This is a genomic window from Streptacidiphilus sp. MAP12-16 (assembly GCF_041262165.1).
GTDB lineage: Bacteria > Actinomycetota > Actinomycetes > Streptomycetales > Streptomycetaceae > Streptacidiphilus.
The window spans coordinates 114,579-171,166 of record NZ_JBGCBY010000015.1; the positions used below are offsets into that span (position 1 = coordinate 114,579).

Genomic DNA, 56,588 nt, shown 5'->3' on the forward strand with positions numbered 1-56,588 from the left:
CCGCCCGGACCACGTAGTCGTCGCACTGGTCGAGCCGGGCGTGGCTGAGTGAGTGGTTGCCGATCTCCACGCCGCCGTCGCGCAGCGCCAGCAGGTCCGCTGCCGTCAGCTGGGCGCAGTTCGGAGCGGGGCAGTCCGCCGTGACTCGAAGCTCCTCCAGGCTGCGCCGCCGGTCCGGATCGGGCAGCGCGGCCAGTGCCGCGGCGACACCGCCCGGCGTGCGCACGGACAGGTCGCGGGCCCGCCCGCCGTGCCCGGCGAGGAACTCGGCCTCCTGCCACCAGTAGGGGCGTTCGGTGTCGACCAGCTCGGCGACGACGAAGGCGACGGCGGGGATCCCACGCGTGGCCAGCACCGGAAGGGCCTTGGTGACCGCGCTGCGCTGCCCGTGCTCGAAGGTCACCAGGACGGCGTGCGGGGGGAGTGGCGTGCTGCCGATCAACGCGTCCTGGACCTGGGTGAGCGAGACCGGGTTGGCCGTCCTGAGCAGCCGCTCCGCCTGAGCCCGGAACACGGCGGGGTCGTCGACCCCGCGAAAGGTCAGCACAGCCAGCCGACGGGTCGTTCGGCCACGGAGCCGCTCCGGGCCGATCCGCACGGCCGGGCGGGGCATGGTGGTGAGGTTCGGCTGTCGCACGGACTTCCCTTCCGTCGCGCCGAGCGAGCCGGAGAGGGTCAGCCGGCACCGCTATGTCACTCAACGTATGGAAGACCCGCGCCCCCGCGGGAAGGTTGTACGGCTGGGGGGAACAAGTTTGCGCGGGCTGCGGTTCGGGGCTTCGCGCTGCCGCGACAATGGGGCGCATGGTCGACCTGTCCCCTTCCCCCGCCGCGCCGGAGCCCGCCGCAACGCCGCCTGCCGCAACGCCGCCCGCCGAGCCGCCGCCCGCCGAGCCGCTGGCTGCCGAGCCGCCGCCCGCCGGGCCGATGCTCGCCGGGCCGATGCACGCCGAATCTTGGCCGGCCGAAGCCGTGCACGCCGGGCCGGCGCCTGCTGAACGCCTGCCGGTTGAGCGGCGCGTCGACCTGGGCGTGGCGCGGTTGCTGCCCGACCTGGACCGCCCCCGAGCCTGGCTGCTCACGATGGACGGTGCGCCGCAGTCCTACGTCGACCTCGACGATCCTCTCTACCTGGAGTTCGAGTACGTCCAGCGACTCGCCCACGCCGCCGATCTCGCCGCGCCGTCCGGTCGACCCCTCGACGTGCTGCACCTCGGCGGTGGCGCGCTCACCCTGCCGCGCTACCTCGCCGGCACCCGCCCCGGTTCGCGCCAGCGGGTCGCGGAGCTCGACGGCGCGTTGACCGCGCTCGTCCGCGAGTTCCTCCCCTGGCAGCCCGCCCTCGGCGAGGACGTTCAGATCGACGTGCGGTCCGCCGACGCCCGCGCCTTCCTCGCCGACGCCGGGACGGACAGCGCGGACCTGATCGTGGCGGACGTCTTCGGCGGTTCGCGCATCCCCGCGCACCTCACCTCGGTGGAGTTTGTCCGGGAGGCGGCACGGGTGCTGCGTTCCGACGGCCTGTATGCGGCGAACGTCGCCGACGGCGCCCCGCTCGACTTCGCCCGCGCGCAGCTCGCGACGGTTCGTGCCGTGTTCCCCGAGACCTGCGTGATCGCCGAGCCGTCACTGCTGCGCGGGCGCCGCTACGGGAACCTGGTGGTGCTCGCCGGTCGGCGCGAGTTCCCCGTGGCGGAGCTGGCCCGTCGCACGGCCGCCGACCCGTTCCCGGCGCGGGTCGTGCACGGCGACCGGCTCGACCTGCTGGTGGGCAGGGCCCGACCGGTCACCGACGCGACTGCCGAGCCCTCCCCGCCCCCGCCGGACGGTGCCTTCACTCTGGGACGCTGAACCGATCCGCCTCCGCGTCGCAGCTGGGACCGCGTCTCAGCCGATGACGACTGCCAGCGCGAACCCGTCGTAGCCCTTCGTGCCGACGGTCTGGATCGCGGTGCCGGACAGTCGGGGCTCGGCCGCGATGAACTCCAGCGCGGCACGCGTGCCCCGCACCGACGGGTCGTCAGCCCCGCCGTCCACGACCTTCCCGTCGCGCACCACGTTGTCCACGATGATCAGGCTGCCCGGGCGGCTGAGCTCCAGGGCCCAGCGGACGTACGCGGGGTTGTTGACCTTGTCGGCGTCGATGAAGCTCAGGTCGAACGGGCCGAGCCCCTCCGCCTGCAGCCGGGGCAGGCTCTCCAGCGCCGGACCGACCCGGACCTCCACCTTGTCGGCGAGGCCCGCCGCCGCGATGTTGCCCCGGGCGACCTCCGCGTGGCGGGGGTCGAACTCCAGCGTGATCAGCCGCCCGCCCTCCGGTAGCGCCCGGGCCAGACAGATCGTCGAGTAGCCGCCCAGCGTGCCGATCTCCAGGATGGTCCGCGCTCCCTGCAACTGCGCCAGCAGCTGCAGCAGCTTCCCCTGCGGTGCCGACACGGCGATCTGCGGCAGCCCGGCGGCGTCACTGGACTTGAGCGCGCCCTCCAGAGCGGGGTCGGTGAGGGCCAGCGTCTCGGCGAAGTAGGTGTCGACATCGTTCCACTGCTGCTCGTGCGTGCTCACTCGGGGCCTCCTCGAAGCGTGCTGACGTGCCGTCCACTGGCAACCTACCGCGCCGCGTGCCGGCGTCGAGGCCGCCGCTCGTTCGGCTGCGCCCCGGGTGCGCGGGGGTCGGAGCCCTGGCAATGTCGACGGCACCAGAGCCTGCGAGATGGCAGACATCTCGGGCCGCGCCCCGCCGTGCGGAGAACAGCCGTGCGGAGAACCTAGGAGTACCGGATGGCATACCCCTCTGAGATCGAGACGGGGGAGTGGCTGCCGGTACTGGACATCCCCGAGCCCGCCGGGCAGCGACGGCTCACTGTGCTGCTTCGGCTGCTCCTGGTCATCCCGCAGATCGTGGTGGTCTTCGTGCTGGGTCTGCTGGCCTGGGTCGTCACCGTGATCGGGTGGTTCGCAGCCCTCGTCCTCGGCCGCCTGCCGGGCTTCGCCGAACGGTTCCTGGCGATCTTCCTCGCCTACAGCACCCGGGTGAACGCCTATCTGATGCTTCTGGTCGACGCCTACCCCCCGTTCGCCTTCCGTGCGCGCAACTACCCGGTGGCGATCGAGCTGCGGCCGGGGCGGCTCAACCGGGGGGCCGTGCTGTTCCGCATCATCCTGGCGATCCCGGCGATGATCGTGGACAGCGTGATCAACGCGGGCTGGTGGGGGCTCGCCTTCTTCTGCTGGCTGGTGGTCCTGATCCTCGGCCGGAACCCGCGACCGCTGTTCGAGGCGACGGCGGCCATCGCGCGCTACACCATGCGCTTCGAGGCCTACATGATGATGCTGACCTCCGCCTATCCCAAGGGCCTCTTCGGCGATCGGAACCTCCTCCAGGTCCCCGACGCCGTCACCAAGCCGGTCGCCACCAGGCCCTCAGCCACCAGGCCGCTGCTCCTCAGCAGCCTGGGCACGGCGCTGCTGATCCTCTTCATCGTCGTGGGACTGCTCTCGTCCGTCTCCAGCAGCGTCACCACGCAGTACGACAACCAGTCGGCGATCCAGTCGGCGGTGTGGTCGGTGGGGTCCAACCTCCAGCACGGCTGACCGGAAGCACCATTAGGGTGGGTGCATGAGTGAACGGCAGGTGCGGTGGCGATTGCGGCCGGGTCGGTCGAACGCCGCAGTCCTGCTGCTGCCAGGCGGTGAGGAGTACGGCACGGGGCGACCGGCTGCCTGGAACCTTCCGGCGCTGAGGATGCGACCGTTCGCCCGGACGATAGCGAGCACCGTGGCCGACCACGGCGTGGCCGTCGCCGAGGTCCGCTACCGGCACACCGGCTGGAATGGGGATCTGGCCGACGCGGCGCTGGACGCGACGGCCGCCATCGACGAGGTGGTCACGCTTCTGGGCCCGGTCCCACTTGTCCTCGTCGGACACTCGATGGGCGGGCGGGCCGCTCTGCGGGCCGCTGTCCATCCCGCAGTCAGGGACGTGGTGGGACTGGGACCCTGGTGCCCGAAGGGCGAGCCGGCCGAGCACCTCGAAGGCCGCAGGCTGGTGGTCCTGCAGGCCGAGCGGGACCGCAGCACGCACCCCGACGAATCCCTCGACTACGCGCTCAGGGCGAGGGCATCCGGCGCGGAGGTGTGCCGCCTGCTGGTCCGGCACAGCGGCCACGGCATGCTCGGCAGGGCCGGCGACTGGCACGCGGTGACGGCCCGGCTGGTCGCGGGCCTGCTGGGCCTTCGGCCGCTGCCCGCCGATGTGGCGACGGCGCTTCGGTTGCAGGGTCTGACCGGGGCAGGACTGGATCTTCCGCTGCCCGCCAGGCACGCCGTTCGCGTGCCGCGCTGAGCGGCGCGACCGGGCACGGGCGCGGGAGTTCCGCACGCCGCGTCTACGATGGCGCCATGCGCCTCATCGGAGAGATCGACCCCGCCCGTCCGCTGCTCGTCGTGGCCGTCGCCGAGGAGGCGGCATACCTGAACAGTGGCCTCCCGGTGCTGCTCACCGGCATGGGGAAGGTCAACGCGAGCGCAGCGCTGGCGACCGTTCTCGCGCGCGGGCCGCGCCCGGCGGTGGTGGTCAACCTCGGGACGGCGGGGGCACTCAGGCCCGGTCTCGCCGGCACGCACCAGGTGCGCGAGGTGCTGCAGCACGACCTCGACACGGCGGTACTGCACACCCTCACCGGCGCGACCTTCGGAGCTCCGCTGACGCTCGACGCTGCCGGGCTGGTCCTGGCCACCGGCGACCTCTTCGTCGCGGAGGAGTCGGCAAAGCAGCGGCTCGCGGAGCGGGCGGACCTGGTCGACATGGAGGGGTACGCGGTGGCGAGTGCGGCGCGCGCGGCCGGGGTTCCGGTGCGACTGGTCAAGCATGTCAGCGACGAGGCGGGGGAGGGAGCGGCCAGGACCTGGCGCGAGTCCGTCGACGGCTGCGCCGAGGCCCTCGGCCGCTGGGCCCGGGAGAACCTGGGCTGACAACCGGGGTCACTCGCCACTGACGCGGAAGACCGGGAAGCCGGGCGCGATCTCCAGCAGCCTGCTGTCGGGGGACTTCGCGTCCACGTCCTCGAAGAACATCCCGACCTCCCAGGCCCAACGGCGCAGGTACTCGCGGAGGACGGCGGGCTTGTCGGCGTCGGCGATCTCCACGGCGCGGAACGTTTCGACCTTGCGGCCGAGGCGCAGTTCCCCACCGCCGGCGGCGCGCATGTTGCGGACCCACTGGGTGTGGCCGCGCGGGGCGACGAGGTAGCGCTCGCCGTCGAGGGTCAGCAGGTTGACGGGGGTGGTGCGCCACTCGCCGCTCTTGCGTCCGCGGACCGCGAGGGTGCGGGAGCCCAGGACGCTGATGCCGAGGCGGCCCAGACGGATCATCATCCAGTTGCTGATCCGGTCGCCGATGCGCATGAACGTGCCGCTCGGGGTGATCAGGCGGGGGGTTGCGGGCTGGGCTGCGGACTGCGCTTCTGACTGCGCTTCTGACTCAGACATCGGAGGCTCCTGGAGAAGGTTGTCGGTGCGGCGATCTGTTTCGAGAGCACTGCTCTCGATTGCCTGAGTCGACTATGTCGCGATCGGTGCACCATGTCAAGAGCAGTGCTCTCGTTCTGTGTCGCTGCTCTCGAATGTGGCAGACTGTCGACATGGCAGCGATTCGAGGTGCACGGGAGCGGGCTCGCGAGGAACTCACCCGCGAGATCAAGCAGGAGGCCAGGCGGCAGCTCGCCGTCGAGGGGGCGCAGCGGCTCTCGCTCCGCGCTGTGGCCAGGGAGCTGGGCATGGCGTCCTCCGCCCTCTACCGCTACTTCCCCAGTCGTGACGAGCTCCTGACCGCTCTCATCATCGACGCCTACAACTCCCTCGGCGAGCAGGTGGAGCAGGCAGCCGCCGCCGTTGCCCCGGCGACGGACACCCGCAGTCGCTGGTACGCCGTATGCGGCACCGTCCGCGCCTGGGCCCGCTCCAATCCGCACGAGTACGCCCTGCTCTACGGCACCCCGGTCCCCGGATACAGCGCACCCCAGGAGACGATCGCTCCGGCCGGCCGGGTGGCGGTCGTGCTCCTCGAACTGCTGCAGGACACGGTCGAACGCTTTGAGATCCCGGCCCCCGTTCGCCCGCTGCACGGACCCGTGGCCGCGCAGATGGCCGACCTCGCCGCCCGCGTCGCTCCCGGCCTTCCCCCAGCCCTGCTCGCCCGCGGACTGGCGGCGTGGACGCAGCTCTTCGGCATGGTCAGCTTCGAGCTCTTCGGCCATTTCGTCGGCTCAGCGGACCCGGCCGATGGGTTCTTCGCCCACACCGTCGCGGAAACGGCCGACTTCCTCGGCCTCCCCGAAGTGCTGTGACGCCGAAGGCCCCGCCTGTGACCGGCTTCGGGATCAGCTCCCCCGTCGAATGCCTGGGCCGGGCTGCTCGGACAGCGGCCGGGCCGTCGCCATGCCGACCAGCAGCCCCGCCCCCGCCGTGATGCCCGGGTAGCTCAGCACGGAGCTGATAGCCGCCTGGCCGGCCAGTGCGGTGAGCGCCGCGGCGGCGGTCAGCACCAGCGCCGTCGGCCGGGGCGATCGGCGCAGCGTCCACAACATCCATCCGTACGACGCAGCGAGCAGACACAGCCCCGGCACGCCCTGCTCCGCAGCGAGCTGCAGGGTCGCCGAGGACGCGCTCCCTGGCGTCGCGGACGCCTGCGCGGCGGGGCTCAGTTCGGCGAACCTCCCCGGTCCGACGCCGCGCAGTGGAGCCGAGCCCGCCTCGCTGACGGCGTCACGCCACAGCGCCTCCCGTTGGCCGGACCCGGGAACCACGGCCTGGACGCCGACTGACGCACCGTCGGTTTCGGCCAGCAGCAGTGGAGCCCCGGCCGCGAGTGCTGCGCAGAGGGCGAGCAGGACGAGGACGGGCAGCCGCCGACGGGCCCGGGTGACCGAGCCCGCGACCACCAGAATGCCGCCGCAGGCGAGCGTCCCGGCCACGGACCCCGTCGCCAGCGCCTCCGCGGTCAGCCCGCAGGCCACGACGACCAGCGTCGCCCGCAGCGCGCCGCGCGCGGCCTGCGCCGCGCAGCAGGCCGCGCCCACGGCCAGGGCGAGCAGCGCGCCGTCCGCGTCGATGTCGTGCAGCGGGGGAGCCGCCGGATCGCCGGAGAGGCCCCCGGGGGCGATCAGGGCGAACGCGCCCACGGTGAGGGCGGCCACGGCGCAGGCGCCCATCGGCGCCACGGCACCCGCGATGCGCCCGGTCGCGTAACCGGCGGCGACCGCGAGCAGTCCGAGCAGGACGCCCTCAGGGTGCGCGTCACGTCCGCCGGCGGTGTAGAGAGTCCAGACGGCGCAGCCGGTCAGCAGCAGAGCCCCCACCACGTCGGAGGCGGGACCTCGCTGGGACGTCGCTTCGGCGGTCGAAGCGGAACCAGCTGAAGACGCACCGGTAGCCCTCATTCCACCCCCACCCCGCCGCGCGACCCGGCAGTTCGGCGGTCGGCCGTCCCTGCCCGGGTCCGCCCTACGGTAGACCGGGATCGGCCAAATGAGCCTCTGTCGTACAAACATTCGCTGTCCATGACATCCCAGGCCAGACCGCCGAAGTCCCCGCAACCGCCCTCCATTCGCCGGTCGGTCTACGCTCGGCCCATGCCCATTCCTGAGTTCGTGCGCGAGCTGCGCACCGTCATCGGCCCGCGCCCGCTGTGGATGTCCGGAGTCACCGCCGTCGTCCTCGACGACCAGGGACGGTTGCTCCTGGGCCGCCGTGCCGACACCGGCCGCTGGGCACTGATCACCGGGATCATCGACCCGGGGGAGCAGCCCGCGGACACCGCCGTGCGGGAGTGCTGGGAGGAGACCGGCGTCCACGTCGTCCCCGAGCGACTGACCAGCGTGACCGTGTCCGCGCCACTGGTCCACGCCAACGGCGACCAGGCGCAGTACCTGGAACTGACCTTCCTCTGCCGGGCGGTGGGCGGGGAGGCCAAGGTCAATGACGACGAGTCACTCGAGGTGGGCTGGTTCGACCGCGACGCGCTGCCCGCAGACCTCGACGCCTCCGCGCTGCACCGCGTGCACCACGCCCTGAGCGGCAGCCCGGAGGCGCACTTCATGTTCGACGAGTCGGCCCTCGATCAGAGCTTCCTCACCAGGTAGCCGTCCTCGGCGGCCTCGATCACCGCCGCCAGGTCACCGCCCGCCGAGGCGGTGGCCACGGCGGCGACCGCGCCCTCGACGAACGGTGCGTCAGCAAGCCTGATCGGGAACGGCAGGCCATGGGCCTCGGCGGCGGTGAGCGCCGCCTGCGTGGTCGACACCGCGCTGCCCAGGTCCGCGAGCACCGCGACCCCCATGCCCTGGTCCGCCCGCCGCGCGGCCTCGACGAACAACTCCGTGCTGGTGCCCACCCCGCCGCCCTCGACCCCGCCCGCCGTCGTCACCGGCGCGGGGTCACCCGTCCCGACCAACTCGACGGCCAGCTCCGCCACCGCATCGGCGAGAGCCCGGCTGTGCGACACCAGCACCACCCCGACCCGGTCCAGAGCGGCCAGCGGCAGCACCCGAAGCGGTCGCGCCGCCGGTTCTTCCTCCTCCTCCGACGCCGGTTCCGGCTCCGGACGCAGCGCCACCACCCGTGCCTGGCCACCCATACCCGCTGCTCCCTGCCTCCGAGACCGCCTGCCACCCTGCAGCCCACGCCCCCGCCAGGCTAGGACCCCTCTCCACCTGCACCCGCCACGCCGCGCGGAAGCGCCGACCGACTCCCCCGGTTCGCCGACCGGCTGCTCGGTGCGAGGGAAGCCGGTTTCCGCCGGGTGCTGCCTTGTCCCTGTGCGGGCATGCTGCTTCCCTTCTTCTAGAACGTGTTCTAGCGTGGCGGCCGGACACGATGCCGTGCCGACCCGAGGGGACCGCGATGCACCTCGACTACACGCCCGAGCAGCAGCGACTCCGCGCCGAACTGCGCGAGTACTTCGCCGAGCTGATGCCGCCCGAGGCGCACGGGCGGCTCAACGAACCGCGTCGGCAGAAGCAGTTCTACCGGGAGGTCAACCGCCGTCTGGGCGCAGACCAGTGGCTCGGGGTCGGCTGGCCGGTCGAGTACGGCGGTCGGGGGATGAGCCCGGTCGAGCAGTTCGTCTTCTTCGACGAGGCGGCGCAGGCCGGGGTGCCTCTGCCGATCATGGCGCTGAACACGGTTGGCCCCTCGATCATGAAGTTCGGTACCGACGAGCAGAAGGACTACTTCCTGCCCCGGATCCTCGCCGGAGAGCTGGACATCGCCATCGGCTACTCCGAGCCCGACGCGGGCACCGACCTTGCCGCGTTGAAGACCCGCGCCGTGCGTGACGGCGACGAGTACGTCGTCAACGGCCAGAAGATCTGGACCACCAACGGCGACACCGCCGACTGGGTCTGGCTTGCCGTCCGTACCGATCCGGACGCCCCGCCGCACAAGGGCATCAGCATCCTGTTGGTCGACACCACCGACCCCGGCTACTCGACCACGATCATCCGCACCCTCGCCGGGCACGACACCACCGCCAGCTACTACGAGGACATCCGAGTCCCGGCCAGCCGCCGCGTCGGGGCCGAGAACCAGGGCTGGCGGCTGATCACCAACCAGCTCAACCACGAGCGGGTCACCCTTGCCGCCCACGCCACCATGGCCAACCGCGCTCTGGCCGAAGTCCAGCGGTGGGCCAGGGAGACCGAGCTCGCGGACGGCAAGCGTGTCGTCGACCTGCCCTGGGTGCGCCAGCGCCTCGCCCGCACGCACACCCGTCTCGACGCCGTGAAACTGCTCAACTGGCAGATGGTGGACGCCGTCCAGCGCGGCGCGCTCACCCCGCACGACGCCTCCGCGGTCAAGGTCTACGGAAGCGAGGCCCGCCGGGACGCCTACTCCTGGCTGATGGAGGTGGTCGGCGCAGCCGGACCGCTGAAGGAGGGTTCGGCGGGGTCGGTACTGCAGGGCAACCTGGAACGCGGCTACCGCAGTGCCGTGATCTTCACCTTCGGCGGCGGCAACAACGAGATCCAGCGCGAGATCATCTCCTGGATCGGCCTGGGCATGCCCCGCGTGCGCAGATAGCAGGCAGTAGGCCAGCCAGCAGCCAGCAGCCAGCGGTCGCCAGCCCGCAGCCTGCGACTCCGCGTTCGGCCGCTCAGCCGCGGTAGGGCGGGGCCACGCCCCAGCCCCAGTGCGGGACGGGGGCCGCGGTGACGGGGTGGGCGTCGGGCTGGGAGTTGGCCAGGGCCAGGCGGGTGCCCCACTCGAGGTAGCCGGTGAAGGCGGCGCGGAACTCGGGGTCCGCGGGGAGATGGACCTCGTCCGCTGCGTCGAGCAGGAGGTTGAGCCAGCGGCGGCGCTGGGGTTCGGTGATGGCCTTGCCCCGGTGCTGGGCGAGCATGTGGGGGTAGCCGCCGCGCTCGGCGGTGTAGCGGGGCGGGCCGCCGAGGACCTCGGCGAGCCACATGGCGACGTGGCGGGGATGGGCGGGATCCATCGTGGCGAACAGCGGGCCGATCAGCTCGTCCTCGCGCACCTGCGTGTAGAACGCGTCGGTGAGCCGTTCCAGCGCCTCGGTGCCGCCGACCCACTCGTACAGGCTGGGCACCGAGCCGCCGGCGCTTCCGACTGCCGTCCGCTCGTAGTGCCGCATCTCCTCGATGTCCGCGACGTAGGGCCGGATCTGGCTCAGGAACTCCTTGAACTGCGGGCCGGCGCGGAAGCCCTCCAGATGGTCCTGTGCGGAGGTCCAGCCGATGCGCAGGATGTAGGACTCCGGATCCGCCACGCAGCGGCTGAGCTCGTAGTCGGTGCACTGCGCGGCTGCGGCGAGGGAGTCGGCGGCGCGTCCGTACGCGGCTTCGAACTCCTCGCTCCGCTCGGCCGGGATCCGGTAGCGGATGTACTCGACGATCATGGCGTTCTCCCTGTCGGCCGTCCCATTGCGGTACAGATCTGTATTGGAATAATACAATACAAGCATGTACCGAAACCCTGCGATCGCTCCCGCGCCAGGTGCGGCCCCCGCACGGGTGGGGCGCGCCCGCGATGCCGCGCTCGACGAACGGATCCTCGACGCGGCCCGACGGCAGCTCTCGGTGCTGGGCTACGAGGGCATGTCCGTCGCGGCGGTCGCCCAGGAGGCCGGAACCACCCGGCAGGCGCTGTACCGCCGCTGGCCCTCCAAGGCGGAACTGGCCGAGGCCGCGATTTCGACGATCGAAGAGCCCGCAGACCGCCCCGCTGCGGATGGGCATCCCTTCGAGGCACTGGTTGCGGAACTGGCCGACTTCCAGCGCGGGGTCTCCCGCCCGGGACGGCTCTCCCTGGTGGGCACGATGCTCCAGGAGACCACCGAGCCCGACGTCCTGGACCGCTACCGCGACCGGGTGATCGCCCCGCGACGGCGACGGCTACTCGCGATCTTCGACAGTGCCCGCAGCCTGGGCGTGATCGACGACGACGCCGACGTGACGGTCGCCCTGACGATGTGCACCGGAAGCTGGTACGGCCGTGCCCTCGCAGGCGCGCCCGTCCCGCCGGACTGGCCCCGCCGCGTCGCGACCCTGGTCTGGCGCGCGCTGGGCGGCCACCCGCCGACGCCGGAAGGCCGGGTCACCGATTGAGGTACGCCGCTACGCCCCCGGGCTGAACGAAGTCGTAGCGTTCGTCAACGGCGTGGGCTGACTGGGCAACGAATCCAGTCGCACCGGGTCAGAGACTCAGCATCGACTAACTTTGCTGTCCAAGGACAGATACCGAGCCGTTGCCTGGCGGGTCTGGCGAATCTCTGCACCGCCCAGGTTGCCGCCTCCGGCGCAGGGGGCAGTGCATCAGCCCCCTGCCCAGCGCTCAGGCTGTTGTCCAAAGCGAGTTGGCGAGGGGGTTCGTCAGCGACGGGGGGTTCGCATCGGCCAGCCGCCGGTATGAGGCGGTGGCTTCCTCATTCGCGGCAGGCCCTCTGCCCTGCGCCCCACCTCCCCGTGGTCGAGGTGGCGATCAGCGAGTTGGTCGCCCGCGAGGCCGCGGATACCGAGGGAACGAGGCACGCCGTCATCTCACCGACCACAGCTGTACGGTCTGGTCGTCGCTGGCGAGGAGGCGGCCTGCGGGGGAGAACACCACAGCGGAGACGTAGCCGTTGTTGCCGGTGAGCGGTGTGTCGACGGGGTGACCGCTGTCGGTGGCCCACATGCGCACCGTCTGGTCGAGGCTGCCGGATGGGCGAGTAGGCGGCCGGCGGGGGAGAACGCCACGCCCCACTGCGGGTCCACCCCGGCGGCCCCGTCCTCCGCCGACGACGCTCCCTTGTTCGCCGCCTCGTGGTCGCTCTGCCCGAAGAGGTGGTCCGGGAGGTTGTGACCGACCGCCATCTCTCGCGATGGCGGCGGCGAGGAGGCCGCCCGACGCGGCGAGTCCCAGCTGGCTAGCGGGGCGGCTCGGCGTTCGAGACATCGACGTCGTCGAAGAGCTCCAGCATCCGGCCCAGCACCCGGACACAGGCGGTGACGTCCGTATCGGTGAGGTCGCCGCCCGCCTGGCGCAGCAGGATGTGCTCGCGGGCGGTCACGGCGGTGATCGCCGCGTGGCCGTCGTCGGTCAGTCGGATCAGCGAGGAGCGTTGATGCGCGGGGTTCGGGATGCTCTCGACGAGCTTCCTTTCAGCGGCGTCGTTGACCATCCGCTGCACGAACTGGCGGCTCAGCGATTGGGCCCGGCCCATCTGCGGCACGGTCATCGGTCCGTTCTCGCGTAGCAGGTCCAGCACGGCGCGCATGCCCACGGAAATACCCTGGGCAGCGTCCAGCTCGATCCGCCGCTGCACGCGGCGGTAGAGCGGGCCGACCAGCGCGAAGACTTCCATGAGGCGTCCCGGCAGCTCGTCGGGGGAGAGTGGCACGGAGGCTGGTTCGGTCACAGGACCACTCTCTCACGCCACATGACAACCCAGTTGCCATTCCCGCTCATTCATGACACCTTGGGTGTCATGAATGAGATCGTGTTCGAGACCTTCCAGTCCGCCGACGGCCTGCTCACCTACCGCGACGAGGGGCCCCGCGACGGCGAGGTGCTGGTGCTCCTGCACAGCGTCTACGCGGACAGCACCCAGTTCGACAACCTGATTCCGGGCCTGACCGCCCTCGGCTACCGGGTCATCGCCCCCGACGCCCGCGGCCACGGCCGTTCCGCCAACGCGAGCAAGCCGTTCCGACAGGCAGACGACCTCGCGGACCTGCTGCGGTACCTGGGGCTGCGTCAGGTCGCGCTCGTGGGCGTCTCGATGGGCGGGATGATCGGCGTCGATACGGCCGTTGAGCACCCCGAGCTGGTGCGCACCCTGGTTGTCAGCGGCCGGGGTCTGGGCCAACCGGACCTGACCGACCCCTGGTCCGCCGCCATCGCCGAGCGGCAGGGCACGGCGCTGGCCGACGGCGACCTACAGACCTACCTCGACGGCTTCGTGCAGTGGATCGCGGGGCCGGAGCGCAGCCTGGACGACGTCGATCCGGCGATCGTGGCGCACGTGCGCGAGATGGCGCTGCGCACCCTGATGAAGCACACCCCGGACGAGCCGGACCACCGCGTTCCGGTCGAGGACGTAGCCTCCCGCGCCAAGGGCATCACCGTCCCGGTCCTGTCCATCGACGGCGCCCTGGACATGCCCGGTCTCCTCGACACCGTCACCGCCCTGATGGACGCCGTCCCCAACGGCCGCAGCACGCACCTGGACGGCGCCGCCCACTACACGACGATGGAGCAGCCGAAGGAATTCACCCGCATCCTCGTGGACTTCCTGCGCGAGGTCCACGCCCAGGAGGGCTAGCCGGCGACCCAGTAGATCGATCGGAACTACTCGTCTTCAGGGAACGGCCGTGGCGAAGACGCCGCGTGCGGCGGAGCCGTCCGCCCGGAGCCAGCCCGCGACGACCTGGCCCAGGATGACCTGGTCCGCTTCGGCCTTGCTCGGGAGTTCGGTGGCCGGGTTCTGCAGCGGTCGCCGGGGCCGATCAGCGGAGACAGGAAGAGGGCGGCCAGATTCAGCACGAAGAGCGCCGGGGGTTCGGGCAGCCACGAAACGGGGGTGTACCTGGATACACCCCCCCAGCACGCACCGGGCCCGTCGGCGGTCTTCACCGCCCCCAGGCTGACCGGTGGCGGCGCCTGCGGTCATACTGTTTGGGGCAGCGGGAGTGACTGGGGGCGCGTGGGCGGTGGTGCACGAAGGAGCGCTGGTCCAGGGCCGCTACCGGCTGGTGGGCCTGCTCGGCAGGGGAGGCATGGGCGAGGTCTGGCGCGCCGAGGACGAGGCGCTGGGCCGCCAGGTCGCGGTCAAGTGCCTGCGGCCCGGGGTCCCGCACCGCGACCCGCGCCAGGCCGAACTCATGCAGGAGCGCTTCCGGCGCGAGGCCCGGCTCGCCGCGGGGCTGCAGCACCCGGGCATCACGGTGATCCACGACTTCGGCCAGGACGACGGCATGCCGTACCTGGTCATGGAGCTCCTCGACGGCTGCGACCTGGGCCGGCTGCTGGACGACACCCCAGGCCGCCGGCTGCCGCTCGCCGACGCGGTCTCCGCCGCCCGCCAGATCTCGTCGGCGCTCGCCTACACCCACGCCCGCGACGTGATCCACCGTGACCTCAAGCCGGGCAACCTGATCCGTACCGGCGACGGCACCGTCAAGATCTGCGACTTCGGCATCGCCCGGCTCGGCGGCGACATCGGCCTCACCTCCCGCCTCGGCGGCGGCGCCTTCCCCGTCGGCACGCCGTACTACATGTCGCCCGAGCAGATCGAGGGCACGGACGTCGACAGCCGCAGCGATCTCTACTCCTTCGGCTGCGTACTGTACGAACTGCTGCTCGGTGCGCCCCCGTTCGCGGTCGGCGACCCCCTCGTCATCCTGCTCGACCATCGGGACACCGCGCCGAAACCGCCACGCGAGCAGCGGCCGGAGATCCCCGAGGCGCTCGAAGGCATCGTCCTGGACCTGCTCGCCAAGTCCCCCGACGACCGGCCGTCGGACGCCATGGAGGTGCTGCGTCGCCTCGACGGAGCGGGAGCGGCCGGTGCGTTCGGAGCACTCGGAGCCGGAGCCCTCGGAGCCCCGTCCTCCGCCATGGCAGCGGGCGCCATGCCCGCTTGGGCGCTGAGCATGGGCCCCGTGCCGGTGTCGCTGGCGCGGGTGGTCCCGGAGACCCTGGCCGTCGCCGAGCTGACTCGGAGATGGCCGGTCCGTGGCGAGTTCAGCGCGGCCTGCGGTCCTGCGAACCAACATATCTGATTGACCGTCAGATAATCTCTTCCAGTCTCCGCGCTGCTGCGCCATGCTGCCTTCCATGAGGACGGAACTCAGCGAACGGCTCGGTATCGAACACGCCATCTTCGGTTTCACGCCCTTCCCCGCCGTCGCCGCGGCGATCAGCAGGGCCGGGGGCCTCGGCGTCCTCGGCGCGGTCCGCTACGGCGCGGCCGAGGAGCTCGCCAAGGACCTGGACTGGATGGACGCCCACGTCGACGGCCTGCCCTACGGCGTGGACGTCGTCATGCCCGCCAAGAAGGTCGAGAACGTCACCATCGCCGAGGTGGAGGCGATGATCCCCGAGGGTCACCGCGACTTCGTCCGGGAGACTCTCGCCCGCTACGGCGTCCCCGAACTCCCCGAGGGCGAGCGCGGCGGCTGGCGGATCACCGGCTGGATGGAGGACGTGGCACGCTCCCACGTCGATGTCGCGCTAGAACATCCCATCAAGCTGCTCGCCAGCGCACTCGGCTCGCCGCCCGCCGACATCATCGACCGCGCGCACGCCGCCGGCGTGCTGGTCGCCGCCCTCGCGGGCAGCGCCCGCCACGCCCGCCACCATGCCGAGGCGGGCATCGACATCGTCGTCGCCCAGGGCCACGAAGCCGGCGGCCACACCGGCGAGATCGGCACCATGGTGCTGGTCCCCGAGATCGTCGCCGCCGTCGCGCCCATGCCGGTGCTCGCGGCCGGCGGCATCGGCACCGGCGCGCAGGTCGCGGCGGGCTTCGCCCTCGGCGCCGAGGGCGTCTGGCTCGGCTCGATCTGGCTGACGGTCGCGGAGTCCGAGCTCAACTCGCAGGTGCTGCGCGGCAAACTGCTCGCGGCGGGCTCCGGCGACACGGTGCGCTCCCGCGCACTGACCGGCAAGCCCGCACGGCAGCTCCGTACCGCCTGGACCGACGCCTGGGAGGAGCCCGACAGCCCCGGCACACTGCCCATGCCGCTGCAGGGCCTGCTGGTCGCGGACGCGGTGAGCCGGATCCAGAACTACGAGACCGCCGAGCTGATCGGCACACCGGTCGGGCAGATCGTCGGACAGATGAACCAGGAGCGGCCCGTCGCCGCCGTGATGGACGAGCTCACCCGGGGTTTCGAGCGCGCCGTCGCCCGGCTCGACCGGATCGCAGAGCACGGCCGCGGCGGCGTCAACGCAGGGGCCGATGCCGAGGTCGTCGCCGAGGAGGGCAGGCAGCAGTGACCACTCCGCCAACTCCCGCTCCCGCCCTGCCTGCGGGCTTCTGGGCCCAGGCCGCCGCCGACCCCGACCGCGTCGTGCTGTTCGCCCCCGACGGCACCCCCTGGACCGCAGGACAGTTGCACGCCGCCGCCAACCAGCTCGTCCACGGGCTGCGCGACGCCGGGCTCGCCGTAGGCGACGCCTTCGCGGTGGTGCTGCCCAACGGCGTCGAGCTGTTCACCGCGTACCTGGCCGCCGCCCAGGCCGGGTTCTACCTGGTGCCGGTCAACCACCACCTGGTCGGCCCCGAGATCGCCTGGATCGTCTCCGACAGCGGCGCGAAGGTGCTGATCGCCCACGAGCGATTCGGTGAAGCCTCGACCTCAGCCGCCGAAGAGGCGGAGCTCCCCAAGGAGCGCCGCTACGCGGTCGGCGACCTGCCCGGCTTCCGCCCGTACGGTGACCTGCCGGCCGGTCAGCCCGCCTCGCCGCCCGCCGACCGCACCACCGGCTGGGTCATGAACTACACCTCGGGGACGACAGGGCGGCCGCGCGGTATCCGCCGGCCACTTCCCGGCAAGCCCCCGGAGCAGACCCCGTTGGGCGGCTTCCTCGGGATCTTCGGCATCAGGCCGGGCGAGGGAAACGTCCATCTGGTCTGCTCGCCGCTCTACCACACGGCCGTGCTGCAGTTCGCCGGAGCCTCGCTGCACCTCGGCCACCAGGTCGTGCTGATGGACCGCTGGACGCCCGAGGAGATGCTGCGGCTGATCGACCGTCACCGGGTGACCCACACCCACATGGTGCCGACCCAGTTCCACCGGCTGCTGGCACTGCCGGCGGAGACCCGCGACCGCTACGACGTGTCGTCGATGCGCCACGCCATCCATGGTGCCGCGCCCTGCCCCGACCATGTGAAGCGCGCCATGATCGACTGGTGGGGCGAGTGCGTCGAGGAGTACTACGCCGCGAGCGAGGGCGGCGGCACCTTCGCCACCGCCAAGGACTGGCTGGAACGCCCCGGAACGGTCGGGCGCCCCTGGCCGATCAGCGAGGTCGCCGTTCTGGACGACGACGGAACGCTGGTCCCGGCGGGGGAGTTGGGCACCGTCTATATGAAGATGAACACCGGCGGCTTCAGCTATCACAAGGACGAGGCCAAGACCCGGCAGAACCGGGTCGGCGGATTCTTCACGGTCGGGGACCTCGGGGTGCTGGACCAGGACGGCTACCTCTACCTGCGCGACCGCAAGATCGACATGATCATCTCAGGTGGCGTCAACATCTATCCCGCCGAGATCGAGTCGGCACTCCTCGCCCACCCGGGCGTCGCCGACGCCGCCGCCTTCGGCATCCCGCACGACGACTGGGGCGAGGAGGTCAAGGCCGTGATCGAGCCCGCCCCCGGTCATCAGCCGGGACCGGACCTGGCGGCCGACATCCTCGCCCACTGCGAGCGGCAACTCGCCAAGTACAAGTGCCCGCGCTCGGTCGACTTCGTCGCCGAACTGCCCCGCGATCCCAATGGAAAGCTCTACAAGCGCCGCCTGCGCGACCCGTACTGGGAGGGCCGCACGCGGCGGCTCTGACGCCGCGCGGGACGCTGCCGGCTTTTCAGTCGGACAGCGGAGTCAGGCAGCGGAGTCGGGCAGCGGCGACCCGGTAGGTGCGCCCGTCGGGCGAGCGGGTCAGCAGGCCCGCGTCGATCAGGTAGCGACGCAGGGCGGAGAAGTCGTCCCAGTACTGGCGCAGGGCGATGTTGACCTCCGGCTCGCCATAGCTGACACCCGGCTCGAACGCGCGCCGGGCCAGGTACTCCAGCAGCGCCTGCCGGCGGGCCGGACGGGCGGGGATGCCGGTGAGTCGTCCATCTTTGAACAGCTCGGCGACGTCATCGCGGGCAGCGGGGCCCGCCGGGCGCAGTGCCTCGCCGAAGGCGTCCACGCGGGCGACGGTCCTGCCGTCCGGCGACAGGACGACCAGCCCGGCCTGGGCAAGCCGGGCGAGATGCTGCATGGCGGCAGGTTCCGAAGTGCGCAGCTCGGCGGCGTCGACTCCCGCCTCCCCGGCGAGGACGACCCGGGCGAAGACGCGCAACCGAACCGGGTCGGCGAGGGCCGAGGCCAGAGGCGCGAGGGTCGCTACGGTCGTGGGCTGGGACACGGGTCTTCCTTTCGACGGAACCCACTCACGCTAGAACCCCAGGCCGGGGCACCGCCACGGGATTTTCGCGTGGGCGGGTGCGCTGGCGGCGGCGGATGGCGGGCGGGCCGGACGGCGGGGTCGCTTGGACGGCCGGGCCCAGTGCCGTCCCCGGCCGTGGCCGCCCGCTTCGTGGCTCGGGTCAGGGTCGCCCCTGGCCCCAGGTGCGTGAGACCGACCGGCAAATGGTGGCTGGCGTCGCGGGGCGATGGCCTTCGCCCCCTCCCTCGCCCCGCTCCTTCATCCAGCCACCATTCGCCGGTCGGTCTTGTTCCGGCGGGCAGCCGGGAATACGCCGGGATAAGTCGCGGCCCGGGTGCTGCCGTTGCCCGCCGGGGGGCTCCCACTGTCCCTCCGCGGGCCGCCCGGGTGACCGAGTTCACCGGACGGTCGGATGCGCGGGGCGGCCCGTGCCGGGCATGATCGACATCATCCCGTCCAAGGAGCCGCCAGATGTCCGATGTACCGCCTCGCGAGCGCGCCGCGCTGATGGTCGAGTGGCAGGCCAGAGCCTGCGCCAAGCTTGGGTCGCCGCTGTACGACGCTCTGCTGACGGGGGTCGCCGGCGACATCAGGGCGGGTGGGCCGTGTGCGGACGCCGTTGCCGGCTACGAGAACGCGCCTGGTCCTGACGCGATCGCGCTGCGCTTGGTCGGCGCGGTGCACGCGCTGGTCCTCACCGGCCGGGCCCCGGAGCTCGCTGCGTACTATCCCACCGCCGGGGGCGCGTTTCGACCCGAGCTGGCGGAGGCCTGCTGGGAGGCGTTCCGTGGCACCGTCGCGGCCGAACTGCCGTGGGTTCGGGACTGGATGACCCGGCCGCCGCAGACCAATGAGGTCGGTCGGGCCAACCTGCTGATCACGGGGCTGTTGCAGGTCACTCAGGCTGCTGCCCCGCTGCCGATCCGGCTGTTCGAGCTTGGGTCGAGCGCGGGACTGAACCTCCGGCCGGAGCTCTTCCGATACTCGGCGGAGGGGTTCGCGTGGGGTCCGGTCGCCTCCCCCGTTGTGCTCGCTGACGCCTGGCGCGGCGACCCGCCGGCTTGGCTCACCGCAGCCGCAGGGTCCGCGGAGCAACAGGCGCTCACCGTCGTGGAGCGGCGCGGCTGCGACCTGACGCCGATCGACCCGCTGTCCGAGGCGGGTGCGCTCGCCCTGCGCGCGTACGTGTGGCCGGACCAGGCAGATCGTCATGCGCGGCTCGCGGGCGCGCTGCGCCTCGCGGCCGAGATCCCGGTCGAGGTGGAGACGATGGGAGCTGCCGAGTTCCTCGGCGGAGTGCACCTGGAGCCGGGGACCCTCACGGTGGTCTGGCATTCGATCATGCGTCAGTACGTCCCGGCCGAGGAGTGGGCGCGAGTGGAACGCGAGCTCAGCCGGCTGGCGGCCGCGAGCACGCCGCAGGCGGCGTTCGCGCACATCGCGTTCGAGCCGGAGCGGGTGGGGGACCGCTTCCCGTGCCGGCTGACCGTCCGCCAGGGGGCGGCCGAGCGCGGCGTCCTCGCAGAGGCGCTCCCGCACGGCGTCCCCGCCTGGGCCGTGTGACCCGGGGGTCCAGCGGGTCAGCCGCTCCGCCCCGTCGCCGCAGCTGTCGGCCCAGATACCGCCCCAGCCCCAGCTGCAGGCGCTACCGCGCCACTTCGCCCTGTGCCCAGCGCATGTCCGGCTTGCCGGTCGGCGTGCGCTGGACCTCGGTCACGAGGCGTAACTGACGCGGGATCTTGTAGCCCGCGAGATGGCCACGGCAGTGGCTCTGCAGCTGCTGGAGTGTCAGATCCCCGGCCCCCGTGCGGGGCTGGACCAGGGCGACCACCGTCTCGCCCCAGCGCTCGTCCGCCGCGCCGACGACCACCGTGTCGTACACCGAGGGATGGGCTTTGATCACCGACTCCACCTCCTCGGGAAAGATCTTCTCTCCGCCGGAGTTGATACAGGACGAGCCCCGCCCTAGCAGGGTGATCCGTCCGTCCTCCTCGCGCCGCGCCCAGTCGCCGGGAACGGCGTAGCGGGTGCCGTCCGAGTGGGTGCGGAACACCTCGGCGCTCTTCACCGGGTCGCCGAGGTAGCGGAGCGGGACGTTGCCTCGGCGGGCGAGCTTGCCCACGACGCCGGGTGGCAGCGGATTGAGGTCGTCGTCGACGACCTCCGAGTCGCCGATCGCCTTGGTGGTCACCCCGCCGGAACTCTTCTCGCCTGCCTGGGCGCTGTCGCTGCTCCACTGGCTGATGCCGCCCGCGCCGCCCTCGGAGGAGCCGACCGCATCGCTGAGGTAGAGCGTCGGGAAGCGGTCCAGGAAGCGCTGCTTCACGGAGGCGGAGAACAGCGCCGCGCTGCTCACCAGCCCGAAGAAGGCGTTGAGGTCGTACTCGGGCCGACCCGCTTCGTCCACGGTCTCGATCAGCGGGCGACCCATCGCGTCCCCCGTGATCATGACGACGTTGGCGTGCTCCGATGCCACCAGCTCCCAGACCCGGTGAGGGTCGAAGCGGTCGAGCAGGATAGCCCGGTTGCCCTTGAACAACTGCTGCATCAGCCCCCACTGCGTGGCGCCGTGCATCAGCGGGGCGATCGGGAAGAAGGTCACCGGGTTGTCGTAGGCGGTGCTGACGATCTCCTCGGGAGTGGCCATGCGATGGCCGTTGGTGACGTCGATGCCGCCGCCGAGCGCGAAGAAGACGTCCTCCTGGCGCCAGACCACGCCCTTGGGCAGCCCGGTCGTCCCACCCGTGAAAAGCAGGTAGTGGTCGTCGGGGGAGCGGGGCGCGAAGTCGCGCTGCGGGCCGCCGGAGTCGAGGGCCTTCTCATAGGGCACGGCGGGCAGGGCCGGCAGGGCCGAGGTGGCGGCTGATGTGCTCGCGCCGTCCTCGATCACGAGCAGATGGCGCAGGCCGGGGAGCCCCGGGGCGACCTCGGCGACCTGCGCGGCATAACGGTCCTGGTAGATCAGTGCGGCCGGCTCCGCCATGCCCAGCAGGTACGTCAACTCGTCAGCGACGTAGCGGTAGTTGACGTTGACGCAGACGGCGCGGATCTTGCAGATCGCGAGCAGCGACTCCACCCACTCGGCGCGGTTGAGCGCGTAGACGCCGACCCGGTCGCCGGGACCGATTCCCGCCTCCGACAGGTGGTGGGCCAGGCGGTTGGCGCGCTCGTCGAGTTCCTCGAAGGTGCGCCGCTGGATGCCGGGTTCGTCGGTACGGGCGCAGGTGATCGCCTCACGCGCCGGGAAGTGGTCAACCGCTTGCTCGAACAGATCGGCCAGGTTGAATTCCATGCGCGGAGAGTAGGAGCGGGAAGCGGAGAACTCCAGAGTGGTGACGCCCTTGAAAAGCTGCCGGGAAGACTGCAACCTGTTCTAAATCTGACGATGTGTCAAATGAAGGGCTCCACATGAAGGGCTCCGGCATGAGCAGCACCGAACATCTCAGTATCGAGCGGCACGGAGCGACGCTGGTACTCACCCTGAACCGGCCCGAGGCCAAGAACGCGTTCTCGATTCCCATGCTGGTCGGACTGCACGACGCCTGGCTGGAAGCCGACGCCGACGACGACATCCGCTCGGTCGTGCTCACCGGAGCAGGCGGCGACTTCTGTGCCGGCATGGACCTCAAGGCACTCGCCAGTGGGGGGCTCGCCGGCGGGGGGTTCGCCGAGGACGACCCCTACCGCGCCCGGCTCAAGGCCGACCCCGACCTGCACTGGAAGGCGATGCTGCGCCACTATCGGCCGCGCAAGCCCGTGGTCGCCGCCGTCGAGGGCGTCTGCGTGGCCGGAGGCACGGAGATCCTCCAGGCCACCGACATCCGGGTGGCGGGGGAGTCGGCGAGCTTCGGACTGTTCGAGGTGCGGCGCGGTCTGTTCCCGGTCGGTGGTTCCACGGTCCGGTTGCAGCGGCAGATTCCGCGGACGCACGCCCTGGAGATGCTGCTCACCGGCCGCCGCTACACCGCAGCGGAAGCCCGCGACATCGGCCTGGTCGGCAGCCTGGTTCCGGACGGCGGCGCGCTCAAGCGCGCGCTTGAACTCGCCGAGGCCGTCAACGAGGCCGCGCCACTCGCCGTCGAGGCGGTCAAGCGCTCGGTCTACGAGACGGCTGCGCTCAGCGAGGAGGACGGACTCGCCCGCGAGCTGGAGATCGGCTGGCCGATCTTCGCCACCGAGGACGCCAAGGAGGGCCCCCGCGCCTTCGCCGAGCGCCGCCCCGCCGTCTACCGCCGCCGCTGACCGTGCAGAAACGCTGACCGTGCAGAAACGCTGACCGTGCAGAAACGCTGACCGTGCAGCCAACGGAGAACAGCAAACGGAGAAGAAGAGGCCCAGCATGCCCGAAGTGCTCAGCGCCCCCCTGATCGTCGAGTTCCCTTTCACCCGCTCCACCGGGCCGGTCATCGGCGCCTTCCTCACCGGGCTGCGCGAACGCGTCGTCCTCGGCATCCGGGGCAGCGCCGGCCGGGTGCTCTGCCCGCCCGCCGAGTACGACCCGGTCACCGCAGAGGAGTTGACGGAACTGGTCGCCCTGCCCGGCACCGGCACCGTGACCACCTGGGCCTGGAATGCCCGCCCCCGCCCGTACCAGCCCCTCACCACCCCCTTCGCCTGGGTCCTGGTCCGGCTCGACGGCGCGGACACCGCCCTGCTGCACGCCCTCGACGCACCCCCGCCGGGCAGCGGCGACCCGCGCGCCGTACGCACCGGGCTGCGCGTCACCGTCCGCTGGGCCGGGCAGCGCAGCGGCGCCATCACCGACATCGCCTGCTTCGAGCCGATCCCCGAGGAGGCCTGACCATGGACACCGCGGACCTGCTCGCCACCGTCCCCGCGCTCGCGGGAGCGGAACCCGTCACCCGGGTCACCCTCCCCGCCCGCCTGGACTACATCCACACACCCGGTGCGGCCCAGTCCCGCTTCCTCAACGCCCTCGCCGAGAAGCGGTTCCTCGCCGAACGCTGCCCCAAGTGCACCCGCGTCTACATCCCGCCCAAGGGCGTCTGCCCCACCTGCGGCCTGGCCACCACCGAGCGCCTCGAACTCCCGCATGTCGGAACGATCACCACCTTCTGCATCGTCAACATCGCCGCTCGCGGCCTCGACGTCGAAGTCCCCTACTGCTACGCCTACGTCCTCCTCGACGGCGCGCATGTCAGCCTGCACGCCCGGATCGGGGACATCCCGCACGACCAGGTCCACGTCGGCCAGCGCGTCCAGCCCGTTTGGAACGAGCAGAAGCTCGGCCCGAGCCTGGCCGGCATCAGCCACTTCCGCCCCACCGGCGAACCCGACGCCGACCCCGAGAGCTACCGGAGGTGGATGTAGCCATGTCCTCGTCCCCCGATCCGCAGCACACCCGCAGGGCTGACGCAGGCAGGGACGTCGCGAGCAGGGACGTCGCCGTCGTCGCCTTCGCCCAGACCAGCCACCGGCGCAGCACCGACCAGCTCTCCGAGGTCGAGCTGGTGCTGCCGGTCCTCCACGACGTACTCAAGCAGACAGGTCTGACAACCGACCGGATCGGCTTCACCTGCTCCGGCAGCAGCGACTATCTGGCCGGCCGTGCCTTCTCCTTCACCATGACTCTGGACGGGGTCGGCGCCTGGCCGCCCATCTCCGAGTCGCACGTCGAGATGGACGGTGCCTGGGCCCTCTACGAGGCGTGGGTGAAGCTCCGTACCGGACAGGCCGACACCGCCCTCGTCTACTCCTACGGCAAGTCCTCGCCCGGCAGTGTGCGCGACGTGCTGACCCGCCAGCTCGACCCCTACACCCTGGCGCCGCTGTGGCCCGACTCCGTCGCGCTCGCCGCGCTGCAGACCCAGGCCCTGATCGACGCCGGGATCACCGACGAGCGCGCCCTGGCCGCCATCGCGGTGCGCTCCCGCCGCGCGGCCGAGGGCAACCCGCACGCTCAGCTGCGCGGCAGCGCGGACGTGAACGAGCTGCTGGCGGAGCCCTACGAGGTACGGCCGCTGCGCCGGCACGACTGCCCGCCGATCAGCGACGGGGCCGCCGCCGTGATCCTCGCCGTCGGCGACACGGCGAGGGCGCTGCACCCCCGCCCGGCCTGGATCCGCGGCATCGACCACCGCATCGAGGCCCACCAGCCCGGCGTGCGGGACCTCACCGAGTCGCCGTCCACGCGCCTCGCGGCGGTCCGCGCCGGGGCGTTCGACGCGCCGCTGGACACCGTCGAGCTGCATGCGCCCTTCACCGGGCAGGAGGTGATCCTCCGTCGCGCCCTCGACCTCGACGACGCGGTCGAGGTCAACCCGTCCGGCGGCCCGCTGGCCGCCAACCCGGTGATGGCCGCCGGGCTCATCCGCATCGGCGAGGCCGCAGCCCGGATCCACCGGGGCGAGTCCCGCTGGGCACTCGCCCACGCCACCTCAGGCCCCTGCCTGCAGCAGAACCTGGTGGCAGTCATGGAGGGAGACCAGTGAGCAGCCCCGCAGCGACCACCGGCGCGGCGAGCAGTCGCGCTGCCCGTTCCGGCCAGGAGCCCGTCGCGATCGTCGGCATCGGCCAGACCAAGCACGTGTCGGCCCGGCAGGACGTGTCCATCGCCGGACTGGTCCGCGAGGCGGCCGTCCGGGCCCTCGCCGACGCCGAGCTGACCTGGGCCGACATCGACGCCGTCGTCATCGGCAAGGCTCCGGACTTCTTCGAGGGCGTGATGATGCCGGAGCTCTACCTGGCGGAGGCGCTCGGCGCGGTCGGCAAGCCCATGCTGCGGGTCCACACCGCCGGGTCGGTCGGCGGTTCGACCACCCTGGTCGCCGCCAACCTCGTCGCCGCACGGGTGCACGGCACCGTGCTGACCGTCGCGTTCGAGAAGCAGTCCGAGTCCAACGCGATGTGGGGCCTGTCCCTGCCGGTTCCCTTCCAGGCACCGCTCACCGCAGGCGCCGGAGGCTTCTTCGCCCCGCACGTCCGTGCCTACATGCGCCGGTCCGGCGCACCGGACCACATCGGGTCCCTGGTCGCGTTCAAGGACCGCCGCAACGCGCTGAAGAACCCCTACGCGCATCTCCACGAGCACGGGCTGACGCTGGAGAAGGTCCGGTCGGCGCCGATGCTGTGGGACCCGATCCGCTACTCGGAGACCTGCCCGTCCTCGGACGGCGCCTGCGCCATGGTGCTCACCGACGTGCGGGGGGCCGCCCGCGCGCCCAGCCCGCCGGCCTGGATGCATGGCGGGGCGATGCGCAGCGAGCCCACCATCTTCGCCGGCAAGGACTACGTCAGCCCCCGGGCCGGTCGCGACTGCGCCGCCGACGTGTACCACCAGGCGGGGGTGGCCGACCCGCGCCGCCAGGTCGACGTGGTGGAGATGTACGTCCCCTTCTCCTGGTACGAGCCGATGTGGCTGGAGAACCTGGGCTTCGCCGACCAGGGCGAGGGCTGGAAGCTCGTCGAGTCCGGGGTCACCGAGATGGACGGCGATCTTCCGGTGAACCCCTCGGGCGGCGTGCTCTCCAGCAACCCCATCGGCGCTTCGGGCATGATCCGCTTCGCCGAGGCGGCCCTCCAGGTGCGGGGACAGGCGGGCGAGCACCAGGTCGACGGAGCCCGGCTGGCCCTGGGCCACGCCTACGGCGGGGGCGCGCAGTTCTTCTCCATGTGGCTCGTCGGAAGCGAGCGCCCGGACCGTTGAGCTGACGGCCCGAACCCGGGAGAGTGGATCGTGTCAAAGCCCTCCTCCGGGCACATCGCCGGAAGTTACAGTGGGATCACGAGACGGGAGGATCACGACGTGGCAAGCGACGCATTCTTTGGTGACAGTGCGGGGGCCGGCGTCCTCACCCAGCGCAGTCCGCTCGATGAGGGATCCGACGGGAGGAAGCCGAAGCTCGACCTCGCCGAGGCCGAGTGGCTTTCCAGCAGCAACGGTGTGGGCGACGTGCAGATCGCCTTCGTCGAGGGCTACATCGCCATGCGCGACGGGCGGAGCCCGGACGGACCCGCACTGATCTTCACCCCCGCGGAATGGCGGGCCTTCGTGCTCGGCGCGCGGGACGGCGAGTTCGACCTGACCTGACCTGGCTCGACCTCGCTCGACCTGACCGGCCTGATCGTCCGACCGGTCCGAACGCGTCCTGATGCGGATGCGCCGCGCCGACCACCCCCACGGGGCCGACGCGGCGCATCCTGCGGTCCGTACCTCGCACACCCCCACGCGGCGAGGCGAACGGACCCGTCCGCCGGTACGTGGCCGAGGTGGCCCCGCAGTCCGATGGACGTGCCTGGTGGTTGCTGGTTCTGGTTGCTGGTCCTGACGGTGCGACAGCGCTCGTGCGCCATGCCCCCCGGACGCCGGTGACCAGGGATGACACGGGAGCACCGGCAGCGCCGGTCTCAGCGCAGCCGATTCAGCACGGGTAGTGGTTCAAACACAGGTAGTGGTTCAGCAGTCGCACTGCCGGGTGAAGTTCACCGACAGGCGGCGGACGTGACTCGCTGCAGGTCCAAGTGACCTCTGCGGACAAGACGTACTGATCTCCCCATGTCGCCGACCGTAATCGGAACGTGATGCATCCGTCAACTGGCATCTTGAACGCCGGACGAGTGCGAACGAGCTCCGGCGACACAGCGGCGGGGCCAGTCCGCGGCCGCCGAGCGGCCACGTACGATGTCCCCATGGCATTCCTCCGCCGCCGCTCCGGCACGCCCGCAGGTCCGGACTTCGACGTTCTCGCGATGGACCCGGGCGACTGGCCCGGTGACTTCGGAGCGGCGCTGCTCGCCGACGCCGAGGACGGCAGCTGCCAGGGGATCTTCCTGCGGTACGACCTGTTGGGGGGCCGTGGCGCCTCGATGGTGATCGGCAACCTCCGCGAGGGCTCCCCGGCCCGCGAGCCCGAGGACGGCGTGCCGTTCGAGGTCCGCCAGCTGCTCGCGGCCATCGGCAACGACGAGCCGGTGGGAGTGGTCGAGACTGAGGACTTCCCGGTGATGCTCGGCGATGACCTGCTGATCGTGAAGAAGGTCAAGCTCTCGGAGAGCCGGGTGGCGTGTGTCCAGTTCGGGCGCAGCGACGGCATCCAGGTCACGGTAGCCACCTGGGACCGTCCGATCACCGACGATCTCTACAAGCTGCTCAAGCCGCTGCCCGCGGAAATGTTCCGGGCCTGACGGCATGGCCGAGCGCGGAGCACTCTGCGAACGAACCGGCGGCCGGTTGACGGCCGTGCCGGGCGCCTCGTACGTTCCCGCCGTGCCCCGCCGCGTGCCACTCACCCGCCGAAGCTATCTCGACCTGATGCGGGTCACCAGTGCGGCCTGTCGCCGTTGGCGCTAGCTCCCTCCTAGGCCTGTCCGGCCTAGGAGTTCCGGGCGCCGACCGGCACCACGTCCACTGACAGGTTCACGCTGCTGCACGGAGGCTTCGCATGACGACTGCCGCCCGCCATCCCTGCGTCTCCGACGCCGTCGCCCGCCTTCCCCGGGTTGTCGACCTGCTCGCCGCCCGCGCCCAGGAGCACGACCGCGACGCCTGCTTCCCCTACCAGGGCATCGAGGCCGTGCACGAAGCCGGACTGCTCACGCTCACCGTGGCGGAACGTTACGGCGGCGCGGCGGGCGGCCTCGCCGACACCGTCCGGGTCCTGGTCGAGCTCGGCCGGGGTGACCCCTCGGTGGCCCTGGTCACCGCGCTGACCCTGCTCACCCACGCGGAGCAGGCCCGCGCCCCGTACTGGCCCGAGGCCGCGTACGCGGAGCTGCTCGCCGACTCCGCGCGCGGTCCGGCCCTCGTCGGCCTGCTCGGCCCTGAGCCGACGCTCGGCGACGCGTCCGTGGTCGCCCGACGTGAGGACGGGTTCTGGCGGCTGACCGGCCGAAGGTCCTGCGTCCCAGGGGCGGAGGCGCTCGCCTGGATGGCGGTGTCGGCGCGCACCGACGAGGACGAGCCCAGGGAACTGGTGTTCCTGGTCCAGGGCGACACCCCCGGCGTCCAGGTCGAGCCGACCTGGGACCAGCTGGGGTTGCGGGCCACCGCGAGCCACGACGTGCTGTTCGACGGCGTACTCGTCGCGGCTGACGCGGTCGTCGCACAGCAGGCGACCCTCGGCGCGCTCTGGTGCGACCTCGCACTGCCCGCCGTCTACCTCGGTGTCGCGCAGGCGGCCCGGGACTGGCTGGTGCGGTCGCTGCACACGCCGCTCCCGGAATCCTTGGACGCGCTGCACCACGCGGCTCTCGGGCGGGTCGAGATCGAACTCGTCGGAGCCGAGGAGCTCCTGCTCTCGCTGGCCCGGCAGGTCGACGCCGGCGATCCCCGAGCGGCCGACCGCACCGGTGCGGTGAGGCTCCTCGTCACCCGCGCCGCTATCGGAGCCGTCGAGCACGCCGTGGCGCTCAGCGGCAGCGGAGGGCTGAGCCGGGCCCACCCGCTGGAGCGGCATCTCCGCGACGTCCAGCACGCCCGCCTGCAGGGTCCGCACGAGCACGAGATCCTGACCACCGCCGGACGGCGGGCGCTGCAGGGCCGGTGATCCCCCGTCAGCAGACTCGGCAGCTTCGTCGGAGTCCGCGGACTTCGGGAACTCCGCGAACTCCGCGGAGTCAGCGCGTGCCCACCGCGGCGCGCACCGCGCGCCGCGCCAGCGCCGCGTCCTCGTGCAGCCGCCGGATCAAGATCCGCTGCTCCTCGCCCGCACCCGGTACGTCGTGCATCCGGATCTCCCGCATGAGCACCAGGATCAGGTTCACCAGGAAGGCGTCCCTCGGCAACGTCCCCGAGGACTGGGCGACCTGGCTGATCTGCCGCCGGGCGGCGGTGTCCCCGGAGAGCACGGTCCACAGCACCGCCAGGTCGTAGCCCGGCAGGTACCAGCCGGCCTGCTCCCAGTCGACCAGAACCGGCCCTGACGGGGCCAGCAGAACGTTGGTGAGCAGGGCGTCCCCGTGGCAGAACTGCGGTGCGGTGTGCGCCAGTCCGTGCAACAGGTGCTGCAGGTCCCCGGCGTCACGGTCGGTCAGCAGGCCGAGCGCGTGGTAGCGGGCGATCTCGCGGGGGTAGTCCAGCGGCCGGTCGAAGGAGCCGGTCGGGGGGCGCCACAGGTTGAGCGACCGTACCGCGCCGAGGATGGCGCGGACCTCGCCAGGGGAAGGGGTGTTGCAGGGGTGCCGCTCCCGGGCGGCGGGCCGTCCCGGTACCCGCTCCATCAGCAGGACGCAGCGGTCGGTGTCGGCGGCGACCAGCTTGGGCAGTCGGGCCGGAGGGCGCTGCCGGACGAAGGTCCGGTAGGCCGCCACCTCCCGCCGCAGCAACTCGGCGGCCTCCCTGGTCGTCCGGGTGACCTCGCGGCCCGGAAGGGGCGGGGTGAGGCACTTGGCCACGACCGGGGTCCGCCCGGCCGTACCGACGACCAGCACATGGTGTTCGTCCTCCCGCAGGAGCTGCCGGGGGACGAAGGCGGGACATATCCGCGAGACACCGGCCAGCGCGGCGCGCAGCCTGGGTGACTGCTCTGCGGGGTTGTCCAGCCTCGGTGCTCCGACCGGGACGGCAGGCCGGACGGCACCGACGCGGCGGGCCGCCGAGGGGGCGGCAGGGTGCTGCTGGGGCCGCGTGGGCTGGCCGTACTGCTCGCGCTCACGGACGTGGGGATCACCGCCGACGGCTGGACGGTGGCGCGGTGGAGAGACCCGGGAGGTCGGTACAGGGGCGGGGGAGAGCGAAGGTGAGTACATGGGTGGTTCCGGGTCCCTTCCTGGCGGGCTGCCGCCGGCGGGCCGGTTGGCCCACCGCGTGTGCTGTGCTCATGCGCCTTGTCGCGGTCGTCTGTCGCGCTTCTGTGTTGCACGTTCCCGGTGGTGCGGCGGTGCGGTGCTCCGGTTCTGCGGTGCTGCGGTTCCACTGGTGCTGCTGGGTGGGTGGCGCGCGACCGGTGCCGCACGTCCGTGGCCGCCGGACAGCGCACCCTGGGGAGTGCGTTGTCCGGAGCGGCCCTGGCGTACTGCGATGCCCGCGCCACCCCTTGCGCCACTCCTGAAACTCCTCCCGCCTCCAGCAACCTGCGCTTGGTGACAGTGGGGTCGAGGTGGCGCGGTTCTACATGACACCCGATCACCCTTGGCGCATCAGTTGGCGCACCCTGGCGAACCCTGGCGAATGCTCGCCTGGCACATGACGGGTGGTTAGCCTCGAAAGTGCCGAGGAACCTGGGGGCTTGACGTGAGCAGAGGACCCAACGCCCGATTCGCTGATCTGTTCGCCCTCACCGGGTGGTCGAAAGGCGAGCTTGCGAGGTTGGTCAACCGGCGCGGTGCCGCGGTCGGGCAGCAACAGCTGTCCACCGACACCTCGCGGGTCAGGCGCTGGATAGAACGCGGAGAGATTCCGCGCGACCCGGTGCCGCGGGTGCTGGCTGCCCTGTTCACTGAGCGGCTCGGCCGTGTTGTCACCACTGAGGACCTCGGGTTCCAGCGACACCGGCAGTCGGGTTCGGGCAGGGTCACGCAGGCCACGTCGGACGATCCCTCCTGGGTGCCGGAACGCACAGCCGAGGTCCTCACCGAGTTCACGGGAATGGACCTCATGCTCAACCGACGCGGACTGATGGGCGCGAGCACCGCGCTCGTGGCGGGCGCGGCCATCGCGAACCCGCTGCACGACTGGATGACCGGCAGGGACTGGGCGGCGGGAGACGCCGCCGCCTCCCGTTCCGCAGCAGTGGTACGCAGCCCCGGGGCTGCCGCGCTGCCCGCAGGCGACTTCTACGAGGCAGGCCCGGTCGGCCTGGACGAGGTGGAGGCGCTGGAGACCTCGGTGGACGTGTTCCGCGCGTGGGACGCCTCCCGGGGCGGCGGGTTGCAGCGCAAGGCAGTCGTGGGCCAACTCAACGAGGTCGGCGGACTGCTGACCTACCGGCACCCCGAGCCGCTGTCCCAGCGACTGTGGACCGTGGCAGCCAACCTCTCCGTCCTGGCCGGCTGGATGTCCCATGATGTGGGCCTGGAGCCGACCGCGCAGAAGTACTTCGTCATGGCCGTGCACGCCGCTCGCGAGGCGGGGGACAAGCCCCGCGCGGGCGAGGCGCTGTCCCGGGCGGCCCGGCAGATGGTGCACCTCGGCCGTCCCGGCGACGCACTGGACCTGATGCGGGTCGCCGAAAGCGGCAGCGGCGAGCACACCCTGCCGAGAACCCGGGCGATGCTGCGCACGGTCGAAGCGTGGGCGCATGCCTCCATGGGGCGCTCCCAGGCCACCCGGCGCACCCTCGGCGAGGCCGAGGACCTGTTCGCCAAGGACAAGGGCGACCCGGGCCCCAGCTGGCTCCAGTTCTTCGACAAGGCGGACCTGCACGGGATGGAGGCGCTGGCCTATCGCACGCTCGCCGAGCACGACACCAGCGCCGCCCCGCTGGCCCAGTACCACGCGCAGCAGGCGATCGAGCTGCGCTCGGACGGGCATGAGCGGTCCAAGCTGTTCGACTACCTCTCGATGGCCTCCGCCTGCTACATCGCCAACCGGCCGGACGAGGCGGGCAACTACGCCAGGATGGCGCTCAACTCCACTCGCGAGATGTCCTCGCACCGCACCTGGGACCGGCTGCGGGAGATGTACCGGCTGACCGGACGGTACGAGCAGCTGTCGGAGGTGAAGGAGCTGCGCGCGGACATCCGCCGTGCGCTGCCCGAGCAGCCGCGCCCCCAGATCATCTGACGGGCGCCGACTCGACCGCCTGTCCCAACGGCCCTACGTGCCGGTAGTCCTACTGTGGTTGGACCTACTGTGGTTGGACCTACAGCGGTTGGACTTACTGCCGGAGCCGCCGTGCCCGCGGTGAATCCGTCACGTCCCGTACCGCGAGCCAGATGGAGCGGACCGTCCCGTCCGCCTCCAGCACCGGTTCGCCGGCGCAGTGCGCGCTGCACTGGGTCCCGTCGGGTCGGGAGATGCGGAACTCGGCGTCGATCGGCTTGCCGTCGACCAGGGCCGCGGTGAGCAGTCCGGAAAGCCGGCGGCGGTCCTCGACGTGCAGGTGCGCGGGCAGCTGGTCCAGTGTCAGCGGGCCGAGTCCGGGGTCGCGTCCAAAGATCCGGAACATCTCCGCCGACCAGACCACCCGGTCGTCGGCAAGATCCCATTCGGCATCGGCACCGCCGAAGGCACCGGGGTGCTGAGCTATCAGTGCCCCGGATGCGTCCGCGGGGGCGCCCTGCGGCCATAGGCGGGACAGACAGTCCTGGAGCCCATCGAGATTGTCGCGGGCCAGATCCCACAGTGCGGGCTGGGGCCGCTCGCGCCCGGTCGCCGCCAACCCCGCCGCCTGGTCGCAGGCCGCCTCCAGCTGCACGCGCAGCAGCCGGACGGTGGCGAGCAGTGACGCGGCCGGTGACGGGTCGGGCGGTCCGGTCGGCGGATCGGTTGGGGCGTGGGACTGCATGGCTTCCCGCGGTTGTGTGTGCTTCCCTCTGCCTCTACGACTGTCGCACAGGCGAAACGGTGCGGTGAGGCTTTTGGACGAACCCGAACCACCCTTGCCGTTGGCATATTTCGCGATCTTCAACAGGGCTGGCACGGGCCTCCCACGCCCGCTTCACCCCAGTGGCCTGCTGAGGTCACAGGCATCCCCTCAGCCCGGCCCCGCAGGAGGAAGGTGCACCGGAAGCCACCCGAACGGTACGATTCCGTGCTCGGACCGGGGGGAAGCCCCCACCCGGTCCTTTGTTCCCCCCACTGCCACTACCACCCTGGGGCCTTCGGGACCGGATTCACGGAAATTCCTTTGCCACCAGGACCGCCGCAACGGATGCTGACCTCATGTTCGAGCCCGCGATAGCGCCCAGCGCCTCCCTTCTCGGCCTGCTTCAGCGGGGCCGAGGGGACGGCACCCTGCACGCTCTGGCGGCCGAGCGTCTCGACGCTCTCGCCGCTCTTGAGGAGTGCGTCACCCGTGACCCCCGCCGCGACTGGCAGGTCGAGAACCGGTCCCTCTACTACGCCCGGCTCTACATGGAGCTCGAGGCGCCGCTGCAGGGCCTGGACGACCACCTTTTCAACGTCGAGGACCTGCTCGACGACGACGAGTCACGCACCGGCCTGACCCTGGCGGTCCTCGGACGGCTCGCCGGCTACGGCCGGCGCGACGCCCTGCTGCTGCTGCGCCGCTACGTCATCTCCGGCAGCAACTGGGCCTGGGCGCTGGACGAGCTCGCCGTACGCGAGGACGACGCAGCCCTGGAGCAGCTCGCCGAGTCCGTGCTCGCCCGCTTCCCTGACGGCCCCGAGGGCGACGGCGCACTGCGCGCCGCCGTCCGCAACGCCTACGAACCGAGGCCCTGGCACCTCTGGGCGCAGTCCCACCCGAGAGTCGCCGACGCCACCCAGCAGGCCCCCTTCGACCTGTGGCAACGCCAGCTCGACCGGCCGTCGAACGCCCCGGCCTGGAGCACCGCCGCGGTCCTGGCCTGGGCCGACAACTCGTCGTCGGGCTCGTCGGAGGCATCACCCGAGCAGTTCGAACGCCGTGCCACCGCGGCAGCCCGCTGCCTCGCCGCCGTCGCAGGCCCCGAAGACCGCCCACTGCTGCTCCAAGCCGCACGCACCGGTCAGGACGCTTCCCGCTGCGCGGCGCTGCGTCACCTCGCTGATCACGACGACGACCAGGCCCCCGGGCTGATCGAGCTCGCCGCCGCCGACGTCTCCCGGCAGACGGCGGACTTCGCACTCGCCACGCTGGCCCGGATGCGCAGCGCGCAATTCGTCGGCCGTGCCCGGGTCTGGGCCGCAGACCCCGAGGGCGGGCCGCTGGCCGACGCCGCCGCCGGGCTGCTCGCCTGCGTGGGTGAGGAGGCGGACGCCCCCTCGGTCGTCGCCGCCCTGCATCGCTGGATCTACCAGCACGGCGCCGACGGGGACGGTCTCGCGGTCCTGGTCGAGGGCGTCGGACGGCTGGAGGCCGTCGCCGGAGTGCCCGTCCTGCGCCATGTCTACGCCGAGACCAGCTGCTCCCAGCTGCGCGGAAGCGCCGCCCGCAGCCTCGCGGCGACCGATCCCTGCTTCCCGACCGGGGCCGCCGTCGAGTGCCTGTGGGACTGCGAGGAGACCACCCGCGAGCTGGCCGCCCGCCATGTGCTCACCAAGGGCGACGTCCGGGTCCTCGACCGTCTGCGGCGCCTGGCCGCCGACCCCGGCGAGGAGGCCGAGGTCCACGCGGCGGTACGGGGACGGCTCAGCGCGGGTTGACTCGCGGGCCGACGCGCCCCCGCCGCTCCGCCGCCGCCCGCCCGTAGCCGCTCCCCGCTCCGCCGGCGCCGCTCCGGTACCGCCGCTCGAAGCCGCTCCGGCTCCGCCGCCGCGCCTCGAAGCAGCTCCGGCACCGGCCGCCCCGGCGCCGCCCGCCCGTAGCCGCTCCCCGCTCCGCCGGCGCCGCTCCGGCACCGCCGCTCGAAGCCGCTCCGGCTCCGCCGCCGCGCCTCGAAGCCGCTCCGGCTCCGCCGCCGCGCCTCGAAGCCGCTCCGGCACCGCCGTCCGCCCGCAGCCGCTCCGCCGTCGGCCCCCCCCGCAGCCGGTCCGGCGCCGCCGCGCATGGCCACCCCGGCGCAGCTGTCCCGCAGCCGCCCCGCCGCCGCTCCGGGGCCGCCGCCCGCGGCCGGTCCGGGCTGCCGCGTCCGAGGGTTCGGTAGCCGTTCGTCCCTGCGACAGATCCCCTTGGCCCGGCGCACGCCGCGCCTCGGAATAACGCAGACATGCGTGTCGCCCTCGTCACCGAATCCTTCCCGCCGGATCTCAACGGCGTCGCCCACTCCGTCCTGCGCACCGCCGAGCACCTCGTCCGGCGCGGTCACCAACCACTGGTCATCGCGCCCGCCCCGGCCGTGCCGCCCACCGCCCCCGACCCCTGCCCCGTCGTCCGCGTCCCGGCGATGCCGCTCCCCGGCTACCCGCAGGTGCGCCTCGCCCTACCCACCCGCCGCCTCGAGCAGCTGATCGCCGAGCACCGGCCCGACATCGTCCATCTGGCCAGCCCGTTCGTCCTGGGCGCCCGCGCCATGGTCGCCGCGGACCGGCTCGGACTGCCCGCCGTCGCCGTCTACCAGACCGATCTCGCCGGGTACGCCCGCGCCTACCGGGCCGGCAGCAGCATCGGAGCGGCAGCGGCCTGGCGCAGGATCCGCACCGTGCACGGCGCGGCCGCCCGCACCCTGGCCCCGTCGACCCCCGCCGCCCAGGACCTCACCGCACACGGCGTCCCCCGGGTACGGCTGTGGCCGCGCGGCGTCGACTCGGTGCGGTTCCACCCCCGGCACCGGGACGAGGGACTGCGCGGCGACCTCGCCCCCGGTGGGCGGGTCCTCGTCGGCTACGTGGGGCGGCTCGCCCCCGAGAAGCGGCTGGACCTGCTCGCGGAGGTCGGCCGGCTGGACGGCGTCAGCCTCGTCGTCATCGGCGAGGGACCCAGCGAGGCGATGCTCCGGCAGACCCTGCCCGGCGCGTCCTTCCTGGGCCGTCGCACCGGGGACGAGCTCGCGGCCCTCTACGCGTCCCTGGACGTCTTCGTCCACACCGGACCGATGGAGACCTTCTGCCAGACCATCCAGGAGGCGATGGCGAGCGGGGTGGCGGTGGTCGGTCCCGCTGTAGGCGGCCCGCTCGACCTGATCGCCCACCACCGCACCGGCCTCCTCGTGCCGCCGCGCGATTCCCGTGCGGTCGCCCGCGCGGTGGCCGAACTCGTCGCCGATCCGGCCCTGCGCACCCGCTTCGGCGCGGCGGCGCGCGCCGAAGTCGCCGGACGCACCTGGGAATCCGTCGGCGACCTGCTCATCGACCACTACCGCGAGATCCTCGCCGAACAGGGAACCGGCCCACGCCCCCGGCTCGCCACCGTCGACGCGGGTGGTGCCGCCGCATGAACGCACTCCGCATCGTCCGGCTCGCCAACTTCGTCACCCCGGTCTCGGGCGGCCTGCGCACCGCCCTTCAGTACCTCGGCGCGGGTTACCTCGCGGCCGGGCACCAACCCGTCCTCATCGTCCCCGGGCCGGCCCGCCAGGCCCCTACCGACCACGACACCGGACAGGGCAGGGTGATCACCCTGCCCGGCCGCACCGTCCCCGGCACCGGCGGCTACCGGGTGCTGCTCGACCGGCCGGCCCTGGCCGACCTCCTCGCGGAGCTGCGCCCCGACCGACTGGAGGTCTCCGACCGCAGCACCCTGCGCTGGACCGGCGGCTGGGCCCGCCGCCACGGCGTACCAGCCGCGATGGTCTCCCACGAGAGCCTCGACGGCCTGCTGCGGACCTGGGGCCTGCCCGAATCCCTCGCCCGCAGGGCCGCCGACCGCCTCAACGCCGCGACCGCGCGCGACTACCACGCCGTCATCTGCACCACGGGATGGGCCGCGGCGGAGTTCCACCGCGTCGGCGCGCGCAACGTCGTCCGCGCGCCGCTCGGCGTCGACCTGGCGCAGCGCCACCCGCGCCACCACAACGCCGCAGCCCGCGCCCACTACGCCCGCCCCGACGAGGTCCTGCTCGTCCTGTGCTCACGGCTGTCCCCGGAGAAGCGCCCGGAACGGGCCCTCGACGCACTCGTCGAACTGCGCCGCAGATCCGTTCCCGCGGTGCTGGCCATCGCCGGCGACGGGCCGCTGCGCCGGCGCATGGCCGCCAGGATCAGGGACGAAGATCTCCCCGCGTACCTGCTGGGCCATCTGAGCTCCCCCGACGCTCTCTCCACGCTCCTCGCGAGCGCCGATTTCGCCCTGTCGCCCGGACCCATCGAGACCTTCGGCCTCGCCGCCCTCGAAGCCCTCGCCTCCGGCACACCCGTCGCGGTCAGCGCCTCCTCCGCACTGCCGGGGATCGTGGGGCCGGCCGGGGCCGTCGCCGCCGACACCGGCGCGGGGTTCGCGGACGCCGTCCAGGAACTCCTCGCCCGCCCCGAGCCCGACCGCCGCCGGGCGGCCCGCGCCCGGGCCGAACAGTACGGCTGGGACCAGGCCGTCGAACGATTCCTCGCCGCCCACATGGTCGCGCCCGCGACCTCCGTACCCCAGGGAGCCGAACCGTGAACCCGCTGCGCATGGTCGCCCTCGGCGACTCCCTCACCGAAGGGCTCGGCGACCCCGCCGCCGACGGCGGCTGGCGCGGCTGGGCAGCCCTGCTCGCCGACGGCCTCGCCACGCACCCCAGCGCCGTGGACCTGCGCAACCTCGCGGTCAGCGGCGCGCTGACCGCAGACGTGATGAACCGTCAACTCCCGGCGGCCCGCGCCCACCGCCCGCATGTCGCCACCGTCGTCGTCGGCGTCAACGACACCCTACGGGCCGGCTACGACATCCACGCCGTGGCCCGCAACCTCGACACCACCCTTGCCGCGCTCGCCGACGGCGACACGGCCCTGCTCACGGCCTGCCTCCCGGATCCCGGACGGATGCTCCGCCTGCCGGGACCGCTCGCCCGCCCGCTGGCGCGCCGGATGCACAGCGTGAACGAAGTCGTCCACGCCCTCAGTGAGCGCTACTCCGCCGTTCACGTCCATGTCGCCCAGAGCGCCTGGGTGGACGACCCCCGGATGTGGAGCGTCGACCGCCTCCATCCGAGCGAGCGCGGCCACCGCGCCCTCGCCCGCGAGTTCCACGCACTGCTCGCCGCCGCCGGCACCGCGCTCGGTCCGGCTCCCGGCCCCGAACCGACGGAATCGGCGCCGACCCCGGCCGCGCAGGCGTGGTGGATGGCGACCAAGGGCACCCGCTGGGTCCTCGAACGCTGCACCGACCTGCTCCCCGACCTGCTGCGGCTGGCCGCGACCGAGGCCCGGCAGCGGCAGGCCGGCAGTGAACTCCTCGACCGGCAGGCTGCCCTCAGTACCGCGGAGGCGCTGCGCGCCCTGGGCGGTGCCGAGGACCGATCGACCCTCCGGGCCGTCAGCTGAACCCGGTCACCTGAACCCGGTCACCTGAACCCTGTCACCTGAGCTCCGTCACCTGAGCTCAGTCACCTGAACTCTGCCGCCCGCACGCACAGCACGCTCGGCAGGTGCTCCGTCAGCAACTGCCAGGAGTCGCCCTCGTCCGCACTGCCGTACACCTCGCCGTTGCGGTTGCCGAAGTAGACGCCCACCGGCTCGGCGTCGTCGGTGCACAGCGCGTCCCGCAGCACCACGCCGTAGTGCGCCTCCTGCGGCAGGCCCTCGGCGAGTGGTTGCCAGGTCACGCCCGCGTCCTCGGTGCGGTAGACCCGGCAGCGCCGCTCCGGGGGCAGCCGTTCGTAGTCCGCAACCAGCGGGAAGAGGTACGCCGTACCCGGGCGGCGCGGATGGGTCGCCACCGCGAAGCCGAAGTCCGCAGGCAGGTCCTCCGCGATCGAGGTCCAGGTCCCGCCCGCGTCGTCGCTGCGGTACACCCCGCCGTGGTTCTGCAGATACATGCGGGACGGGTCGCCCGCGTCCACGGCGATCTTGTGCACGCACTGCCCGAACTCGGGGAAGTGGTCCGGTTGGAACCGGGCCTCGACGCCGGTGTTGGACGGGGCCCAGGTCTCGCCGCCGTCGGTGGAGCGGTAGACGCCGCCGGTGGACACCGCGACGGTCAGGTGCTGCGGGTCGTTGCGGTCGACAAGCACGGTGTGCATTCCCTGGCCGCCGAAGCCCGCACCCCAGGACTCCCGCTGCGGATGCCGCCACAGGCTCTCCACCAGCGCGAACGACTCCCCACCGTCCTCCGAGCGGAACAGCGCGGCGGGTTCGGTGCCGGCGTAGACGACACCCGGCTCCTTCTCTCCCGCCGGCTGGAGCTGCCACACCCGCTCCAGCGAGGTCCCGGTCGACTCGGGGAACTTCACCGCGGCCTGCTTGGGCTCCTGCCAGGTGGCACCCAGGTCGTCGGAGTGGAAGACGGAAGGGCCCCAGTGGCTGCTGTCGGCGCCCACCAGGATCCGCGGCGGGGCGCCCCGGGAGTCGATCGCCACGGAGTACACGCCCTGCATCACGAAGTGCGGCCCGGTCCACTCCCAGCTCCGCCGGTCCGCGCTGCGTCCCAGGAACAACCCCTTGGCCGTACCGACGGCCAGTAGTACCTCGCCCATTGCGGACCACCTCGTCCCGTCCGGTGCCTGCAGCTGACAATCAGCAGCAGTCTTCTCCTTCCGGGAGCCGCTGTCCTGCCGACGCGCCAATTCACCGTCCGGTGACCGCGAAGCGTACGGGTGTTCCCGGCGCGGCCTGGGCCGCCGCTGTCAGATCGGCTGCCGGTACCACGCCGACCACCGGATAGCCCCCGGTCGTCGGATGGTCTGCGAGGAACACCACCGGCAGACCATCGGGCGGCACCTGCACCGCGCCCAGCACCATGCCCTCGCTCGGCAGCTCTCCCCGGTCGGGCAGCCGTTCGAGCGGCGGGCCAAGCAGGCGCAGGCCGACCCGGTTGCTCACGGGGGAGACGGTGTAGCGAGAGGTGGCGAGCAGCCGCAGCGCATCCGCGGTGAACCAGTCCTCGCGCGGGCCTGGGTCCAGCCGCAGCTGCAGTTCCGCCGGTGGCGCGGGCAGCGGCAGCGGATCGATCCACACGGGCTCACCCGTCGCCGGTCCGAGCGGCAGGACCTGGCCGGCCGCGAGCCGGGGCGGTCCCAGCCCCGACAGCAGATCCGCCGAGCGGCTGCCCAGGACAGCGGTCACAGCGACGCCGCCGTCCAGCGCGACGTAGCCGCGTACGCCACAGGTCACGCTCCCCACGTCGAGCACGGCACCGGTCGGCACCCGCACCGGCGCGCCCCACGGAGCGGCCCGGCCGTCCACCCGCACCGGCGCGGGCGCGCCGACGACCGCCGCGACCAGCGGCGCGAGCGCGCGCAGCGAGACCCCGCCGAGAGTGCTCTCCAGGACGGCGGCCCCGGGGTCGTTGCCCACGAGCAGGTTCGCCAGCCGGTGCGCGTCCGGGTCCAGCGCCCCGGCGCGCGGCACGCCCAGCGCGGCGACGCCGACCCTGCCGCGGTCCTGGACCGTCGTCAACGGGCCGGGACGGACCACCTCGACAGCCCTCAACGCCCGGCCCCCGGTTCCCCGGCTGTCGGTTCCCCAGCCCCCGGTTCCCCAGCCTTGGGTTCCGCACCCTTCGGTTCGACCGCGAGGAACCGTACCCGGGTGCCAGGGGTGAGCAGCGCGGCGGGGTCGCGATCCGGGTCCCAGAGCGGGAGTTCGGTCCGCCCGATCAGCTGCCAGCCGCCGGGCGACGCCCCCGGGTAGACGCCGGTGTAGGGGCCGGCGAGCGCGACCGAACCTGCGGGGACGCGGGTCCGAGGCGTGGCGTGGCGCGGAACGGCGTACTGTTCCGGAAGGCCGGTGAGGTACGCGAACCCCGGTGCGAACCCGCAGAACGCCACGCGGTACTCGCAGCCCGCGTGGATCCGCACCGCCTCCGCTACCGACACCCGCCACAGCCCGGCCACCTCCGCCAGGTCCGCACCGTCGTAGACCGTCGGTACCTGCACCACCGGGCCGTGTCCCGCAGTCAGGGGCTCCAACCGGCGTCCCTCGAACTCCCCTGCGACCAGCTCGGGTTGGGCTACCCCGTCCAGTAGTACCGTGCGCGCGGCCGGGACGATCTCGTCGACGCGTCCCAGCAGGCCCTCCGACTGGCAGCGCATCAACTCGGCGTGCAGCGCTGCCACCTCGCCGTCGCTGCCGACCTCCAGCAGCAGTGCGGACCGCCCCACCCGGCGGACCCGCACCGTCCGCGTACCCGCCTCGCTCCGCTCGGTCATCCGAACGCCTCGACGCCCACCCCTGCCGTGATCAGCGCCTCTCGTACCCGGAACGCCAGTTCCGCGGCTCCCGGCGTGTCCCCGTGCAGGCACAGCGACCGCGCCCGTACCGCGACCCGGCTTCCGTCGACCGCGACGACCTCGCCGTCCCGAGCCATCCCCACCGCCCGAGCGACCACCGTGTGCGGATCGTGCACCACAGCGCCGGGCTCGGTACGCGGCACGAGGGTCCCCGCGGCCGTGTACGCGCGGTCGGCGAACGCCTCGCCGACCACCGGCAGCCCCGCCGCCGCAGCAGCGCGCAGCAGCGCGGAGCCTGGCAGCCCCAGCACCGGCAACCCCCGCCCGTCCGCCCGCCGGTAGGCGAGCACCGCGTCCACCACCGCACCGGCCTGCTCCTCGTCAGCCACCACCCGGTTGTAGAGGGCGCCGTGCGGCTTCACATACGCCACCACCGTGCCCGCCGCCCGCGCGAAGAGGTCCAGCGCACCGATTTGGTACGCGATCTCGTCTGCCAGTTCCCCACGTGGCACGTCCATCGCCCGCCGTCCGAACCCTGCCAGGTCCCGGTACGACACCTGCGCCCCGATCCGGACCCCGAGCTCCGCCGCGCGCTCGCACACCCGCCGCATGGTCGAGGGATCGCCCGCGTGGAAGCCACAGGCGACGTTGGCGCTCGTGACCACACCCAGCAGGGCGTCGTCGTCGGTCAGCGTCCACCGTCCGAAACCCTCGCCCAGATCCGCGTTGAGATCGACCACCGGCTCCGTCACAGCACTGATCCTAAACAGGGAGCGGAGCTGCCGCGCTCCGCGGCACGTGGCCCGGATCACATCAGACCGGCTCATCCGTGGCGTTTCGGACCTTGTCAGTGCCACCCCCTAACCTTTCCTCCATGACCACGACCGCCGACCCCAGCCGCCTGGCGCCGGGTCCAGCCGCCGACGAGGGGCTGGCCCGGCGGCTGCGCGCGCTCGCGTGCACCGCGCCGCTGCACGACCTCGACAGCCGCAAGGCCAACCTCGCGGGCGAGTACGCCGTCTACGCCATGGCCGAGGTGGCCCTGTCGGCGATCGACCTGGTCACCCTGCAGATGGACTTCGACACCGGGGCCGACCGCGATCAGGTCCTGGCCAGGCTCCAACCCCGGGTCGCCGCCCAGGCTCCGAACCGGCCCTGGACCGAGCACGAACGAGTCGCCCGCTGGGTGCTGGAGTCCCTGATCAACGTCGGCAGCGTCGACCGGGGTTTCCGGGCCGTCTACGGCACCTTCACCACCAACGGCTCCTACGTCCGCCGCGACTACGACTTCAAGCTGATCGAGGAGGTGCCGGGCCCCGACGGCGGCGTCTACCTGCGCACCACCGACGAGGCGGTCAACGTCCTCGTCGGCGCCCTCGACACGGACGTCACCAGCGCCCAGATCGCCGCCGAGGTCAAGCTGGAGGTGCTGATCCGCCGCGGCCGCCTCGCCGACGCCCAGCTGGCCGCCGAGCAGGCCCGCTACCGCACGGTCCAGTTCGCCGAGACGCTGCGCCGCGCCCTGGAGGCCACTCGCCGGAACGTGCGCGCCGTCGACTGGATGGAGACTGTCCCGGACCTCATCGCCGAGGCCCTGGACCACATCTCCGACCGTTACCGGCACGAGAACGCCATTCTCACCAACATCCGCCGCGCCCGCGACGAGGCGGAGGACCACGAGCACAAGCGTCGCGCCGCCGAGCTCGTCGACATCGTCAAGGACTGCATCCGCCGCCACACCCAGCTGCAGACCCGGCTCCTCGAAGCGGGCCCGCTGTTCCGCGCCGAGCAGGACCGCCAGGCCTTCGCCGCCCCCACCGCCCGGTCCGGCCTCGACCTCTACGGCCAGCTCCTCGCCCCGCTGCTGCGCCTGCCCGTCGAACAGGCCGGTCAGGTGACCGACGCCTTCTTCGGCAGCGCCATAGGACTGCGCACCCCGATCTCGGTCCGCGTCAACGATCTGGTCGACGTGCTGCTCACGCCACCCGTCGAGCGCGAGCACCTGGGGGCGGAGTTGCCCGAACCCGACCTGGTGGACACCCCCGACGACAGCCGCTTCTCCGAGGCCCAGCTCGACGCCGCCCACGAGCTGCTCGACCTCCCGCCCGACGCCCCGCGCCGGCTCTCCGGCCTGCTCGCCGAGGCCCGCCGCCGTGACCCCGAACTGCCTTATCTGGTCGCCCTGCTGGCGGTCCACGCGGCCAGCCCCTCGGTCGGCACGGCCTACCGGCAGGGCGAGGAGCGGCTGTTGTTCGCCGTTGACGACGGAACCCGCCTGGACGACCCGGAGTTCGGCGGCGCCGACCTGATCGTCGGCAGCGCGCTCCTCGACGCGGCCGGTATGGCCGCCGAACGCGCGGAGGTCGCATGAGCTCCAGTCCCGCCTCCGCGACGCCGAACTCAACGCCGCCGCCAACCCCCGCGCAAACGCCAACGCCACAGCAGCCGCACCCGCACTCGCACCGCCAGGAGCACCGCCCGTGACCAGCCACACCGACGACTTCACGGTGCCGCCCGCTCCTGCGGGCACCCCCGCCGTCGGCGCCCCGCCGATCACGCCCGCCGACGTCGCCGACGCCTCCCGGCTGGTCTCCTTCGGCCTCCAGCCGAAGCTGCTGCCCGCCCGCGACGCCGAGTACGGCGAACTGGTCCGGCGCTACCGCGACGACCCCGCCTTCGTCCGCCTCACCGACGCCGTCGCCACCGGCCTCGGCCTGATCGTGCTGGAGGTCTCGCCCCGCGCCGGGATGGCGGTCGCCGCCGCCGAGGACTCCGTCTTCGCCGTGCGGCTGGGCGACTACTCCCGCCGCGCCGCGTCCGAGTCCACCGATCGTTTCCTGCACGGCCTCGCCCACCTCGCCGTCGCCGCCCTCGCCTTCCCCCGTCCCGAGGATCTCGCCGACGACGGCTACCTTGGCCGGATCACCGTCAACGGCGTCGACACCTTCGTCCGCCAGGTCTGCCGCCGCATGGAGGAGCAGGCCGACGCCGAGGGCGCCAACACCGACCCGGTCAGCGACACTCCCGGACTGGAGGCCGCCTGGCGGGTCTACCTGCGGCGCAGCGCCACCGGGGCGACCAAGGACGCCCGCAGGCTCTCCGGGTCCACCATCGGCATCGTCGGCAAGGCCACGGCCTTCCTGGTCGACTCCGGCTTTCTGCAGAAGACCTCGGACGACTCCGGCGGCACCTTCCGCACCACCGCCCGCTACCAGTTGCAGGTCCGCGACCTCGCGGGCAGCGCCGCCATGGCCGAGTTGCTCGCCCTGGGCGTGGTCCCGGTCAGCGACGGCAGCGCCACCCTGCTGCCCCCCGACCCTACGGAGGAACTGGTCGCCGACGCCGGCCTGCCCTTCCACTCGTCCTGATCCACCCATTCCGCCTACCAGCCACCAGGCGCCTCATGCCGGGGCGGTCCGCGAGTAGCTTCGCCCGCCACACGCCGTCGTCCAGGTACTCGAGGGTCTGCATCGGATCACGCTGGTGGGTCTTGAGCCACGCGTGGCACGCCGCACACTGCGTGTCCGGCGCGGTGGAGTCGCCGGCCGAGCGGGAGAGCCGGATATGTACCGCAATCACTGGATATCGTCTGGTGAGACCAGGCACCCCCGCCTGTCGATCATGAACAGGAATGAGTGAGTGCGCAAGTTGTACGAGCTCAACCAGGCTCGCACGCACCTTTGAGCACTCATCTTTTCGTACTCATCCTGAAACGGGATCCAGTCCGGCCGTCGGCGGCGGGTTCCTTGAGAAGGCCGCGGATCGCTCCGAGCTGCCCAGCATGTGGAGGTCGTCATGCTCGATCCCTGAGTCGGGGCGACGGCCTGGGGAGCCCCGGGCGCTGACTGCCGGTCCGCCGTGCGCTCGCGGGTGAACTCCGCCGTGCAGCCGAGCATCTCTTCTGTGGTGATGGTTCGTCATGTGTCGTGACTCAGCTGCCGGGAGGGGAGCAGGCGCGGTGCGGCGAAACGCAAAGCGAACGCCATGGAGCCCCGCCGCACGCTCCGTAACCATGGTTGACGTGCCACGGAGGACCTCCCGCGAATGTGCGCCGGCCTCCGAAAATCCGAAAAGGAAGTTCGCGAAATGCGTAAATGGACAGTCGCCGCCGTCGGCGGAGTCGCCCTGGTCGGCTCGCTCGGTCTGGGCGTCGGCAGCGCGAGCGCCAGCACGGTGTCCCCGAAGACCATCGGCCACCAGATGCAGCCCTACGCCGCCAACGGCACGTGGGTGCTGCAGAGCGCGGCCACGGGCAAGTGCATCGACGACAGCAACTACGGGCTGCGGGATTTCGGTTGCCAGGACCAGAACGGTCGGTACGCCGGCTTCCAGCAGTTCCGCATCACGGGACAGCCCAACGGCACCGACGTGCTGCAGAGCGTCGCCACGGGCAAGTGCATCGACGACAGCAGCTACGGGCTGCGGGATTTCGGTTGCCAGGACCAGAACGGTCAGTACGCCGGCTTCCAGCAGTTCACGATGTTCCTTGAGCCCAACGGCTCGGTCGTGCTGAAGAACGTGGCCACGGGCAAGTGCATCGACGACAGCGGCTACGGGCTGCGGGATTTCGGTTGCCAGGACCAGAACGGTCAGTACGCCGGCTTCCAGCAGTTCTGGTTGAGCTGAGCATCACAATCCGGTCTCACCCGCGCGGAGCTCGATGAGCGCGGAGCTGGATGACCGGGCGGGCGGTGGTGGGGAGTGTCGAGGAGGACGCCTCACCCCGCTCGCCTGTCACGGCAGCCTCCTTGTGCCGGACTGACTTGGCGGTGGCTGGTCAAGTCGCCCGTGCAGTCGCTATTGTCGGTCTTGGGGGAGGGAAAGCTGCTGCGTGGTCGCAGCAGCAGCCGCATGCGCAGTTCCTGCTCCCGGGCAAGGCCTGACCGGGGGGCAGGAGGCAAGGGCTTTGGGGGAGTTCGGAGATCTGCTGCGTGCGTGTCGGCTCAAGGTCGGCTGGACGCAGGAGCACTTGGCGGAGCGTTCGGGCGTGTCGAACCACGCCATCAGCATGCTGGAGTCCGGGCGGCGTCGACCGCGACTGTCGACCGTGTCCCGGCTGGCCGAGGCGATGGCGCTGGAGGCGGCCGATCGGAACCGGCTCGTCTCGGCGGTGAACACTCAGGGCTCCGCGGCCCCGCCCGGCGTTGGGATCCCGCCGTCCCGGCCCGCCGAACTCCAGGCGGACCTGCATGACTTCACGGGCCGATCGGCGGTTGCGGAGCAGTTGGCCTCCATACTCCGGAACACCGCCGCGGGACCGGTGCCGCCGGTCGTGCTCACGGCGATCAGCGGCACCGGCGGGGTGGGCAAGACCACGCTGGCCGTGCACGTCGCCCATCGGGTGCTTCGGTCCTTCCCGGACGGCCAACTGCAGGTCGATCTCCAGGGGACCGAGGCGGAGCCGACGGCTCCTCACGACGTCCTGGCGCGATTCCTGCGCGCCCTCGGCATGGCGCCGGAGCGGATTCCCGTCGATGCCGACGAGCGGGCCGCCTGCTACCGAAGCCTGCTCGCCGACCGGCGCGTCCTTGTCTTCCTGGACAACGTCAAGGATGCCGCGCAGATCCGTCCGCTGCTGCCGGGGGCCGGCCGCAGTCGGGTACTCATCACCAGCCGCAGCACCCTGCCTGGGCTCGACGGCGCGGCCCGGCTGACTCTCGACCTGCTCGAGGCGGAGGAGGCGTCGGCGCTACTGCGCCGAATCATCGGAGACGCGATCGTGGATGCGGAACCCGATGCGGCGGCGGACGTGCTGGACGCCTGTGCGGGCCTGCCCCTCGCCATCCGGCTCGCCGGCAGTAGGCTCGTGGCCCGACCGGACGGGTCAGTGCGGGACCTCGCCGGGCTGCTCGCCGACGAGAGCAGGCGACTCAACGTGCTGCGGGTCGAGGACCGCGCGGTCCGGGCCACCTTTGCCGTGAGCTACCGGAACCTTCGGCCCGCCCAGGCCCGGGCCTTCCGTCTGCTCGGGTTGAGTCCGGGCCCGACGACGAGCCTGGGGGCCGCCGCCGCCCTGCTGGGGTTGCCCACTGCCGAGGCCTCCGGACTGCTGGACGACCTCGCCGCGACGTCCCTCATCGAGCACGCCGGGACGGGGCGATTCCGTCAGCACGACCTCATTCGGGTCTACGCCGTGGAATGCGCGGCCGAGGAACCATTGGGCGACCGCGACGCCGCGATGGACCGCCTGCTGTCCTGGCTCCTGTACAGCAGCGAGGCCGCGTCACGACGGCTGTATCCCGGGCGCAGGCACCTCGATCTCCCCTCGGTTGAACCGACCTGCGTTCCGATGGAGTTCGTCGGCTTCGACGAGGCACTCGCGTGGTCCGAGTCCGAGGGCGACTGCCTGGTCTCGGCGGTGACCGCGGCGGCGCAGAGCGGTCGGCACCGGAGCGCTTGGCAGCTTGCGAACACAATGTGGGAGCTGTTCGACCTGCGCCCCGAGCACCCCGGGCGGATTCGCACCTACGAGGCGGCCGTCGCGAGCGCGCGGAAGCTGGACGACCCGGAGGCGGAATCCTGGGCGCTCAACGCCCTGGGGGCCGCGTACCGGGCTGCCCGACGTGTCGCCGAGGCCGAAGACTGCCTGCTGCGTTCGCTGGAAATACGCGGACGTCTCGGGGACGTGCGCGGTCAGGCGTCGTGCATGGGCAATCTGGGCTACCTCAGGATCGACATGGGACGGGCGGCCGAGGCTCTGCCTCTGCTGGAGCGGGCGGCGGACATCTATCACAGCCTCGGTGCGAGCCACGCCGAAGGTTCGGCGCAGCTCAACCTCGGCGAGGCCCACAAGCAACTAGGCAAGCTGGACACCGCGCTGGGGCACTACCAGAACGCGCTTCGGCTCTTTCGTGAGGTCGGCACCGAGCATTTTGGGATCGGCCGGACTCTGAGCAATGTCGCCGACACACTGTTGCTGCTCGGCCGCACCGAGGAGGCGGCCGAGCGGGCGACGGAGGCCTACGCGATCAACACCCGCCTGGGCAACCGTGTCGACGAGGCCGTCGCCCTGGAGGTCCTCGGCCACTCCCACGCTGCCAGGGGCGACAGCACCCAGGCCCGGCAGCAGTGGGAGCAGGCCTACGTGATTTTCCGCGAGCTCACCCACCCCCGCGCGGCCGAGCTGGGCGAGACCCTGCGCGCCTACGCCCCCGCGGCCGTGAACGGATCCGGCCCAGCGCGGCGTCAGGGCCGACCGCGGGAGCGGAGGACAAGAGGGTAACCGTCCGGGTCGGTGACGGTTTAGGCGCGCCCGCGCCTGACTCACCATTCTGATGGCGGGTCGGCTTCTCGGCCACCAACCGGGGGTAGCAGTCCAACTTCCAGGCCACGATCGCGTCCGGTTTGTCGGCCGGCAGGCGCGCCGTGCCGGGGTGGTCCTCGAGGGGCTTGCCCCCCGCACACGGTCGTCCACGCACTCGCCGGGCCTGCGCGGGATGGCGCTGGTGGGTCTTGAGCCGCGTGTGGCACGCCGCGCGCTGCGTGTCCGGCACGGTGGAGTCATCGGGCCGAGCGGGAGAGCCGGAGTTATCCCGCAATCACTGGATATCCTCTGGTGAGACCAGGCACCCCGCCTTGTCGATCACTACTAGGAATGAGTGCGCACGGTGTACGAGCTGAACCGGGTCCGCCTGTACTCCATCGGCCCTGCCGGTGCGCGGTACGCCGACACCGTGCTCGACCTGAGCGGTGTCGGCGACCCCTGTCCCTCGCCCGCGCCCCGCCAACCCGGCTTCTTCGACGAGGAGCAGACCGGTCCGATCCGCCGCCCGGCCCCGGCCGGAGTGCTCTTCCTGGAGAACGGCGGCGGTAAGTCGGTCCTGCTCAAGCTGATCTTCTCGGTGATGCTGCCGGGCCACCGTAACACCCTCGGCGGTGCCAGCTCCGGGGTGCTCCGCAAGTTCCTGCTCGCGGACGACTGCGGGCACGTCGCCCTGGAGTGGCAGCACACCCTCACCGGGGAGTCCGTGGTCGTCGGCAAGGTCAGCGAGTGGCGCGGCCGCCAGGTCTCCGCCGACCCGCGCAAGTTCGCCGAGGCCTGGTACTCCTTCCGGCCCGGTCCCGGCCTCAGCCTGGACTCCCTCCCGGTCGCCGAACGAGCGTCCCTGCTCCCCGCGCCGGGACAGGAGGCTCCCGCGGCGACCTCCCGGGGCCGTCGCCGGACCATGAAGGGCTTCCGCGACATCCTTACCGAGGCCGGCAAGGCCTACCCGGAGCTCGACCTCACCTGGGAGGAGGGCCACGACCGCTGGATCGACCACCTGGGCGGCCTCGGCCTCGATCCGGAACTGTTCCGCTACCAGCGTGAGATGAACGCGGACGAGGGAGAGGCCGCCGGCCTCTTCGCCGTGAAGAACGACGCCGACTTCACCGACCTGCTGCTCCGTGCCGTCACCGACACCCGCGACACCGACGGCCTCGCCGACCTGGTCCACGGCTTCGCCGCCAAACTGGGCCGCCGGGCCGAGCTCACCGCCGAACGCGACTTCACCGCAGGCTCGCTGGACCTGCTGCACCGCATCACCGAGGCCGCCACCGCCCGCGAGTCCGTACGGGAGACGCACCGCGCCGCCGAGCGCCGCACCCGCCGACTCGCTCGCACCCTCGCCGCCCGTGCCGTCGCCGAACGCGACCGTTCCCGCGAACTCGCCGCGCAGGTCGCCGAGGCCGCGACCACCGTCGCCGACGCCGAGGACGCCCGCACCCGCCAGTCGCTGGTCACCGCCGAGCTGACGCATCGTCATGCCAGCCTGGCCTTGGCCGCTGCGACCGGTACCGCCGCCGCCCTGCGCAAGGAACTCCTCGACGCCCGGACGCTACATGCCGCCTGGCAGGCAACGGAGTTGGTGCTGCGGCACCGCTCCGCCGCCGACCGCTCCGCTCGCGTCTCCGCCGCCATCCGCGAGGCCGAACGCGACGCCGCGCCGGCTCTCGCCGCCCGCACCCGCGCGGCGCGCGCCCTGGTCGGCGCCCTGGAGACGGCCGCCGACGCCGCCGAGACCCAGGCGGACCGCGAGGAACAGCGCGCCGACGCGCTCCAGGCCGAGGGCGAGGCCGCGCGACGGGACGCCACCGCTGCCGCCACCGCCGCGCAGAAGGCCCGGAGCGAGACCGAGCACCTGCGCCAGCGTCTCAGCGAGGTCGAGCAGGAGACCCGGGCAGCGGTCCGCTCCGGCTGGATCGACGCCGCCGATCCCGACGCCGCCGCTGCGACCTCGGCTCGTGGAGACGGCGCTGCGATCGACCCCGCCCGCGCCGCCCTCGACGCCTCCGACGCGGAGAAGGACGCCACCGCCGCCTGGGAGCAGGCGCGCGCCGTCGCCGACCGGGCCGCAGGGCGTGCCCGCGAGGCCGCCGCCCGGGGCAACCGCGCCGAGCTCGCCGCCGCCCGCGCCAGCGACGCCCTCGCCGCAGCCGAGGCCGCCCTGGCCGCCGAGCAGGACACCGCCGCCCGTCTCGCCGCCGACCCCCGCGCCGCCGAACTCCTCGGCGTCGGACCCGGCGAGCTGAGCGCGGAAGCCCTGGACCGCTCCGCGGATCCGCTGCGCGAGCTCATCGACGACTCGGTCACCGCCGCCGAACGCACCCTGTTCGAACTGCGCACCGCGGCCGCCGCCGACTCCCGCGTCCTCGCCGCCCTCGGCGATGGCGGCCTGCTGCCACCGGGCCCCGACGTGCTCGCCACCGTCGAGTACCTCGGCGAGCACGGCGTCCCCGCGCTGCCCGGCTGGCGCTACCTCGCCCAGTCGGTCGACCCGGCCGACCACGACCGCATCCTCGACGCCCGCCCGCAACTGGTCGACGGCGTCATCGTCACCGACCCCGCAGCGCTCAGGCGCGCCCGCGAGATCCTCGCCGCCGCCGCGCTGCTGCCCCGCTCCGCCGTCGCGGTCGGCACTGCCGCCGCGCTGCTCGGCCCGGTTCGCGACAGCGATCCCGCCTTCAGCGACGTGTTCCTGGTCCCGCCGAACCCGGCCATGCACGACGAGAACGCCGCCGACGAGGAGCGCCGCCAGCTTCGCGACCGCGCCACCGCCCGAGACGAGCAGATCCGCAGCCTCGCCGCCCGCCTCGGCGCGGACCGCCTCGTCGGCGGGCGCCTCGCCTCGTGGCGCGCCCGCTGCCCCGCCGGCCACCTCGCCGCCCTCGCCGCCGACGCCGAAGCCGCCCGTACCACCCTCGACCTGGCCCGGGCCGAGCTGACCACGGCCCGCACAGAACACCACGAGGCGGAGGCCGAGCACGCCGAGGCGTCCCGCCTGCGCGACGAGCGCGGCGAAGCGGCCCAGCAGGCCCGCCGCCGGGCCGACGCCCTCGCCGGGCTCGCCTTCCGGCTCCGCGAGCGCGCCAACTGGACCGGCCGCCTGCGCGAGCTCGCCGACGAGACCACTCAGGCCGAGCAGCGCCAGCAGCAGTGCACCGACCGCGCGCTCGCCGCCGACGAGGACCGCCGCGCCGCCCAGCGCGCCGCGGACGACGCCCGCCGCACCGTCCGCGCGCTCCGCGCCGAGCGCGCCGAACTCCCCAGCGCCGAACTCCCGGGCGCCGAAGCCGAAGCCGGCTCCGGCTCCGGCACCGACCTCCTCGACGGAACGGAAGGCACCGCCTCCCTCCCGGCCCTCCGCGAAGCCCACCGCGCCGCCTCCCAGCTCTACGACCAGGTCGGTGTCGGCGCCGACCTGCGCGCCGAGCAGGCGCGCGCCGAGGGCGACGAGAGCGCCGCCCGCACCGAGCTCGACCGCCTCACCAACAAGGTCCGCACCCGTGCCGAGGAGCTCCTCACCAGCCCCGACGGCGCAGACGGGCCCGGCCGCCAGGCCGCCGCCGCCCGTGCCGAGGACCTCGTCCAGACCATCGAGACCCGCGCCTCCGCCGCCAGCGAGCACCTCGGCCGCCTCCGCGGCGAAGCCGAACGCAGCGCCCCGGTGACCGGCGACGCCCACACCGAGCTCCCGGACGAGCTCGTCCCCGCCGACACCGAACACGCCCAGGGCCTGCTGCGCACCGCGACCAGCGAACTCGCCCGCCGCACCGACCTGCTGTCGGCGAGCCGGTCCGCCCACGGCGAGCTCCAGCACGCGCTGGAGGCCACCCAGCACGCCGCCGCCGAGTTCGACGAGACCGCCGCCCAGCTCCGCGACGGCCTCCGCGAACCCGCTCCCGCCGCACCTGACGCCAACGCCGAGGACGACGCGGCCCAGCCCTACCCCGGCACCCTCGCCGAGGCCCGCCAGGTCGCGGCCGACAGCCGCCGCGCCCTGCGCGCCGCAGGCGCCGACCTCGGCGCCGCCGACCTGGCCGTCCGTGACGCCGCGGACGCCCTGGTCAGGCACGCCAACGCGACCCGCTTCGAGGCCGTCCGCACCCCCGCCCGGCAGCAGGTCCGCGAGCTCCCGGCCTCGGTCCTGCCCGACCACGCAGTCGCCTGGGCGGCCGCCTTCGCCCCGCGCCTCCGGGTCCTCACCGACGAGCTGGAACAGCTCGAACGCAATCGCGACAGCATCGTCGACCGCCTGCGCGGGCTGGTCGAGACCTCGCTCGCCACCCTGCGCGCCGCCCAGCGCCTCTCCCGCCTCCCCGAAGGACTGGGCGAGTGGTCGGGCCAGGAGTTCCTGCGCATCCGCTTCGAGGACCCCGACCACGCCGTCCTCACCGAACGCCTCGGCGAGGTGATCGACGAGGCCACCCGCGCCGCCGTCCGCCGCACCGGCGCCGCGAGCGGAGCCAGCGACTGGGGGCGCCGCGACGGTATGTCCCTGCTGCTGCGCGGTGTGCACGCGGCAGTCGAACCCAGGGGCGTGGCCGTGGAGATCCTCAAACCTGACGCCGTGCTCCGCGCCGAACGGGTCTCCGTCAGCCAGATGTCGGACGTCTTCTCCGGCGGCCAGCTGCTCACCGCGGCCATCGCGCTCTACTGCACGATGGCCGCGCTGCGCGCCAACGACCGCGGCCAGGCCAGGCTCGCCCACGCCGGAACGCTGTTCCTGGACAACCCCATCGGTCGCGCCAACGCGACGTACCTGATCGAGCTCCAGCGCGCCGTCGCCTCCGCCCTGGGGGTCCAACTCATCTACACCACCGGTCTCCTGGACGCCAACGCGCTCGCCGAGTTCCCGCTGATCATCCGGCTGCGCAACGACGCCGACCTTCGCGCCGGGCTCAAGTACATCTCCGTCGAGGAGCACCTGCGTCCCGGTTTGCCCTCGATCGACCCGGAGGACAGCGACATTCAGGGCGCGGTCACCGCCACCCGCATGTTCCGTCGCCCTGTGGAGGTTTCGGGCTGACTCCGGGCAGCTGAGCCAAAATCAGAACGTGTACCCATCAACGTCGGTACGATCATCGGAGCAAGACCGACCGGCACATGGGGGGTGGGTGGAGGAGGGGGTCGAGGGCCGAGTCTGGGCGGGGCGGAGGAGGGAGCCATTGCGGAGCACTGGCGACTGACGACAACCCGGTCAGGTGAGAGTCATCGGCCCGCGACGCCGCCCCCCATGTGCCGGTCGGTCCAAGGAGCAGGGACGACCGTACGCCTGGGGGAGGGCCCGTGCCGCAGGACCAGTCATGGATGGCCGACGCCGCTATGGGTTTCCGCCCGCCGACCGACCTGCGGTCGGAGGTTCCCCACCCGGCGCGGGTCTACGACTGGCTGCTCGGCGGCAAGGACCACTTCCCCGCGGATCGCGTTGCCGGCGAGCGACTGGTCGCCGCCGACCCGGCGATGCGGGTCGCCGCCCGGGCCAACCGGGCGTTCCTGCAGCGCGCCGTGCGGCACCTCGCCGCCGAGGGCATCGACCAGTTCCTCGACATCGGCACCGGCATCCCCGCGGCGGGGAACACCCACGAGATCGCGCAGGGCGTCAATCCGCAGTCCCGGGTGATGTACGTGGACAACGACCCGATCGTGCTGGCCCACGCCCGCGCGCTGATGGCGGGCCCCGGTCACGGCGAGACCCGGGTCCTCCAGGCGGACCTGCGCGAGCCGCAGAAGATCCTCGCCGACCCGGACACCCGCCACCTGCTGGATTTTGACCGCCCGGTGGCCCTGCTCCTCGTCGCCATCCTGCACTTCATCCCCGACGGCGACGATCCGTACGGCATCGTCGCCGACCTGCTGGACATCCTCGCCCCTGGCAGCTACCTGGTCCTCACCCACGGCACCCTGGACTTCATGGCACCGGAGGTGGGCGAACGGGCCATCGCCGTCTACAACAACTCCGGCACCTCGGTCACCGGACGCAGCCACGCCGAGGTCAGCCGCTTCCTCGATGGCCTGGACGTGCTCCCGCCCGGCCTGGTGACGGCCCCGTTCTGGCACCCGGAGACGCCCACCACGGCCGAGGACGCCCGCCTACCCCTCTACGCCGCCGTCGCCCGCAAGCCCTGAAGCCCCCGAGTCCCGAGCCCCGAAACCTGAGCGCCCCCGGCCCTAGCGCTGCCGCAGGGTCCGCCGCCGCTGGACGTCCGCCTGGAAGGCGATGCCGACGTCCAGCAGGAACCACGTCGTCGCGAAGATCCCGACCGCGGTCACTATCAGCGCGAGCAGGGTGAACGAGGTGTGCGCGACCGAGCCGACGACGGTGAACAGCAACGCGTTGAGTGTCAGTGCCAGGCTCACCAGCAACCGCACCCGTGCCCTCCGCGACCTGTCCGACACCCGACCCGCCATCGCAGCCCCCGTGGCTCGTACCCGCGCTCCCGCGTCCCTACCGGGAAAACCTGCCCACCCCCGGGCCCCTCATTCCCCGACCGCACCGATCCGGACACCGGTGTCGGGACACGGGTGGAGGGGGAGGCCGACAGCCACCCCCTCCACCCGTGCCGACCCGGCGCCCGCCCGACCCGGCGCCCGCCCGACCCGGCGCCGCCCGACCCGGCGCCGCCCGACCCGGCGCCGCCCGACCCGGCGCCGCCCGACCCGGCGCCGCCCGACCCGGCGCCGCCCGATCCGGCGTCAGCCCTGCGGCTGCCCCGCCAGGAACGCCTCCACCTCGGCGCGCACCTCCGGCGTGTCCAGCCCGCGCACGACCATCGTCGTGCGCCGACGCAGCACGTCGTCCGCCGTGTACGCCCACTCGTGCGCCGCCGCATAGGCGACCTGCGCCCACACGTCGGGCCCGTCCGCGTGGATCGGGCGGCCCAGCTCCGGGTTCTCCGCGATCAGCTGGGCGATCTCGAACGACAGGGTCCCGTAGTGCGTTGCCAGGTTCCGTGCGACCAGCGGGTCCATCCGCGTCCCCGGCTCGCGGTCGACCAGAAGCCGGTGCGCGACCGCGTTGGGGCTGGCGACACCGGGCAGCGGCACCGTACGCGGAATGGCCGAGATGTCCTCGGCCAACCCGGTCCCGGGCACGTGCGCCAGCTTCTCCAGCACGACCCGCCCGATGTGACGATACGTCGTCCACTTGCCCCCGGCCACGGACAGCATTCCGCCGCGGCCCTCGGTCACCACCGTCTCCCGCTTCGCCGCCGCGGTCTCACCCGGGCCGCCGGGCAGCACCCGCAGCCCCGCGAAGGAGTAGGTGACCAGGTCCCGGTCCAAGTGCTCGTCCTTGATGGCGTGCCCGGCCTCGCCGATGATCTGGTCGATGTCCGTCTCGGTCGGGCGCACGTCGGCGGGGTCGCCGGTGTACTCCTCGTCGGTGGTGCCCAGCAGGACGTGGTCCTCCCAGGGGATGGCGAAGGAGACCCGGTACTTGTCGATCGGAATGGTCAGCGCCGCACGCCACGGGGCTCGCCGCTTCATCACCACGTGCGCGCCCTTGGACAGCCGGATGCTCGGGGCCGAGCCCGCGTCCTCCATCGTCCGCAGGTGGTCCACCCAGGGCCCGGTCGCGTTGAGCACCAGCCGCGCGTTGATCCCGAACTCGCTGCCGTCGAGGCGGTCCCGGAGATCGGCGCCGGTGACCCGACCGCCGGTACTGCCATTTCCCCCTGAAAAGCGCAATCCGGTCACCTCAGCGTGGTTGAGCACCACCGCGCCCGAGTCCACGGCCGCCCGCACCGTCATCACCGCGACCCGCGAGTCGTTCATCTGGTGGTCGCCGTAGACGGCCACAGACCGCAGCCCCTCCTGGCGCAGCGCCGGGACCTGCTGCAGCGCGTGCGCGGGCGTGGACACCCGGCCCATGCCGTCGCGGAAGGCCGACAGCGCGGAGTAGAGGAAGACCCCGGCGCCGAGC

49 protein-coding genes and 1 pseudogene (2 of these 50 cut by a window edge) are annotated in these 56,588 nt (G+C 72.5%); 31 read left to right on the forward strand and 19 right to left on the reverse strand.

Going from position 1 to position 56,588, the window contains the following annotated elements:
- On the reverse strand, positions 1 to 637 hold the 5' portion of the coding sequence (locus ABIA33_RS21140; protein WP_370083905.1) for a polysaccharide deacetylase family protein. 305 nt of this gene lie to the left of the window's left edge; only the first 637 of its 942 coding nucleotides appear in the window; the start codon lies at positions 635 to 637; the stop codon falls past the left edge of the window.
- A gap of 305 nt (positions 638 to 942) precedes the next feature.
- Here ABIA33_RS21140 and ABIA33_RS21145 point away from each other — a divergent pair, with 305 nt between their 5' ends.
- The gene (locus ABIA33_RS21145) at positions 943 to 1,851 is read left to right on the forward strand and encodes a spermidine synthase (protein WP_370083972.1); all 909 of its coding nucleotides are present in this window, start codon (positions 943 to 945) and stop codon (positions 1,849 to 1,851) included.
- 36 nt (positions 1,852 to 1,887) lie between these two features.
- On the opposite strand, the gene ABIA33_RS21150 is transcribed toward ABIA33_RS21145, so the two are convergent.
- The gene (locus tag ABIA33_RS21150) at positions 1,888 to 2,562 is read right to left on the reverse strand and encodes an O-methyltransferase (protein ID WP_370083906.1); all 675 of its coding nucleotides are present in this window, start codon (positions 2,560 to 2,562) and stop codon (positions 1,888 to 1,890) included.
- Positions 2,563 to 2,778: 216 nt separating this feature from the next.
- Between ABIA33_RS21150 and ABIA33_RS21155 the strand changes: the two genes are divergently transcribed.
- Genes ABIA33_RS21155 through ABIA33_RS21165 form a run of 3 tightly spaced genes read left to right on the forward strand, consistent with a single transcriptional unit; the run spans position 2,779 to position 4,971 of the window.
- The gene (locus tag ABIA33_RS21155) at positions 2,779 to 3,591 is read left to right on the forward strand and encodes a DUF4389 domain-containing protein (protein WP_370083907.1); all 813 of its coding nucleotides are present in this window, start codon (positions 2,779 to 2,781) and stop codon (positions 3,589 to 3,591) included.
- Between the two features lie 25 nt (positions 3,592 to 3,616).
- On the forward strand, positions 3,617 to 4,342 hold the full coding sequence (locus ABIA33_RS21160; protein ID WP_370083908.1) for an alpha/beta family hydrolase: 726 nt from the start codon (positions 3,617 to 3,619) through the stop codon (positions 4,340 to 4,342).
- Positions 4,343 to 4,398: 56 nt separating this feature from the next.
- On the forward strand, positions 4,399 to 4,971 hold the full coding sequence (locus ABIA33_RS21165) for a nucleosidase (RefSeq protein WP_370083909.1): 573 nt from the start codon (positions 4,399 to 4,401) through the stop codon (positions 4,969 to 4,971).
- A gap of 9 nt (positions 4,972 to 4,980) precedes the next feature.
- Here ABIA33_RS21165 and ABIA33_RS21170 read toward each other — a convergent pair whose 3' ends face one another.
- A complete protein-coding gene (locus tag ABIA33_RS21170; RefSeq protein WP_370083973.1) occupies positions 4,981 to 5,403 on the reverse strand; it encodes a nitroreductase family deazaflavin-dependent oxidoreductase in 423 nt (140 codons plus the stop codon).
- A gap of 236 nt (positions 5,404 to 5,639) precedes the next feature.
- Between ABIA33_RS21170 and ABIA33_RS21175 the strand changes: the two genes are divergently transcribed.
- Positions 5,640 to 6,344, forward strand: a complete 705-nt coding sequence (locus ABIA33_RS21175) for a TetR/AcrR family transcriptional regulator (RefSeq protein ID WP_370083910.1) — start codon at positions 5,640 to 5,642, stop codon at positions 6,342 to 6,344.
- Between the two features lie 33 nt (positions 6,345 to 6,377).
- Here ABIA33_RS21175 and ABIA33_RS21180 read toward each other — a convergent pair whose 3' ends face one another.
- Positions 6,378 to 7,358, reverse strand: a complete 981-nt coding sequence (locus ABIA33_RS21180; RefSeq protein ID WP_370083911.1) for an O-antigen ligase family protein — start codon at positions 7,356 to 7,358, stop codon at positions 6,378 to 6,380.
- A 270-nt stretch (positions 7,359 to 7,628) separates the two neighbouring features.
- On the opposite strand from ABIA33_RS21180, the gene ABIA33_RS21185 reads away from it, so the two are divergent.
- A complete protein-coding gene (locus ABIA33_RS21185) occupies positions 7,629 to 8,138 on the forward strand; it encodes an NUDIX domain-containing protein (protein ID WP_370083912.1) in 510 nt (169 codons plus the stop codon).
- On the opposite strand, the gene ABIA33_RS21190 is transcribed toward ABIA33_RS21185, so the two are convergent.
- Entirely contained in the window at positions 8,117 to 8,632 is a 516-nt protein-coding gene (locus ABIA33_RS21190; RefSeq protein ID WP_370083913.1) for a PTS-dependent dihydroxyacetone kinase phosphotransferase subunit DhaM, read from the reverse strand. The two genes, ABIA33_RS21185 and ABIA33_RS21190, sit on opposite strands and share 22 nt — an antisense overlap.
- 266 nt (positions 8,633 to 8,898) lie before the next feature.
- On the opposite strand from ABIA33_RS21190, the gene ABIA33_RS21195 reads away from it, so the two are divergent.
- On the forward strand, positions 8,899 to 10,077 hold the full coding sequence (locus tag ABIA33_RS21195) for an acyl-CoA dehydrogenase family protein (RefSeq protein WP_370083914.1): 1,179 nt from the start codon (positions 8,899 to 8,901) through the stop codon (positions 10,075 to 10,077).
- Between the two features lie 73 nt (positions 10,078 to 10,150).
- Here the strand turns inward: ABIA33_RS21195 and ABIA33_RS21200 are convergent, their stop codons facing one another.
- Positions 10,151 to 10,912, reverse strand: coding sequence for a group II truncated hemoglobin (locus tag ABIA33_RS21200; RefSeq protein ID WP_370083915.1), 762 nt, complete (start codon positions 10,910 to 10,912; stop codon positions 10,151 to 10,153).
- A gap of 64 nt (positions 10,913 to 10,976) precedes the next feature.
- On the opposite strand from ABIA33_RS21200, the gene ABIA33_RS21205 reads away from it, so the two are divergent.
- A complete protein-coding gene (locus ABIA33_RS21205; protein ID WP_370083916.1) occupies positions 10,977 to 11,621 on the forward strand; it encodes a TetR/AcrR family transcriptional regulator in 645 nt (214 codons plus the stop codon).
- A gap of 427 nt (positions 11,622 to 12,048) precedes the next feature.
- Here ABIA33_RS21205 and ABIA33_RS21210 read toward each other — a convergent pair whose 3' ends face one another.
- Both ABIA33_RS21210 and ABIA33_RS21215 read right to left on the reverse strand, forming a co-directional pair.
- Complete coding sequence (locus ABIA33_RS21210) at positions 12,049 to 12,189, reverse strand: hypothetical protein (protein ID WP_370083917.1); 141 nt, start codon at positions 12,187 to 12,189, stop codon at positions 12,049 to 12,051.
- Between the two features lie 232 nt (positions 12,190 to 12,421).
- The gene (locus ABIA33_RS21215) at positions 12,422 to 12,859 is read right to left on the reverse strand and encodes a MarR family winged helix-turn-helix transcriptional regulator (RefSeq protein ID WP_370083974.1); all 438 of its coding nucleotides are present in this window, start codon (positions 12,857 to 12,859) and stop codon (positions 12,422 to 12,424) included.
- Positions 12,860 to 12,982: 123 nt separating this feature from the next.
- On the opposite strand from ABIA33_RS21215, the gene ABIA33_RS21220 reads away from it, so the two are divergent.
- On the forward strand, positions 12,983 to 13,819 hold the full coding sequence (locus tag ABIA33_RS21220) for an alpha/beta fold hydrolase (RefSeq protein ID WP_370083918.1): 837 nt from the start codon (positions 12,983 to 12,985) through the stop codon (positions 13,817 to 13,819).
- A gap of 36 nt (positions 13,820 to 13,855) precedes the next feature.
- On the opposite strand, the gene ABIA33_RS21225 is transcribed toward ABIA33_RS21220, so the two are convergent.
- Positions 13,856 to 14,068: a hypothetical protein gene (locus ABIA33_RS21225; protein WP_370083919.1), complete on the reverse strand. Its 213-nt coding sequence runs from the start codon at positions 14,066 to 14,068 to the stop codon at positions 13,856 to 13,858.
- A 139-nt stretch (positions 14,069 to 14,207) separates the two neighbouring features.
- Here ABIA33_RS21225 and ABIA33_RS21230 point away from each other — a divergent pair, with 139 nt between their 5' ends.
- From ABIA33_RS21230 to ABIA33_RS21240, 3 genes are read left to right on the forward strand one after another with little or no spacing between them, the layout of a single operon-like run.
- A complete protein-coding gene (locus ABIA33_RS21230; RefSeq protein WP_370083920.1) occupies positions 14,208 to 15,278 on the forward strand; it encodes a serine/threonine-protein kinase in 1,071 nt (356 codons plus the stop codon).
- Positions 15,279 to 15,333: 55 nt separating this feature from the next.
- The gene (locus ABIA33_RS21235; protein ID WP_370083921.1) at positions 15,334 to 16,497 is read left to right on the forward strand and encodes an NAD(P)H-dependent flavin oxidoreductase; all 1,164 of its coding nucleotides are present in this window, start codon (positions 15,334 to 15,336) and stop codon (positions 16,495 to 16,497) included.
- The gene (locus ABIA33_RS21240; protein ID WP_370083922.1) at positions 16,494 to 18,065 is read left to right on the forward strand and encodes an acyl-CoA synthetase; all 1,572 of its coding nucleotides are present in this window, start codon (positions 16,494 to 16,496) and stop codon (positions 18,063 to 18,065) included. Before ABIA33_RS21235 ends, ABIA33_RS21240 begins: the two co-directional genes overlap by 4 nt.
- A gap of 25 nt (positions 18,066 to 18,090) precedes the next feature.
- On the opposite strand, the gene ABIA33_RS21245 is transcribed toward ABIA33_RS21240, so the two are convergent.
- Complete coding sequence (locus tag ABIA33_RS21245) at positions 18,091 to 18,639, reverse strand: DUF2087 domain-containing protein (protein WP_370083923.1); 549 nt, start codon at positions 18,637 to 18,639, stop codon at positions 18,091 to 18,093.
- Positions 18,640 to 19,131: 492 nt separating this feature from the next.
- On the opposite strand from ABIA33_RS21245, the gene ABIA33_RS21250 reads away from it, so the two are divergent.
- Positions 19,132 to 20,223 carry a DUF2332 domain-containing protein gene (locus ABIA33_RS21250; protein ID WP_370083924.1) on the forward strand — a complete coding sequence of 364 codons (1,092 nt, stop codon included), beginning with the start codon at positions 19,132 to 19,134 and terminating at the stop codon, positions 20,221 to 20,223.
- Between the two features lie 82 nt (positions 20,224 to 20,305).
- On the opposite strand, the gene ABIA33_RS21255 is transcribed toward ABIA33_RS21250, so the two are convergent.
- Positions 20,306 to 21,952 (reverse strand): acyl-CoA synthetase, encoded by a 1,647-nt coding sequence (locus tag ABIA33_RS21255; protein WP_370083925.1) that lies wholly within the window; start codon positions 21,950 to 21,952, stop codon positions 20,306 to 20,308.
- 131 nt (positions 21,953 to 22,083) lie between these two features.
- On the opposite strand from ABIA33_RS21255, the gene ABIA33_RS21260 reads away from it, so the two are divergent.
- From ABIA33_RS21260 to ABIA33_RS21290, 7 genes and pseudogenes are all read left to right on the forward strand, one after another.
- Positions 22,084 to 22,902: a crotonase/enoyl-CoA hydratase family protein gene (locus tag ABIA33_RS21260; RefSeq protein ID WP_370083926.1), complete on the forward strand. Its 819-nt coding sequence runs from the start codon at positions 22,084 to 22,086 to the stop codon at positions 22,900 to 22,902.
- A 97-nt stretch (positions 22,903 to 22,999) separates the two neighbouring features.
- Positions 23,000 to 23,991, forward strand: a pseudogene (locus tag ABIA33_RS21265) (Zn-ribbon domain-containing OB-fold protein).
- Between the two features lie 2 nt (positions 23,992 to 23,993).
- A complete protein-coding gene (locus tag ABIA33_RS21270; RefSeq protein ID WP_370083927.1) occupies positions 23,994 to 25,112 on the forward strand; it encodes a thiolase domain-containing protein in 1,119 nt (372 codons plus the stop codon).
- A complete protein-coding gene (locus ABIA33_RS21275) occupies positions 25,109 to 26,326 on the forward strand; it encodes a thiolase domain-containing protein (protein ID WP_370083928.1) in 1,218 nt (405 codons plus the stop codon). Before ABIA33_RS21270 ends, ABIA33_RS21275 begins: the two co-directional genes overlap by 4 nt.
- A gap of 99 nt (positions 26,327 to 26,425) precedes the next feature.
- Entirely contained in the window at positions 26,426 to 26,710 is a 285-nt protein-coding gene (locus tag ABIA33_RS21280; protein WP_370083929.1) for a DUF397 domain-containing protein, read from the forward strand.
- A 599-nt stretch (positions 26,711 to 27,309) separates the two neighbouring features.
- The gene (locus ABIA33_RS21285; protein WP_370083930.1) at positions 27,310 to 27,804 is read left to right on the forward strand and encodes a hypothetical protein; all 495 of its coding nucleotides are present in this window, start codon (positions 27,310 to 27,312) and stop codon (positions 27,802 to 27,804) included.
- Positions 27,805 to 28,061: 257 nt separating this feature from the next.
- Positions 28,062 to 29,165 (forward strand): acyl-CoA dehydrogenase family protein, encoded by a 1,104-nt coding sequence (locus tag ABIA33_RS21290; protein WP_370083931.1) that lies wholly within the window; start codon positions 28,062 to 28,064, stop codon positions 29,163 to 29,165.
- Between the two features lie 70 nt (positions 29,166 to 29,235).
- Here ABIA33_RS21290 and ABIA33_RS21295 read toward each other — a convergent pair whose 3' ends face one another.
- The gene (locus ABIA33_RS21295; RefSeq protein WP_370083932.1) at positions 29,236 to 30,366 is read right to left on the reverse strand and encodes an aminoglycoside phosphotransferase family protein; all 1,131 of its coding nucleotides are present in this window, start codon (positions 30,364 to 30,366) and stop codon (positions 29,236 to 29,238) included.
- Positions 30,367 to 30,850: 484 nt separating this feature from the next.
- Here ABIA33_RS21295 and ABIA33_RS21300 point away from each other — a divergent pair, with 484 nt between their 5' ends.
- Entirely contained in the window at positions 30,851 to 32,341 is a 1,491-nt protein-coding gene (locus ABIA33_RS21300) for a hypothetical protein (protein WP_370083933.1), read from the forward strand.
- Positions 32,342 to 32,435: 94 nt separating this feature from the next.
- Here the strand turns inward: ABIA33_RS21300 and ABIA33_RS21305 are convergent, their stop codons facing one another.
- Entirely contained in the window at positions 32,436 to 33,065 is a 630-nt protein-coding gene (locus tag ABIA33_RS21305; protein WP_370083934.1) for a PAS domain-containing protein, read from the reverse strand.
- Positions 33,066 to 33,442: 377 nt separating this feature from the next.
- Here ABIA33_RS21305 and ABIA33_RS21310 point away from each other — a divergent pair, with 377 nt between their 5' ends.
- The 4 genes from ABIA33_RS21310 (at position 33,443) to ABIA33_RS21325 (ending at position 38,560) form a co-directional block, all read left to right on the forward strand.
- Positions 33,443 to 34,867 (forward strand): HEAT repeat domain-containing protein, encoded by a 1,425-nt coding sequence (locus ABIA33_RS21310; protein ID WP_370083935.1) that lies wholly within the window; start codon positions 33,443 to 33,445, stop codon positions 34,865 to 34,867.
- 503 nt (positions 34,868 to 35,370) lie between these two features.
- Positions 35,371 to 36,537 (forward strand): glycosyltransferase family 4 protein, encoded by a 1,167-nt coding sequence (locus ABIA33_RS21315; RefSeq protein WP_370083936.1) that lies wholly within the window; start codon positions 35,371 to 35,373, stop codon positions 36,535 to 36,537.
- Positions 36,534 to 37,697 (forward strand): glycosyltransferase, encoded by a 1,164-nt coding sequence (locus tag ABIA33_RS21320; RefSeq protein WP_370083937.1) that lies wholly within the window; start codon positions 36,534 to 36,536, stop codon positions 37,695 to 37,697. Before ABIA33_RS21315 ends, ABIA33_RS21320 begins: the two co-directional genes overlap by 4 nt.
- On the forward strand, positions 37,694 to 38,560 hold the full coding sequence (locus tag ABIA33_RS21325; RefSeq protein ID WP_370083938.1) for an SGNH/GDSL hydrolase family protein: 867 nt from the start codon (positions 37,694 to 37,696) through the stop codon (positions 38,558 to 38,560). The genes ABIA33_RS21320 and ABIA33_RS21325 overlap by 4 nt, the downstream gene beginning before the upstream one ends.
- A gap of 62 nt (positions 38,561 to 38,622) precedes the next feature.
- Here ABIA33_RS21325 and ABIA33_RS21330 read toward each other — a convergent pair whose 3' ends face one another.
- The 4 genes from ABIA33_RS21330 to ABIA33_RS21345 all read right to left on the reverse strand — a co-directional run bounded on the left by ABIA33_RS21330 (position 38,623) and on the right by ABIA33_RS21345 (position 42,167).
- Positions 38,623 to 39,711, reverse strand: coding sequence for a WD40/YVTN/BNR-like repeat-containing protein (locus ABIA33_RS21330; RefSeq protein ID WP_370083939.1), 1,089 nt, complete (start codon positions 39,709 to 39,711; stop codon positions 38,623 to 38,625).
- A 91-nt stretch (positions 39,712 to 39,802) separates the two neighbouring features.
- The gene (locus ABIA33_RS21335; RefSeq protein WP_370083940.1) at positions 39,803 to 40,666 is read right to left on the reverse strand and encodes a biotin-dependent carboxyltransferase family protein; all 864 of its coding nucleotides are present in this window, start codon (positions 40,664 to 40,666) and stop codon (positions 39,803 to 39,805) included.
- Positions 40,663 to 41,385 carry an allophanate hydrolase subunit 1 gene (locus tag ABIA33_RS21340; protein ID WP_370083941.1) on the reverse strand — a complete coding sequence of 241 codons (723 nt, stop codon included), beginning with the start codon at positions 41,383 to 41,385 and terminating at the stop codon, positions 40,663 to 40,665. Before ABIA33_RS21340 ends, ABIA33_RS21335 begins: the two co-directional genes overlap by 4 nt.
- Positions 41,382 to 42,167, reverse strand: coding sequence for a LamB/YcsF family protein (locus tag ABIA33_RS21345; RefSeq protein ID WP_370083975.1), 786 nt, complete (start codon positions 42,165 to 42,167; stop codon positions 41,382 to 41,384). The genes ABIA33_RS21340 and ABIA33_RS21345 overlap by 4 nt, the downstream gene beginning before the upstream one ends.
- 113 nt (positions 42,168 to 42,280) lie before the next feature.
- On the opposite strand from ABIA33_RS21345, the gene ABIA33_RS21350 reads away from it, so the two are divergent.
- The 6 genes from ABIA33_RS21350 to ABIA33_RS21375 all read left to right on the forward strand — a co-directional run bounded on the left by ABIA33_RS21350 (position 42,281) and on the right by ABIA33_RS21375 (position 54,793).
- Entirely contained in the window at positions 42,281 to 43,777 is a 1,497-nt protein-coding gene (locus tag ABIA33_RS21350; protein ID WP_370083942.1) for a hypothetical protein, read from the forward strand.
- A 109-nt stretch (positions 43,778 to 43,886) separates the two neighbouring features.
- A complete protein-coding gene (locus ABIA33_RS21355; protein ID WP_370083943.1) occupies positions 43,887 to 44,774 on the forward strand; it encodes a hypothetical protein in 888 nt (295 codons plus the stop codon).
- 718 nt (positions 44,775 to 45,492) lie between these two features.
- Positions 45,493 to 46,032, forward strand: coding sequence for an actinohivin (locus tag ABIA33_RS21360; RefSeq protein WP_370083944.1), 540 nt, complete (start codon positions 45,493 to 45,495; stop codon positions 46,030 to 46,032).
- 205 nt (positions 46,033 to 46,237) lie between these two features.
- Positions 46,238 to 48,628 carry a tetratricopeptide repeat protein gene (locus ABIA33_RS21365; RefSeq protein ID WP_370083945.1) on the forward strand — a complete coding sequence of 797 codons (2,391 nt, stop codon included), beginning with the start codon at positions 46,238 to 46,240 and terminating at the stop codon, positions 48,626 to 48,628.
- 385 nt (positions 48,629 to 49,013) lie between these two features.
- Positions 49,014 to 53,693, forward strand: a complete 4,680-nt coding sequence (locus ABIA33_RS21370) for a hypothetical protein (protein ID WP_370083946.1) — start codon at positions 49,014 to 49,016, stop codon at positions 53,691 to 53,693.
- Between the two features lie 281 nt (positions 53,694 to 53,974).
- Complete coding sequence (locus ABIA33_RS21375; protein ID WP_370083947.1) at positions 53,975 to 54,793, forward strand: SAM-dependent methyltransferase; 819 nt, start codon at positions 53,975 to 53,977, stop codon at positions 54,791 to 54,793.
- A 42-nt stretch (positions 54,794 to 54,835) separates the two neighbouring features.
- On the opposite strand, the gene ABIA33_RS21380 is transcribed toward ABIA33_RS21375, so the two are convergent.
- On the reverse strand, positions 54,836 to 55,024 hold the full coding sequence (locus ABIA33_RS21380) for a hypothetical protein (protein ID WP_370083948.1): 189 nt from the start codon (positions 55,022 to 55,024) through the stop codon (positions 54,836 to 54,838).
- Between the two features lie 336 nt (positions 55,025 to 55,360).
- Positions 55,361 to 56,588, reverse strand: the 3' portion of a protein-coding gene (locus tag ABIA33_RS21385; protein WP_370083949.1) for an FAD-dependent oxidoreductase. The gene runs 374 nt beyond the window's last position; the window shows 1,228 of its 1,602 coding nt (coding positions 375-1,602); its start codon lies beyond the right edge, outside the window; it ends in the stop codon at positions 55,361 to 55,363.

Excerpts from the sequence above, each read along its gene's own strand:
- ABIA33_RS21145 (WP_370083972.1), top strand. The coding sequence starts at position 943 with ATGCACGCCGAATCTTGGCCGGCCGAAGCCGTGCACGCCGGGCCGGCG.
- ABIA33_RS21155 (WP_370083907.1), top strand. The coding sequence starts at position 2,779 with ATGGCATACCCCTCTGAGATCGAGACGGGGGAGTGGCTGCCGGTACTG.
- ABIA33_RS21160 (WP_370083908.1), top strand. The coding sequence starts at position 3,617 with ATGAGTGAACGGCAGGTGCGGTGGCGATTGCGGCCGGGTCGGTCGAAC.
- ABIA33_RS21165 (WP_370083909.1), top strand. The coding sequence starts at position 4,399 with ATGCGCCTCATCGGAGAGATCGACCCCGCCCGTCCGCTGCTCGTCGTG.
- ABIA33_RS21170 (WP_370083973.1), bottom strand. The coding sequence starts at position 5,403 with ATGCGCATCGGCGACCGGATCAGCAACTGGATGATGATCCGTCTGGGC.
- ABIA33_RS21175 (WP_370083910.1), top strand. The coding sequence starts at position 5,640 with ATGGCAGCGATTCGAGGTGCACGGGAGCGGGCTCGCGAGGAACTCACC.
- ABIA33_RS21185 (WP_370083912.1), top strand. The coding sequence starts at position 7,629 with ATGCCCATTCCTGAGTTCGTGCGCGAGCTGCGCACCGTCATCGGCCCG.
- ABIA33_RS21190 (WP_370083913.1), bottom strand. The coding sequence starts at position 8,632 with ATGGGTGGCCAGGCACGGGTGGTGGCGCTGCGTCCGGAGCCGGAACCG.
- ABIA33_RS21195 (WP_370083914.1), top strand. The coding sequence starts at position 8,899 with ATGCACCTCGACTACACGCCCGAGCAGCAGCGACTCCGCGCCGAACTG.
- ABIA33_RS21200 (WP_370083915.1), bottom strand. The coding sequence starts at position 10,912 with ATGATCGTCGAGTACATCCGCTACCGGATCCCGGCCGAGCGGAGCGAG.
- ABIA33_RS21205 (WP_370083916.1), top strand. The coding sequence starts at position 10,977 with ATGTACCGAAACCCTGCGATCGCTCCCGCGCCAGGTGCGGCCCCCGCA.
- ABIA33_RS21210 (WP_370083917.1), bottom strand. The coding sequence starts at position 12,189 with ATGTGGGCCACCGACAGCGGTCACCCCGTCGACACACCGCTCACCGGC.
- ABIA33_RS21215 (WP_370083974.1), bottom strand. The coding sequence starts at position 12,859 with ATGGAAGTCTTCGCGCTGGTCGGCCCGCTCTACCGCCGCGTGCAGCGG.
- ABIA33_RS21220 (WP_370083918.1), top strand. The coding sequence starts at position 12,983 with ATGAATGAGATCGTGTTCGAGACCTTCCAGTCCGCCGACGGCCTGCTC.
- ABIA33_RS21235 (WP_370083921.1), top strand. The coding sequence starts at position 15,334 with ATGAGGACGGAACTCAGCGAACGGCTCGGTATCGAACACGCCATCTTC.
- ABIA33_RS21250 (WP_370083924.1), top strand. The coding sequence starts at position 19,132 with ATGTCCGATGTACCGCCTCGCGAGCGCGCCGCGCTGATGGTCGAGTGG.
- ABIA33_RS21255 (WP_370083925.1), bottom strand. The coding sequence starts at position 21,952 with ATGGAATTCAACCTGGCCGATCTGTTCGAGCAAGCGGTTGACCACTTC.
- ABIA33_RS21260 (WP_370083926.1), top strand. The coding sequence starts at position 22,084 with ATGAGCAGCACCGAACATCTCAGTATCGAGCGGCACGGAGCGACGCTG.
- ABIA33_RS21270 (WP_370083927.1), top strand. The coding sequence starts at position 23,994 with ATGTCCTCGTCCCCCGATCCGCAGCACACCCGCAGGGCTGACGCAGGC.
- ABIA33_RS21285 (WP_370083930.1), top strand. The coding sequence starts at position 27,310 with ATGGCATTCCTCCGCCGCCGCTCCGGCACGCCCGCAGGTCCGGACTTC.
- ABIA33_RS21290 (WP_370083931.1), top strand. The coding sequence starts at position 28,062 with ATGACGACTGCCGCCCGCCATCCCTGCGTCTCCGACGCCGTCGCCCGC.
- ABIA33_RS21295 (WP_370083932.1), bottom strand. The coding sequence starts at position 30,366 with ATGTACTCACCTTCGCTCTCCCCCGCCCCTGTACCGACCTCCCGGGTC.
- ABIA33_RS21305 (WP_370083934.1), bottom strand. The coding sequence starts at position 33,065 with ATGCAGTCCCACGCCCCAACCGATCCGCCGACCGGACCGCCCGACCCG.
- ABIA33_RS21310 (WP_370083935.1), top strand. The coding sequence starts at position 33,443 with ATGTTCGAGCCCGCGATAGCGCCCAGCGCCTCCCTTCTCGGCCTGCTT.
- ABIA33_RS21315 (WP_370083936.1), top strand. The coding sequence starts at position 35,371 with ATGCGTGTCGCCCTCGTCACCGAATCCTTCCCGCCGGATCTCAACGGC.
- ABIA33_RS21320 (WP_370083937.1), top strand. The coding sequence starts at position 36,534 with ATGAACGCACTCCGCATCGTCCGGCTCGCCAACTTCGTCACCCCGGTC.
- ABIA33_RS21330 (WP_370083939.1), bottom strand. The coding sequence starts at position 39,711 with ATGGGCGAGGTACTACTGGCCGTCGGTACGGCCAAGGGGTTGTTCCTG.
- ABIA33_RS21340 (WP_370083941.1), bottom strand. The coding sequence starts at position 41,385 with ATGACCGAGCGGAGCGAGGCGGGTACGCGGACGGTGCGGGTCCGCCGG.
- ABIA33_RS21350 (WP_370083942.1), top strand. The coding sequence starts at position 42,281 with ATGACCACGACCGCCGACCCCAGCCGCCTGGCGCCGGGTCCAGCCGCC.
- ABIA33_RS21360 (WP_370083944.1), top strand. The coding sequence starts at position 45,493 with ATGCGTAAATGGACAGTCGCCGCCGTCGGCGGAGTCGCCCTGGTCGGC.
- ABIA33_RS21375 (WP_370083947.1), top strand. The coding sequence starts at position 53,975 with ATGGCCGACGCCGCTATGGGTTTCCGCCCGCCGACCGACCTGCGGTCG.